Consider the following 57,671-nt stretch of genomic DNA (forward strand, 5'->3'; position numbering starts at 1 on the left):
GCGCTGCCCGCTGCGCGCACGGACAATGCCGTCCGGAGAACCGCCGCGCATGAGCCCGTGCCCGTCCGAAGACGCCCTCGCCGCCTGGCTCGAGGGCCAGCTCCCGCACGACACCGCGGCGAGCCTCCGCGGGCACGTGGACGGCTGCGCCGACTGCCGCGCCCTGATCGCCGACCGCCCGCGCGATAGCGACGTCGGCGCGCCGCTCCCCCTCGCCACCGTCACCCACCCCGGCCACTCCGAGCCGCCGCCCGCGAGCTCCTGGTCGCCGCCGGACGCCTTCGACGACTTCCGGGTGATCCGGCCGCTCGGCCGCGGGGGCATGGGGCAGGTGTACCTCGGGCACGACGAGGTCCTCGACCGGCCCGTCGCGCTCAAGTTCGTCGCGGCGGACAAGCCCGACCCGCGGACGCTGGAGCGGCTGCGCGTCGAGGCCCGCGCGATCGCGCGCCTCCAGCACCCCAACGTGGTCGCCGTCTTCCGGGTCGGCGCGGTGCGCGGGCGGCCGTACATCGCCTACGAGCTCGTCGAGGGCGAGCCGCTCGAGCAGCTCCCGAAGCCGGTCCCGTGGGCGACCGCGCTGCGCATCGCGCTCGGCCTCGCGCGCGGGCTCGCGGCGGCGCACCGGCGGGGCGTCCTCCACCGCGACATCAAGCCGGCGAACGTGATGATCGCCGCGAGCGGCGAGGTGAAGCTGCTCGACTTCGGGCTCGCCAAGCTCATCGACGAGCCCGGCGCCGCCGCCGACCCGGGCCGGCGCGCGGCGGCGGACCGCCACGGCGCGCTCGGCTCCCCGCCCAGCTTCCCGGCGGACGCGTCCGCGAGGACGACCGCGATCGCGGTCACGCCCGACGCGTTCGGCGCGACCTCCTCCGTCAACCTGACCGACGGCGCCATGGTGATGGGCACGCCGCTCTACCTCGCGCCGGAGCTCTGGGCCGGCACCGCGGCCACGCCCCACTCCGACGTCTACGCGCTCGGCCTGGTCCTCTACGAGCTCTGCGCGGGGCGGCTGCCGCACGCGGGGCTCGACGTGCACGCCATCGCCAGCTGGGTGACGGCGCGGACGCTGCCGCCGCTGCGCGCGATCTGCCCGGAGGTGCCCGAGATGCTCGCGGACATCATCGACCGGTGCGTCCAGCGCGCGCCGGAGGCGCGCTTCGCGTCGGCCGAGGAGGTGCAGGCCGCGCTCGAGGAGACCGAGGCGCTCTGCCGCGCCTTCCAGATCGTGCGCGCCGGGCCGGCGTCGTCGGGGGCGCCGGAGGCGGACGTGGACGTCGTGCGCGCGTCGTTCGATCGCCTCGCGCCGCGCGCCGAGGCGCTCGTCGCGCGCTTCTACGAGCGGCTCTTCGCGCGGGAGCCGGCGCTGCGGGGCCTGTTCCCGCCGGACATGCGCGAGCAGCGGATGAAGCTCGCGGCGACGCTGCAGCTCGTCGTCGACAACCTGCGCGCGCCCGACAAGCTGATCGAGATGCTCGAGGCGCTCGGCCACCGCCACGCGGGCTACGACGCGCTGCCCGAGCACTTCGACGCCGTGGGCCGCGCGCTGCTCGAGGCGCTCGAGGAGCTCGAGGGCGACGCGTGGGGGCCCGCCGCCGCGCGGGCGTGGTCGGGCGCCTACGCGCAGATCGCCGAGGCGATGCGGCGGGGCCTCGAGGCCGGGCGGCGCGCGAGCGGCGCGACGGACGCGAGCGGCGCGCCCAGCACGACGGGCGCCGCCCGGCGCGCCTACGCGACGACCTCCGCGGCCGAGACCCGGTTCGCGACGAGCGACGACGCGAGCCTGGCCTACAAGGTCGCCGGCGGCGGGCCGGTGGACCTGGTGCTGGTCCAGGGGTGGGTGACGCACGTGGAGGCCGCGTGGGAGCAGGCGCTCACGTCGCAGTTCTTCGCCGAGCTCGGCGCGTGGGCGCGGCTCGTCGTGCTCGACCAGCGCGGCACCGGGATGAGCGAGCGGGAGGGCGCCGGGGCGCCGGCCGAGCAGCAGGCGGAGGACCTGCGCGCGGTGCTGGACGCGGCGGGCGTGGAGCGCGCGGCGCTGGTCGGCGTCGGCGCCGGGTTCGCGCCGTGCGCGCTGCTCGCGGCCGCGCACCCGGAGCGGGCGCGCGCGCTCGTGGCGATCGGCGCCGCGGCGCAGATGTCGGCCTGGCCCGGCTGCCTCTTCGGCCTCACCGGCGAGGCCGCCGACGAGGCCGAGCGCGCGCTGCGGAGCGGGTGGGGCGAGCCGCTCTTCCTCGACCGCCTCGCGCCCTCGGCGGCGGAGGACGGCGCGTTCCGGCGCTTCTGGGCCGCGTACCTGCGCCTCGGCGCGAGCCCGAGCGGGGCGGCGCGCATGCTGAGGGCCCACGCGGCGCTCGACCTCCGGCCCGCGCTCGGCCGGGTGAGCGCGCCGGCGCTGGTGCTGCACCGCGCCGGCGACCGGGCGGTGCCCGCCGCGGCCGGGCGCGACCTCGCCGGCCGCATCCCCGGCGCGCGTTACGTCGAGCTGCCGGGCGACGACCACCTCCCCTTCGTGGGCGACCCGCGGCCGCTCTTCGCCGAGCTGCGGTCGCTCCTCGGCGTGGCCACCGCAGGGAGCGCCGTCTCGAGCCTGGTGCCGTCCACGGAGCGCGGCGGCGCCGGGGCCGCCTCGCGCAGGTGACGCGCGCGCTCCTCACCTCGCGCAGGTGACGCGCGCCCTCCTCGGGCCACCGCGACCGCCGCCCGCGGGCGCCGCGAGCGCCCGACCGGCGCGCCGCGGAGCCCCTGAGGCGAACTCCGCCGCTCGCCCCCCCGGCGAAGGACCTTCGGCTCGCCGTTCACGGGCCTTTCGGGGAGCCGCGCTCACGCCACGAGGGTTGAGCTCTCTCACGAGATCTCGAGCTCCGCGCGCGGACGTCGACGTATCCGGTTTCGCCCGACATCACTTGAGAGATCTCCTTATTTTGGTGCCTTGTTGAAACAAGGACTCAGCCTTGCCGCGACAAGCCTCGCCCGCTAACGTGATTTGATGGCCGCGTCGACACGCGCATTAACATGCTTCGGATGGGTCGCATTCTGCGCGCTCGCGAGCGCCTGCTCCGACCGCGACGCGAGCGTCCCGGCCGCAGCCGCGAGCGACGCGAGCGCCGGGGGCGCGGGCGAAGGCGGCGCCGGGAGCGCCGAGGGCGCCGAGAGCGCCGGAGGCGCGGGCGGCGAGGGCGAGGGCGGCGCGGGCGAAGGCGGCGCCGAGAGCGCGGCGGGCGGCGCGGGCGGCGCGGGTGGCGCGGATTGCCCCTCCGGCGAGCAAGGTTGTCCGTGCGGCCCTGATGGCCAGTGCGACGGCGACCTCCACTGCGCGGACAACGTGTGTGTCCTGGGCTGCACCTGCAGCGATGGCTACGCCGTGGTGGACGGCGCGTGCGTCTGGGCAGGGGGCCCGCAGGACCCCTCGTTCCAGAGCCCGGATGCCTGGACGGCGACCGGCGCCGCGCTCATCTCTCCCGAGGCGGAGGGCAACGGCAACCCGGGCGCCGGGCTCATCGACGCGGACGCGGTGTGCGGGATGGCCGGCTTCGCCCAGTCGTTCACGATGCCGGACGCCGCGTGCGCCGAGCCGTTCCTCCTCACGTTCGCCGCGCGCATCGGCTGCGAGTCCATGCTGGATTGCCTCGGCCCCCCCGGGATCGGGGTGCGGATCAACGGCGGCCTCAGCAACATCGAGGTCATGCCGTCGTCGACGTGGAGCTCGCATCGCGTGTGCCTGGGCGCGCGCGCCTACGGCGGCCCGCTGGAGCTGCTGCTCGGGCCTCTCCGGAGGCCGCCCCTGTGCGACGAGGCGACCGGGCAGGGTTATACGCTGGCGTTCGACGACATCGCGGTCCAGCCGGACCGGATGAAAGAGTGTCCGCCGCCGGGTCAGGTGCTGAACGGCGACTTCGAGGAAGGCGACGCCGGCTGGACGGCGACCCCGGAGCAGGGCATCTCCGAGATCAAGGACGGCGCGGGCAGGAACGCCGGCCGCGGCGGGCATCTCCGCACCACGTTGTTCTGCCAGAATCCATCGCTCAGGGGCATGATCTCGGCGCCCTCGCCCGCGGACTTGCCGAACCCTGCGCTGCGCATCTGGAGCCGGGGCACCCCGGGCGCCGCCGTCCACGTGGCGCTGGGCGCGTTCCCCGTGACCACCCTGACGGGTGATGGCGAGGAGCGGGTCTCGCACCTCTGCTTGCCCCCGTGGGCCCTCGGCATGGCGCACACGCTCCAGTTCACGTACCGGAACCGGAACAGCCAGATGTGCACGGACGAGAACCGCAGAGACTTCGTGTTCGACGACGTGGGCTTCGTCTCCGACGCCGGTTGCCCTGAAGACGTGCTGCTCTTCGACCCCGGCTTCGAGAACGTCCTGCGCAGCGCGACGCTGGCGCCGACATGGGTCCTCAGCGAGGACGAGCCGTCGAGCAGCATCGCCAGGCTCACCGTCGACGCCGCCGCCGCGCACACCGGCGGAGTCTCGCTGTCGCTGTCCGTGCGGCACCCGTGCCGGGAACCCTCGGCGTCCACGGTGTTCACGGTGCCCGTGCCCCGGGGGACCGACGGGCCGGCGCTCAAGTTCTGGTACCGCACCAGCAACCTGAGCGCGGCGACCGCCTCCTCCACACCCGGCGCTCCCCTTCCGGAGAGCGACGCCTGGACGCAGCAGACGGTCTGCCTGGATCCGCTCACCGCGGGCAGGCCCCAGCACCTCTCCTTCAAGATCTCGGCCGACGGCCGCTGCGACGATCTGCTCGGCGGCGAGACCTTGCACGTCGACGACGTCGAGGTGACGACCGACCCCTCCTGCCCGGCCGCGCCGCCCCCGTGATGGGCTGATCGGCGCCGGCCCGCCCCTCGCCTCGACGGCCCGGGCCGGCCGGCCCACCTCGGCGGAGCAGGCCGCGCTCGCCCCCTCGCGTCAACCGCGCTTGCGGCCCACGACGATGGCGATCGGATAGGCGAAGTGGATCTCGCCCCCCACGTCGCGCGCGCCGACGCCGAGCGCGTCGACGCCGACGTCGGCGCGGTAGAGGGCCCGGAGCCGGTCCGCCCCGCCGGGCTCCGGGAAGGACGCGCGGAGCGAGGCCTCGAGCTCCACCTCGAGCCCGTGCCGCACGACCTTCTGGATCTCGAGCCCGGCCGCGTCGAACAGGGCGGTGAGCTCGCGCTCGGTGAGCGCGCGCGCGTGCGACGGATCGCGGATCTTCTCGGCGCGATCGTAGGCGTCCCGCTTGTCCTCGGCGGGCGTCACGTCGATCACGGCGACCCGGCCGCCCTTCGCGCAGACGCGCGCCATCTCGCGCAGGGTCGCGAGCGGCTCGAGCAGGTGGTGAAAGCTGTAGCGGGTCGTGACGAGGCTGTAGCTCTCGTCCGGATAGGGCAAGCGGCTCGCGTCGCCGAGCTCCCAGGAGATGTTGGCGGCGCCGAGCTTCGCCTGCCGCTTCCGCGCCTCGTCCAGCATCGCGGGGACGATGTCGAGCCCCCGCACGCTCGCCACGCGCGGCGAGAGCGCGCAGGCGACGATCCCCGGCCCGCACGCGACGTCGAGGACCACGTCGTCCGGCGCCGGCGCGAGCGCGTCGAGCAAGAGCTCCATCGCGGACTCCGCCGAGTGGGCCCGGACCTCGGCGAACGGCCTGGCCTGGCGGGTGAACTGCTCCTGGATCAACAGATCGTGGGTCGGCTGGTTGGCTTCCATCATGCGGACGAGGGTGGACGGGCCCAGGCTGGACGGCTGCCGACGACCGGACAAAGATCGCCGCCGAGAGGCCATGTCCAGCAAAGCCCGCTTCTTGACCGCGGCGCAGACCGCCGACCGCCTCGCGCGGCTCGGGCTCGATCAGGCGCGCGCGCGCACCTTCGCCTACGAGGACGAGCTGCCCGGGGCCGCCTACGCCTGGCACACGCACGCGCGGCACCAGCTGCTCTGTCCGATGACCGGGACGGCGCGCCTCGACGTCGCGGAGGCCTCTTTCCTGCTCCCGCCGCAGCGCGCCGCGCTCATCCCCGCGGGCGAGCGGCACGCGATGGCCCGTCGCGACGCGTCGATCGTCTCGATCTACTTCGATCCCTCGACGTTCCCCTACCCTCTCCCGGCCGTCAGGATCTTCGAGGTGCCCGCCCTCCTGCGCGAGATGGTGCTGCACGCGCGGCGCTGGCCGGTCGCGCGGGGTCCGGACGACGCCGCCGCCAACACGTTCTTCTCGGCGATGGCGGACATCGTCGGGCCGCTCCTCGATCGCGGCGCCACGTACCGGCTGCCCCGCGGCAGGACGCAGCCGGTGCAGCGGGCGATCGCGTGCGCGCTGGAGGACGTCTCGAGCGCCGAGCTCTCGCGGGCCGCGGCGTTCGCCGGGGCGACCGAGCGGACGCTCCGGCGGCGGTTCCGCGAGGAGACGGGGATGACGTGGCGCGCCTTCGTCACGCGGGCGCGCGTGCTCCGGGCCGTGGATCTGCTCTCGAGCTCGGACGCCAGCGTCACGCAGGTCGCGCTCGACGTCGGCTTCCAGAGCCTCGGCGCGTTCGCCGCCGCGTTCCGCGCCGTCACGGGGCAGACGCCGAGCGGGTTCCGCAAGGCGGCCCGGCCCGGCCCGGCTGTCGACGCGTGACGCGCCGGCTGTCGACGCGTGACGCGACCGACCGAGCGACGGCCCGCGCGCACCACGCGCCGACAGCCGGCGGGGAGCGCCGCCGCGCGCCGACAGCCGGCGGGGAGCGCCGCCGCGCCCCGTCAGAGCAGGATGGCGATGAGCCCCGCGCCGATGAGCGCGACGGCCCAGACCCGGTCGAGGTTGAGCCACGCCGTGCGGAGGATCGCGACGCCGAGCTTGTGGTAGACGACGAGCGCGACCGCCGCGGACGCCGCCAGCATGGCGGCCGTGTGCACGAGGATGGCCGCGAGGTAGCCCGGGAGGCTCGTCAGCGACAGGCCCGCCGCGTTGTGGCACCCGCCGCCGTGGCACGGCGCCGGGTTGTCGGCGCCGAGCAGGAAGACCGGGAGCAGCATGAGCCCCGCGCCGTGCGCGGTGGCCATCAGGAAGGACCACCAGGTCAGGTCGCGGAAGCCCACGCGCATGCCGACCCACCGCGGGTGGCGCGGCCGCACGAGCTTGAGCACGCCGAACGCGACGAGCGCGATCGCCGTGATCGCGCGGAGGACCCCGGCCGGGAGGCTCGTGAGGCCGAGCCCGAGCAGCGCCACCGTGAGCCCGATGGACAGCGCGTGGCCCACCGCGATCGGGAGGAGCGCCCGCCGCACCGCGCGGCCGCTCTTCTCCTGCAGGCCGAGGGCGACCGCGAACAGCCAGCCCATGCCGGGGTTGATGCCGTGATAGGCGCCGAGGAGCGCCAGCGTCAGCCAGGGCGTCATGGCCGGCTCACGGGTAGCAGAACGAGTCGGAGGACGCGTCGCCGCCCTCGAGCCTCACCTGGTGGGGGCGCAAGGGGCCGTAATCGACGAAGAAGTCGGGGTCGACCGCGAGGCCGCCGCCGGGCTCGACGTTCACCTTCGCCATCCAGCCGCCGACGCCCTCCGGATAGAACTGCTCGTCCCAGGACGCGTAGAGCGAGTTCGTGAAGTAGACGCGCCGCCCGTCGCGGCTCACCTCGACCATCTGCGGCCCGCCGCGCAGCGGCCCGGAGCGGCCGTGCGCGGTCCTGCGGACGATCCCGCCGAGGTGCACCGAGCCGGTCAGCTTCGGGTGGAACGGGTCGGACACGTCGTACTGGCGGAGCTCGCCGGTGCCCCAGCAGGACACGTAGAGGAACCGATCGTCGAGGGAGAGGTTGATGTCCGTGACGAGCGGCGGCACCGCCTTGAAGCCCTTGAGCAGCGGCGGCAGGAGATCGGGGTCGGCCGGCTCGGCCGGGATCTCGATCACCTTGCGGATCGCCCACGTCTCGCCGTCGCGGTGCCAGAGCCAGATCGAGGCGGAGAGGTCCTTCAGGCTCACGACCACGCCGACGAAGCCGTAGGCCTTGGTCGGATCGTGGGCGGGGCGGAGCTCCAGCGCCATCTGCTGCTCGGCGCCGAGATCCAGCGCCTTGAGGTGCTTGCGCTTCCGGAGATCCCAGACGTGGACCCGGTGGCCGTATTTCCCGGCGAGCAGGAGCTCCGGGTTCACGCCGTCCTCGATCATCTTCGGCGTCCCCCACTCGCTCGTGAGCAGGGTGTCGTGGCCGAGGTGCCACCAGAAATCGTAGTGGAGGTGCTGCGGCCCGCGGTCGATCTCCCAGCGGCCCAGCACGTCGAAGCTCTCGCAATCGAGCACGAAGATGCCCCCCGGCCCCTCGCCCTCGGGGTTGCCGAGCGCGCTCACGTAGATGCCGTCGGGGCCGCAGTGCAGCGTGTGCGGGCGCGAGTACCCGGCGCGCTTCGCGATCTCCTCGGCCCGCACCGTGTGGACGAGCTCGGGGCGGCGCGGGTCCCGCTTGACGTCGAAGACGAAGATGTTCGACGAGCGGAGCGCCGGGAGCAGGAGGTAGCGGCGCTCCACGTGCGGGTGCGGCGCGTAGGGGCACAGGGCGGCGCTGCACGCGTTCCAGCCGGAATGGTGCAGCTCGTCGCCGTAGGTCGGCAGCTCGTTGATCGAGGCGAGGGTGCCGTACGCGGCCGACCTGGGATCGAGGTCGACGACCGTGAGCGCGTCATGGCGGAGCTCGCCCTTTCGCTTCAGCGCGGCGCCCGCGTCGAACGCGGTCACGTAGGCCAGCCGCTCGGGCGGGGCCTCCATCGCCAGGCGGGGTGACGGGTAGAAGGTCGGATCCGGACGAAAGCGCATGATGTGCGTCTCCTTTTCGGGCTCTGGGCCGCGCCGACGGAGCACGTCGCTCGGGCGGCGCCGCCCGGTTCAGCGCGCCGTGCCGGCGCGACAGCTACAGCTGGAGAGCACGGGGCGCCGCGTATCCTGGAGCAGAGCGAAGGTCATGAGGTCCTCCTCGGTGTCGTCCATGTCCGCGTCCTCGTCCGCGCGCTCGCGGGTGAGATCCTCGGGACGAGAGGCCACCTGCCGAGCGCGCGCGCCGCCGCCGGAGCGGGCGGCGCGCGGCGCGCGGCGCGCGGCGATCTACGCGCAGCGGCTACTGCGTGATCGCCTTGAGGTCGAGCATCTCCTCGACGCTCGGGACGACGATGAGATCGCACCGGCGGTTCTTCTGCCGGCCCACGTCGTCGTCGTTCTTGGCGACCGGATCGGTGTCCGCGAAGCCCGCGGCGCTCCAGTGCGCGACCGGGAGCGCGCCCCCGCCGCCCTTGACGTCGGCCGGGCTGACCAGGAACAGGAGCACCTCGCGCGCGCGCATCAGCGACAGGCCCCAGTTGTCGCGGAACGGGCCGCCCTGGAGCGGCTTGTTGTCGGTGTGACCGGCGACCTGATAGTCGCGCTGGAGCAGCGACTGATCGTTCCGGATGACCGCCGCCACCTTGACGAGGATCTCCTTGCCCTCCTTCTTGAGCGTCTCGCGCCCGGAGTCGAAGAGGACGTCGCCCGGCAGCGAGATGACCATGCGGTTGCGCCGGATGTTCACCGCCAGGCCGAGCTTCGTGAGCTCGTCGAGCTTCTTCTTGAGCGTCTCGAAGCGCGCCTTGATCTGCTCCAGCTGGCGGGCCCGCGCCTTGTACTCGGCGAGCGCCTTCTCCCGCTCCTCGAGCGTCGAGCTCAGCTGCGACACCTGGGAGCTCGTCGCCTGGAGGTTCTCGTTCAGCTTGCTGATGTCGACGCCGGCCGCCTCGAGCTGCTTCGTCAGCTCCGCGACCTTCGCCTGCTCCACCTCGAGCGCCCTCTGGGTCTCGGCGAGGCGGCTCTCCGTGGACTTCTGCTGGTCCTGAAGGCGGTTGTACTTGTCGAGCTGGGCCTTCCATTCCTCCTCGGAGTAACCGCACCCCAGCGAGAACGACGCGATCACGGCAGGCAGGAAGGCCGCGAAAGCGAGGCTGCGACCTTTCAAGACACGAAGGTGCATGAGCACGCTCCTCCACTCCTAGTTGGTGAACATGGCCGGAGTCCAGGTGGGCGCGGCCCACCGCCGGCTCCGGATGACGCGGCCCGTCAGGCCGTGCGGGGGCGTACCCTAGCGAGGTCGCGCGCGGTTGTAAAAGGCCGCATCGATCACCCGCCCCCACCTGCCCCCCTGCGCGCGCCGCGCGGCGCGTTTCGCGCGCGGCGCGTTTCGCTTGACCAGCGTTCCGGCATTCGCACTTACTGTCGGGACACCTATGGCCTATCGCATCACCCTGATCCCCGGCGACGGCATCGGTCCGGAGGTCGTGAAGGCGACGCAGGACGTGGTCTCCGCCGCCGGCGTCGCCGTCGACTGGGAGATCCACCACGCGGGGATCGAGGTCGCGAAGCTGACCGGCTCGCCGCTCCCCCTGCCCGTGATCGACGCCGTGCGGAAGAACCGGATCGCCCTGAAGGGCCCGGTGACCACCCCCATCGGCGGCGGGTTCCGCTCGGTCAACGTGACGCTCCGCCAGACGCTCGACCTCTACGCGAACGTGCGGCCGATCCGCAGCCTGCCCGGCGTGGAGCCGCGGTTCGACGTCGACATGGTCATCGTGCGCGAGAACACCGAGGGGCTCTACGCGGGGCTCGAGCTCATGATCCTGCCCGGCGTGGCCCAGAGCATCAAGCTCACGACGGAGCGCAGCTCGACGCGCATCGCCGAGTTCGCGTTCCAGTACGCGAAGCGGCACGGCCGGAGCAAGGTGACGATCGTCCACAAGGCCAACATCATGAAGCTCTCCGACGGCCTCGCGCTCGACTGCGCGCGCCGCGTCGCCGCGCGGCACCCCGAGGTCCAGCTCGGCGAGATGATCGTCGACGCGGCGGCCATGACGATGGTCCGCGATCCGAACAAGCTCGGCGTGATCGTGACGGAGAACCTCTACGGCGACATCCTCTCGGATCTCGGCGCGGGCCTCGTCGGCGGGCTCGGCATCGTGCCGGGCGCGAACATCGGCGACGAGGCGGCGGTCTTCGAGGCGGTGCACGGGTCCGCGCCGGACATCGCGGGCAAGGGCTACGCGAACCCGACGGCGCTCGTGCAGAGCGCCGTGATGATGCTGCGGCACCTCGGCGAGCACGAGGCGAGCGACCGGATCGAGCAGGGGCTGACCGAGCTCTACCGCGCCGGCGAGGTGCGCACGCGCGATCTCGGCGGCGCGGCGAGCACGGACGACTTCACGCGGGCGCTCTGCGCCGCGATCGAAAGGCCTCGCGCGCAGGCCTGACGCCGGGCATCCTGATCCTGCAGAAGTGGGCCCTGCATGGACGCGGCTGCTCGAGTGGTGCGCCGAGGCGCTCGGCGCGACGGGCGGGCCTGCCGGCGCCGCGGAGGGCGGCGCGCGGCGGCGGCGCCGGCGGATCGTGCTCCTCGCGCTCGCGCTGATCGCGGCGGCGAGCGTCTTCCTCGGCGAGCGCTGGGGCCTCAAGGGTCTCTTGCCGGGCGTCGCGCTCTTCCTGCTCGCGGTGCTGGCGACGCGCGCCGCGCTCGACGCGCGCGCGGCGGTGTGGCGCGCCGCCGCGCTCGACCTCGACGACCCCGCGCAGCGGCCGAGCGCCGAGCCGGACCCGTGGTTCGCGCCGCCGACGGCGAGGGTCCTCCACGCGCTGGCCGCCGTGATCGACGCCGTGCGCCGCGAGCGGTACACGCTCGCGCTGGAGCGGCTCCCGTACGTCGAGCGGGCCGCGCTCCGGCCCGAGGAGGCCCGGCTGCTCGACGCGTCCCGCGCGCTGCTCTCGCTCGGCCTCGGCGACGCGGCGCGCGCGGCGCAGCAGGCGATCGTGGCGCTGCCGACGGGGATCGACGACATCGACGCGCGGCTCGGCCGGGTGGTGCTCGCCGAGGCCTGGAAGGACCCGGCGCGGATCGAGGCGATCGACCGCGCGTGGCGGCGGGAGCTCTACGCGGGCGCGACGTCCGAGGCGCTGGAGCGCCTCCTGTCGCTGTCGCGGCTGCGCCTCGCGCCGCGCGCGCTGGAGACGCTCAAGCCCGCCGAGGCGCGCGCGCTGTCGACCGAGGCGTGGGCGATCGGCGAGGAGGAGCTCGCCGCGGCGCTCGAGTCGCGCGCGCGGGGCGGCGTCTACCGCTGAGCGCGCGCTCCCGCGGCGGCGCGGGGCGGCTTCACGGCGGCGGCTCGCGCGGCACGGCGGGCGCGACCTCGCGCAGGACGCGGAGGCCGGCGAGCGAGATCTCGACGACCGCGGCGAGCCGCTCGGCGACGAGCCGCTCGGCGGAGGGCCCCGCGGCGCGCGTCTCGGCGACGAAGGCGATGCAGCGCCGGCCGGAGCCGCCGAAGGCGAGCGCGAACCCCTGGATCGGCGCCCCCGGCGCGGTCTCGGCGACGCCGATCTCCACGACGGTGTCGAAGCCCTCGGGCGCGTCGATCCGGCGCTCCACCGCGGTGAGGCTCGGATCGCGGCGCGGGAGGTCGCGCCAGAGCCGCGCGCGCGCCTCGCACGCGGCCCGGCTCGCGCGGCCGTCCTCTCGCCACGCGCGCACGAGCAGCGAGGTCTGCGCCGCGGCGTGGGTCGCGACGAGCCAGGGATCGCCGCCGTCCTCCACGCGGAAGCCGCGCGCGTCGGGCAGCGGGAGCAGGAGATCGAAGCGCTCCGAGCGGTACTCGCCGAGCTCGCCCTCGCCGAGGTCCGCCGGCGGCGGGGGCGGGGCGGGCCTCGGCGGCGGCGGGGCCGGCGGCGGCGGGGCCGGCGCGCACGCCGGCACGAGGAGGACGAGCAGCGCGGCGGCGCGCTGGAAGGCGCGGCGCGCGCGCGCGCGGAGCGACGCCGCGGGCGCCGCCTGCCCCGCGGCGCGAGGAAGTGCCCCGGGCGCCGCGGCGCGAGGGCGGGATCGGCGCGCGGGGGGCATCAGCATCCGTGCGCGAGCAGCACGAGCACGGCGCCGGCGCCGCCCTCGGCATCCGGGGCCGTGGCGAACGCGGCGACGTGGCGGGCGACGCGGCCGTGGCTGAGCCAGGCGGCGATCTCGCCGCGGAGCACGGCGTAGCCGCCGGGCGAGTGGCTGCCCTTGCCGTGGACGACGGCGACGACGCGGTCGCCGTCGCGCTGGCGCTTGCAGACGAACGCCTCGACCGCATCGCGCGCGGCCTCGAGCCGGAGGCCGTGCAGGTCGAGGGTGCCGTCGATGGCGTAGCGGGCGCGGCGGAGCCGCCGGAGCTCGCGCGGGTCGACGTCGAGGCGCCTGCCCTCGAGGCGCTCGCCGTCGTCGGTGATCTCGAACTTGATCCCCTCGATGACGAGCGAGCGCATGCGGGAGCGCGCGTCCTCGTCCGGATCGGCCGCGAGCGTCGGCAGCGCGGCCCGCTCCACGCGGCTCGCCGTGACCGGGATGCGGTTCGCGCGGTCCTCGAGCACGCGGACGCCGGCCATGTAGATGGCGAAGGTCTCCGGGTCGACGGGCCGCGGGGCCGCGAGCTCGGCGGCCACGCGCGCGGCGGCGCCGGCGCTCGGGGCCGCCGGCGCGGGTCTCGGGGCCGCCGCCGCGGGAGCGGGCGCCTTCGGCTTGGCCTGGGGTGCGGCGGCGGCGGAGGCGGCGGCGGCGGCCGCGCCGGCCTGCGCGGGCTTCGCCGCCGGCTTCTTCTTCGCCGGCCGGAGCACGGAGAACGGCTGGTAGAAGGGCTCACTCGCCTTGCGCGCCGCCTCTTTCGCCGCCCGTGCCGGGCTGCCCGCCGATCTCGGATCTCTCTCGCGCTTCGCGCCCTTCGCCATCCCCCAGAACATCGCTCGCGAGACCGCGGAGCGCAAACCGGACGGCCTCGATGCCGGCGAGCTGCCCGTCCTCGAAGTGCCAGTCGGGGTCGTCGAGCTCGGGGAAGTCGTGCGGGTTGCGGATGTCCTCGGCCGTCAGGGTGGGCAGGAGCCGCCGGGCGAGGCCGATGACCTTGGCCCGCTGCGCGTCCTCCATGGCCGAGAGGAGCTCGAACACGCGGCGGAAGAGCTCGGCGGGCGAGGGGGGAGCGCTCGGGGCGCCGTCGGGAGAGCGCATCGGGCGCAGGATACTTCATCGGGCCAGGGCCGCTGCGCGCGGCGCGCCGCTCGGCCGAGCCCGAGCGCGCGACCACGGATCCACGCTCGTCCACCCATGAGCTTGCCTTTCGAGAGCGCCGACCCCGGCGGCCAGACCGGAGGTGCTTACGGGGTCGATGTCATCGAAGGTCGGAAATGGTCACAGGGATGGGAATGCCCTTCAGGCCGATAGCGACGGCAAGGGCGTGAATGCCCATGATGAGATGTCGTGAGATGGACGCCTGACCTCGGCCAGGGCCGAGCTGGTAGTCTCTTCGATGGAAGTCCCCCATGCCCCCGGACGCCTCGCGACGTGGGGTCTCCGCGCTGGGCGGGGCCGAGCGAGCCTGTCAGCGCGGCGCCGCGCTCGCGAGGGGAAGCGCGCGCAGGAGGGTGATCACGGCGAGACAATGGCTGATCCGGCCGTCCTGCATGGCCGCCGTCACCTCGCTTGCGGTCATCACGACGGCTTCCGTGCTCTCGTGCTCGTCGCCGTCGGGCTCGCCGACCAGGCGCGCCCCCCGCGCCAGGTAAAGGTGGCAGCGGTTCGCCTGGAGCGCCGTATTCGGGTGCACCCACCCGAGCGGCTCCAGGGACGACGCCGCGTATCCCGTCTCTTCCTGGAGCTCCCGCAGCGCCGCTCGGGCCGGCTCCTCCCCGGGATCCACGATGCCGCCTGCGGTCTCGATCGTCACCGCGTCGACCCCGTGCCGGTACTGCTGCACCAGGACGAACTCCCCTGCATCGGTGATCGCCGCCACGGACACCCAGTCGGCGAGCTCCAGCGTGAAGCAGGGATACGACAGGTCCGCCGCCACGACGTCGTGACGATGCACCGCGAGCGGACCGAAGCTGCCGGCGACCGCCGAGGCGCGCCTGCGAGGGATCGTGAGGCTCATCGGGCCTCGATACTACAACGGCCCGCGCGTGAGGAGCTCGCTGCGCGCCGTGATCGGCGCTGGCGCCGGGCGCAACCTGCGCTCGCCCTCCCGCGCGGTCAGCGCGGCTTCGGACGCATGTCGTTCGCCGCCCGCGTCGCCGGTGTCGCGCCGGCCTTCTTCGGAGCGGCGCGCTCCGGCGCGGCCGGCGCATCGCTCCCGGCCCTCTCCGCCGCTGCGCCCGCCTTCTCCGCCGGAGCGCTCGTCTCATCCTCTCCTGCGTCCGCCTTCTCCGCGGCGCTCCCCCTCTCCGTTGCGGAGATTGCCTTCTCGGCTGCGGCGCCTGCCTCCTCCGCCGCCTCACTCGCCTTCTCGGCTGCTTCGCCCGCCTTCTCCGCCGCGGAGACTGCCTTCTCGGCTGCTGCGCCCGCCTTCTCCGCCGCGGCGCCCGCCTTCTCCGCCGCCTCACTCGCCTTCTCGGCCGCGGCGCCTGCCTTCTCGGCCACGGCGCCCGCCGTCTCCACCGCGGGCCTCTCGCGGCGCTCCCGCCGCAGCACCTCTTCGGCGTCTTCGCCGGGCGCCCCCCCCGCCGCTGCGGCCCCCTGCGCCTCGTCCTGCGGCGGCGGCCACGACGCCACGTAACGCGGCTGTTCCCCGGGCCCGGACGCGTCGATCCACGCGACGCTCCCCGTCCCCGGCGCGCGCACGTCGACGTGCACGAACGAGCTGTTCGGATAGTACCCGCAGCCGGTATCGGCGAGCGCGCGGCAGGCGGCCGCGAGCTCGTCGTTGCGCACCCCCGCGATGCGCAGATCGAGCGCTCGCCCCGTCTGGTGGAGGCTGCCGCGGCTCTGCGGCCGGTACCCGCTCACGAGCGACACGAGCCGGCCGGGATACCGCCGCGTGAGCGCGTCGATGCGGGAGAGCAGCCCTGGATCGAGCAGCCGCACCCCGGGCGCGATCTCCCCGGCCGGCAGCCCGCTCGGCTTCTCCCGGGCCGCCGCCCTGTCGCCGCCAGGCCGCCGCTTGCGGCTCTCCGCCTCGGACTTCCGCAGCGGCGCGCGCTCCTCCGGCAGGGCCGGCCGCGGCGCCCCCCACGGGCGCGCGAGCAACGACAGGGCGCGCCGCGCTTCCTCGCGCGGCCTCCCGGCGCAGTCCACGAGCGCGAGGCGCTCGGGCTCGATCCCGCTGCGATCGATCGAGATCGACGGACCGAGGCACGGCTTCCGGGGAGCCTCCCTGTCCGTCCCCTTCTTCCCGCCGCGCCGCTTGCTCTCGGCGACGCGCGCCGCCCTCTTCTTCTCCTTCTTCTTCCCGCGATCCTTCCTGCCCGCCTTCGCCTCCTTCGCCTCGCCGCCGCGCCTTTCGTCCGCGCTCTCGGCTGCTTCCGGCGCCTTGCCTCGGGCGCTCGCCTTCCGGTCCGCCGCGCCGCTCTTCTTCTCGGCCTTCTCGTCCTTCTTCTCTCCCCGCTCCCCCGCCGCAGCGCCCCTCGCCGCACGACGGGGCGACCTGTCGCGCGCCTCCGTCTGGCGCGCTGACCCCGCGGCCGACGGGCTCGCGGGCGGACGCCCGCGCCGGGCCTGCTCGCCGCTGCCTTCAGCCACCTTCGCGGCGGCTTGCGCCCCAGGCAGCGGCCCCGCGTGGAGGAGCCCGGCCGGGACGGCCGGCACCGCGATGCTCACCAGCGCCGCCAGCGCGGCAGCCCGGACGCGCGCCCCCCGCGCTCGCGGCTCCACGCTGCGCATCGCCTCCCCTGCGGCCTGCGGCGCCGCGCCTGTGCTGCTCACGGATCGAAGGCTCACCATGGAAAGCTCCAGTCGGGTACGACGCGAGTGCACATCGCCTCGCGCTCGGATCTCCCGGACACGAGGTCGCCGCCCGCCCGCGGGACGGCGGATGACGAAGGCAGTCGGCGGTCCGCTTCTTGAATCAAACCTCGGGACGAGGTCAGCGACCTCGACATAGGCTCTCCGAGACGCCCCTCGCGAAAGATCGTGAGGGATCAAGGAGATCCGAGGACACCCATGTCATGAAGTGCGGAGGGCAGCCCAATTTTCTGCGGCGCTGACCAGAGGCTGTGGTAGGAACCAACTACCTCGCGACTGCGGTCGGGTCGCGAGCGCGGATCCGGGCAGCATGGGGGCAGAGCCCCTCATCGCGCGGACCGCAGCCGGGCGCGGCTTGGAAGAGTTGGCCCGGCGCACTGCGGCGCGGCCCAGCCTCCGCGATCTCCGCGTCAACGAGCAACGAGATCCACGGCGGCGACAGGCGTCGCGTCCCTTGCACAACCCGTCCGGGCCGTCGCGAATCGCGGGGGAAACGCCCGGCTCAACACGCACAAGCTTCACCCACCACACCATCGATGCAAGCGGGGCGCCACACGCGGGATGCGGAAGCCGAACCCGGTGGCACGTCCAGGGCCGCTCCGAGGTCAGCAAGGGCACGACATGCGGCGAATTCGTAGAGACGCAACCAAGGTCTGGCACAATCCCGAGCTCCACACCGCCTATGGCCGTGGTCAGCCGAACAGCGCAGGGCTGCCGCGCCCGACGCAGACCGGCGAGGACCGGCGGGCGGCGAAGCAGCACCGCGCCGCGCTCGAGGCGCTGTTCTCCCCGCGCAAGGAGCCGGAGGTCGAGGACAGCAAGGGCGGGCGCGTCAAGTCCGGGCGCGACGCCGCGTCCAAGACGCCGGGGCGCATCGTCCTCGCGCCGCCCCCGCAGAGCGATCCCAAGGCCGTCGAGCGGCAGCGCCTCCTGTCGAAGCTCCTCGGCGCCTCGGGCCGTCCGAACATCTCCAAGGCCGCGAACGACTTCCTCCGCGCCGGCCACGTCTTCCCCGCAGAGCAGGACGTGTACCTCCAGCTGCTCGAGCACAGCGACGAGCAGCGCATCCAGGAGGCGATCGACGAGCTCTCGAACATCCTCGTCGGCGAGCTGCCGAAGCGGCGCGCCGTGCTCGAGTCGCGGCTCCGGCGCATCGAGGAGTTCGCGGAGGAGGCCGCCACGCGCGAGGCCGCCGAGCGGCTGCGGCGCCAGGTGAGCGGCAGGGCCGAGGCCCCGGGCGCGAACGGCGCCGGCGAGCCCGCCGCCCCTGCGCGGGCCGCGAGCGCGCCGGGCGCGATCTCCCTCCCGGAGGACGGAGGCGCGGCCGAGCGCGGCGCCCTCTGCGCGGTCGCCGAGGCCGGCGGCGAGGCGGAATGACGCGCGCGGAATTCGAGGCCGAGCTCCGCAAGCTGCTCCAGGGCCACGAGACGGGCACCGCGAACGAGCGGTGCGTCGAGTGCGTCGCGTGCGAGCGCTGCGTCGACTGCACGTTCTGCCGGGGCTCCAAGGCGCTCCAGCGGTGCCACTACTGCGTCGACTCCCAGCGCTGCGCGGACAGCACCCACTGCCGCGGCTGCCGCGATCTCATCAAGTGCAGCCACTGCGTCGCGTCCGAGCGGTGCACGCAGTCGTCGTACCTCGTGCGCTCGGTCGACTGCACGGGCTGCACCTACTGCTTCGGGTGCGTGGGGCTCGTGCGCAAGGACTTCCACATCCTCAACCAGCCGTACGACCGCAGCACGTACTTCAAGCTCACCAGCAAGCTGATGCGCGAGCTCGGGCTCGGCGCCGGGGCCGAGCCCGGCCCCGCCCCGCGCGCGGCCCACCGCTAGCGATGCGCGCGGTCGTGCAGCGCGCGCTCGCGGCGCGCGTCGAGGTCGAGGGCCAGGTGGTCGGCGCGATCGAGCGCGGCCTCGTGGCCTTCGTCGGCGCCGCGAAGGACGACGACGACGCGGACGCCGACCACGTCGCGAGCAAGATCGCGGGCCTCCGGGTGTTCAGCGACGACGCCGGCAAGATGTCGCGCGCGCTCGCGGACGTGCGCGGCGGCGGGGTGCTCGCGATCAGCCAGTTCACGCTCTTCGGGGACGTCCGCCGCGGCCTCCGGCCGAGCTTCGACGGCGCGATGGAGCCGGTGCGCGCCGAGGCGCTCTACGAGCGCGTCGTCGCGGCGCTGCGCGCGCGCGGCCTCGAGGTGGCCACCGGCCGGTTCCGCGCCGACATGCGCGTGTTCGTCGAGAACGACGGGCCGGTCACCATCCTCATCGATTCGAAGCGGACGTTCTGACCTCGACGTGAACGTTCCGCCGTGGACGTCGAAGACGCACCGGCGTGACGTGGCCGCGCCCGGCGAGCCTCTGCGGCCGGCGTGACAGTCCTCTTCTCGCCCCGCGCGGAGCGCGCTACCGGAGGGGCCATGCGGGTCAGCATCGTGGGCGCAGGCGCGCTCGGGCGCGTCTACGGCGTGCGCCTCGCGGCGCAGGGAGAGGACGTCACGTTCGTGGTCCGGCCGGAGCGCGTCGCCGGCGACGGTCCGTACGTCATCGAGCAGGTGAACGGCTCGCAGCGCCGCGACACGCTCGAGCGGCCGCGCCTCGCGGCCGACATCCCGGCCGACGCGGAGATCGTCCTGGTCACCGTGCGCTTCGATCAGCTCGCGCCAGGCCACGCCGGCGCGGCCCACCCCGGCAGCGCCGCGGCGCGCGCGGCGGGTGGCAGGACCGTCGCGGACATCCTTCGCGGCGGGCCGGCCGTGCCCATCGCGGTGCTCACGCCGATGTTGCCCGCGGAGCGCGCGGCGCTCGAGGGGGCCGCCGAGCGCCGCGTCACCCCCGCGATGCCGAGCGTGTCGGGCTACGCCGACGAGCGCGGCGCAATCCGCTACTGGCTCACCGCGGTCGCGTCGACGCTGCTCGACGAGGAGGGAGGCGCGCCGTCGGATCGGCCGCGGCTCGAGGAGCTCGCGCGCCGCCTCACCGAGGCCGGCGTGCCGGCGCGGCTCGATCGCGACGTGGGCGCGCAGAACGTCGCCACCACGACCGCGTTCTTCCCGCTGATCGCGGCCGTCGACGCGGGCGGCGGCGTCAGCGGCCTCGTGGCGGACAGGGACGCGCTCGGCGCCGCGCTCGACGCGACCAGGGAGTGCGTGGCGCTCGCGGAGCGGCTCGGCAAGGTGGCGCCCTGGGCGAAGCTCCTCACCCGGCTCACCGGGCCCTTCGCGGCGAAGACCGGCGTCGCGCTCGTGCGCCAGCTGTTCCCCGAGACGCTGCGGTTCGTCGACGTCCACTTCGGGCCCAAGCTCCACGGGCAGCACCTCGCGATGGGCGCCGCGATCCTCGCCATCGGCCGCGAGCACGGCGTGAGCCTGCCGGCGCTCGAGCGTCTGCTGGCGCTGATCGAGGGTCGCTCCGGCGCGCGCGGCCCGGTCAAGCGCATCGCGTGATGACCACGCGCAGCGCGCGATGACCATGCGCGTCGCGTGATGACGCGCGCAGCGCGCGAGGACCACGCGCGCACACGAGGACCACGCGCCGACGCGGTGGCCCCGGTCAGCGCGCCGCCGCGAGCTGCGCCGCGAGCGCGATCGCCTCGCGCATGCCGCGCGGGTCCGCGCCCCCCGTGCCGGCGAGATCGTAGGCGGTGCCGTGGTCGACGCTCGTGCGCACGATCGGCAGGCCGAGCGTCACGTTCACCGCCTCGCCGAAGCCGAGGAGCTTGCTCGGGATCGTCGCCTGGTCGTGGTACATCGCGACGACCCCGTCGAGGGCGCCCCGCGCCGCGAGCCGGAACGCCGTCTCCGCGCCGACGGGCCCCGTGAGCTCCGCCGCCGGGCCCGAGCGCGCGAGCCGCCGCGACGCGAGGCGGATGCCCGGCGCGATCCGCCGCGCCTCCTCGTCGCCGAGCAGCCCGCCCTCGCCGGCGTGCGGGTTGAGCGCGGCGACGGCGACGCGCGGCTTCTCCCGCCCGAGATCCGCGAGCAGCCGCGCGAGCCACACCGAGGCGCGCGCCACCTCGCGCGGGTTCACCGCCTCGGGCACCTCGCGCAGCGGCACGTGGGTCGTCACGAGGGCGGTCACGAGCTTGCCGGAGGCGAAGGCCATCGTGACCTCGCGCGCGCGGAGCCGGCGGCCCAGGTGCTCGGTGTGCCCGAGGAAATCGGCCGAGCCCGGCGCGCCGCTCGTGGCGATCGCGTGCTTCGACGCGGGCCCCGTCACGAGCGCTGCCGCGACGCCGTCGCGGACCAGATCCGTCGCCGCGTCGATCCACGCGAGCTGCGCCGCGCCGTCCTCGGCCTCGGGTCGCCCGAATGCGCTCGGCCGCGAGAGCCGCGCGCTCGCCGCCCAGATCCCCACCTCGCCGGGCGCGAGCCGCTCGATGGCGGCGCTCCCGTCCACCACCACGAGCCGCCGCGCGGCGACCCGGACGAGCCGCGCGGCGCGCCGCAGGACCACCTCATCGCCGACGAGCACGCAGCGCACACCCTGGGCGGACGCAGCGCCGGCGACGGACACCTCGGGGCCGACCCCGCTGGGACATCCGACGCTGATCGCGACGATCGGCGGCCCGGCCTTCGCCGGCGCAGCCTTCGCCGGCGCGGCCTTCACAGGCGCGGCCTTCGCCGGCGCAGCCTTCGCCGGCACGGCCTTCACAGACGCGCTGCGCGAGCGACCTCCGCCGCGCGCCGCGCCGGCGGCCGGCCGCGGAGCGTCGCGGCGACCCTTCGCCGTCATCGGACGATACGCCGCTCGCGGCCGGTGCTCTCGCCGCCGAGCGACGTCGACCCCGATCGGCGACCGCCGTCCTCCTCGCGCGCCGACTCGCTCTCCTCGTCGTCGCCGTCGTCCTCGTCCTCGTCGCTCTCCTCGTCGTCGCCGTCGCCGTCGCCGTCGTCGTCCTCGTCCTCGTCGACCGACCGCTCGTCGACCGGCCGCTCGTCGCGCTCGGCCGCCCCGCCCCGCTGCGGCGGTCGCGCCGCGTCGGCGCCCTCAGGGCCCGTGCCGGGCAACGGCGACTCCAGCCGGTAGCCGGCCCCGCGCAGCGTGACCAGCGGCAGCGCCGCGCCGAGCTTCGCCCGGAGGCGCCGCACGTGGATGTCGACCGTCCGCGCGCCTCCCTCGTACTGGCTCCCCCAGACGCGCCGGAGCAGCTCTGTCCGCGACACAACCTTCCCGCGCCGTTCGCACACGTACGAGAGCAGCGCGAACTCCTTCGCGGTGAGCGGCACGTGCATGCCGCCGACCGACACGTCGTGCGCCGCGCGATCGATCACGATCGCGCCCACCTTCACGCGCTCTTCGGTCGCGAACTCGCTGCGCCGCCACTCGACGAGGCGAACACGCGCGTAGAGCTCGGCCGGCACGTACGGCACGAGCAGGAAGTCGTCGAAGCCGCTCGACGGCTCGATGCGCGCGATCTGCGCCACGCTCACCGCGACCAGCGCGCCGACCTCTTCCAGGCGCGGCTCGCGGCGGAGCGCGCGCAGCGCCGCGGCCGCCAGATCGGGCCGGTCGAGCGCCTCGACGACGATCGCGCGCGCCTTGCTCTCGTCATCATGGAAGAGCCGGGGCGGATCGTCCCACAGGTCCAGCGTCCTCACATCGGCGCCCAGCGATCGCAAGACCGCTGCCGCTCCCTCATCACGTTCCAGGTCCGGACCGTGCCCGACGATGGCTATGAACGAACGACGCGCCACCCGCCCCGTATACGGGTGTCCGGCGGTGCCTGCAAGACGCACCGCGCTAAACGTACCAGGACTGCAGCGTGGCTTACATTCCGTCCACGATGAATCAGCGGAAAATCAGCCGATCTTTGTGCCGCCGACGGTGATGCGGTCGATTTTGATTGTAGGGCAACCAACGCCCACGGGGACGCTCTGTCCGTCCTTGCCGCAGGTCCAGATGCCGTCGGAGGTGGCGACGTCGTGGCCGAGCATCGTGACGCGCCGGAGCACCTCGGGGCCGTTGCCGATGAGGTTCACCCCCTTGAGCGGCGCGGTCAGCTTGCCATCCTCGATGAGGTAGCTCTCGGTCAGCGAGAAGACGAAATCGCCGTTCGAGATGTCGACCTGCCCACCGCCGAACTTCTTCGCGAAGATGCCCCGCTTGACCGAGCGCACGATCTCCTCGGGATCGTGCGGGCCGGCGAGCAGGATGGTGTTCGTCATCCGGGGCATGGGCGCGGCGGCGAAGCTCTCGCGGCGCCCGTTGCCGGTCGGCGTGATCCCGTAGTGCCGGGCCGAGAGGCGGTCGTGCATGTACCCGACGAGCTTGCCGTTCTCGATGAGCGTGCTGCGCTCGGGCTCGTTGCCCTCGTCGTCCACGTTGATCGTGCCGCGGGACTGGAGGAGCGTCGCGTCGTCCACGACGGTGCAGAGCCCGCTCGCGACCTCCTTGCCGATCTGCCCCGAGTAGTTGCTGGTCCCCTTGCGGTTGAAGTCCGCCTCGAGGCCGTGCCCCACGGCCTCGTGGAGCAGGATGCCGCTGTCGCCCGGCGCGAGCACGACGTTCATCTCGCCGGCGGGCGCGTCGCGCGCGTCGAGCATCGCGACCGCCTGCCGCGCGGCCTCCTCAGCGTGCCACTCCGGCGACTTGCCCTCGAAGTACGCCGTCGTCATGCGCCCGCCGCCGCCGCTCGACCCCTCCTGGCGCTTGCCGCTGCGCTCGGCGAGCGCCCGCACGCCGAAGCGGATGAGCGGCTGGACGTCGTGCGCCATCCGGCCGTCGCTCGTGGCGACGAGGACCTCGCGCACCTCCTCGGCGAAGCTCGCCTCCACCTTGACGATGCTGGGGTCGAACGCGAGCGCCGCGGCGCTCGCGCGCTCCAGCAGCGAGCGCTTCTCCAGCCCGGGCACGTCGAGCGAGACGCCGGGCAGATCGTAGCGGCCCGGCAGCTCGCGGCGCCGGAGCGCGATCTTCTCCGTGCCGCCGGAGCCCGTCGCGATCTGCGCCGCCGTCTCGGCCGCGCGCTTCATCGCGTCCCAGGTGAGGTCCTCGGTGTACGCGTACCCGGTCGCGTCCCCCCGCTGGACGCGCACGCCGACCCCCATCGACACCCCGCGCGACGCGGCCTTCAGGATGCCTTCATCGAAGGTGAACCCACCCCCCGCCCGGTATTCGAAGAAGAGGTCGGCGTAATCGCCGCCCTTGGACAGGGCGACCGAGAGGAGACGCTCGCAGAGCGCGGCGTCGACGGCATTTTCCTCTCCTGGAGCGAACGGGGCACGGTAGGCCTGGCTGCGCGACATGGTGCCCAACTCTAGGTCGATTCGCCGGGGCGGTCGAGGCGCGGGCGGCACGTCGGACCCGCCCGCGCGAGCGCCTGTGCCCCGGCGCGCCAGTGTGCCCCGGCGCGCCAGCGAGCCGGAGCACGCCCGCGCTGGCCCCGCGCAAGCCCCCGCAACGGTTGCGCACCGCCTCGCCCGCGCCCCGCGTGTGTCAGACTCATGGCGGCGGGAGGCGACGGTGGCGACGCCGGGGGTACGTTGGTGGATGGGCGGCGGCGCTGCGGCCCCGGTCGGCTGACAGATGCGCAGAAATGTGCAAGAAGGGCGCTCGACTGCTATGCTTCGAGCCGTCTTCGCGTCGCGTCGATGGCGGCGCGCGGCGCCGGCCATCTTCTCCGTGATCTTCGCGATTCCCCGGCGGATCAGCGCGCTCTACGCCGTGGCGCGCGCTCTCCGCCGACGCGCCTCGCTCGGACCCGTCTAGCGTCCGACCGGGGCGGGTCGCAGGCCGCCTTCCAGGCGGTCGCCTCGCTTCCCGCGAGGCACGCCGGGATCCCGCACTGCAAACAGGCACCTTGGCGGTAGCTTCCGGAACTTCCGATGCCGCGTGCTTGTACGTGGTAGCGGGATTCGCTAGGTGTTTTTATCGAAGTGATGGGCGCCGGCCGGGCGCCCTGACAATGCCCCGCTGTCCTCGTAGGAGATTCCCATCGCCGTGGCGGTCGATCGCGACAAGGTACTCCAGGCCGCGCAGAAGCTGGTCGAGCGAAAGCGCTTCGACAGGGCCATCGCCGAGTACCAGAAGCTGGTCGCGGAGGACCCGAAGGACGTCCGGACGCTGCTCAAGATCGGCGACCTCTACCTGAAGATGGAGGAGTACGTCGAGGCGATCACCACCTACGAGCGCGTCGGCCAGTTCTACTCCCTTCAGGGCTTCGCGCTCAAAGCGATCGCCGTTTACAAGCAGATCCGCGAGATCATCCACAAGCACGTCCCGCAGTACGAGGACCGCTTCGGCCACATCGTCCCGCGCCTCGCCGAGATCTACACGCAGCTCGGGCTCACGAGCGACGCGCTCGCGGCCTACGACGAGGTGGCGACGCGCCTCGTCCGCGCCGGCCGCGACCGCGACGCGATCGACATCTTCAAGCGGGTCGTCGACCTCGATCCCAACAACCCGCTTCCCTACCTCCGCCTGGCCGAGACGCTGATCCGGGTCCGCGACTACGACGGCGCGATCCAGCGCTTCGGGACCGCCGCCGAGATCCTGCTCAAGCTGGGGCGGCGCGACGACGCGCTGAAGGTCGTCGAGCGCCTCCTGCAGCACCGCCCGGACGCCCGCTTCGCCCGCATGGCCGCCGAGATCTACCTTGACCGCGGCGACGCGAGCGACGGGATGTCGGCGCTCACCAAGCTGCAGATCGCGTTCAAGGAGAACCCGCGGGACCTGGAGACGCTCGCGCTCCTCGCCCGCGCCTTCGACCTGCTCGGGCAACCGGCCAAGGCGATCGAGGTGCAGAAGGAGTCGGCGCGCATCGCGAAGGAGGCGGGCCGGGTCGACCAGTTCACCGCCCTCGTCTCCGCGCTGCTCGCGCGCGCCCCGAACGACGAGGGCGTGCGCCAGCTCGCGTCGCAGCTCGCGCCCTCCTCGACGGACCCGCGCTCGTCCATCGACGTCGAGCTCGAGGAGGACGACGCCGACGACGTGGACGACGCGGAGGAGCTCGAGCTCGAGGACGCCGAGCCCTCGTCCGCGGCGCCGTTCCCGCTGCGCGCGTCGCAGCCCTCGACGGCCCCGGTCGCGAGCCCCCGGCAGCTCGCCGCCCACGCCGAGAGCTTCCGGCGCGACCGCGAGTACGACAAGGCGGTCGCCCTCCTCAAGGGCGGCATCGCCCGGCTGCCGGCCGCCCGGGAGCTGCGCGAGAAGCTCTGCGACGTGCTGATCGAGGCGGGCGATCAGGACGGCGCCATCGAGCAGATGATCGCGTTCGCGCAGCAGCTGTCGAGCGAAGGCGCCGTCGACGACGCCGCGAGGCTGCTCGACGAGGTGCTGCTCCTCGACCCGGAGCACGCCCAGGCCACGGAGATGCTGGGCCAGCTCGGCTACGCCGTCCCGCAGGAGGAGGAGCTCGCCGAGGAGGAGCCGGCCGGGCGGGAGGGCTCGATCGCGGCCGTCGAGAACGAGGCGTACGCGTCCGAGGTGCCGAGCCAGGAGCTCTACGACCCCGACGCGCCGCTGCCCGCGTACACGCTCGACGAGGACGGCGTGGTCGAGGCGCTCCCGCGGCGGCCGCAGCTCGTCACGCACCTCGACGACCCGTTCGCGAACGAGCCGCCGCTGCCCGCGTACGAGCTCGAGGACGAGGTGGAGGACGAGGAGGAGACGGCGTCGGTCAACCCGAGCCGCTCGCCTGGTCACCCGCTCGCGGTCGCGGCGTCCCAGCCGCCGCCGTCGATGCCCCCGCCGCCCGTGCTCGTCCCCCCGCCGGCGACGCTCTACAGCCCGGCGTCCGCCCGGCCGGCGTCGGTCCGGCCGCCGTCCGGCCGGTCCGTGCCGCCGGGGTCGGGCCGGCGCGCGGACGCGCTCGACGAGGACGCGCTCGAGGAGGTCGAGTTCTTCGCGCAGCACGGGATGTTCGACGAGGCGCGGGTCATCCTCGAGGAGCAGCTCGCGCGGCTGCCGAACCACCCGCTGCTGATGGAGCGGCTGCGCGAGGTCGCCGAGCTGGCGTCGCAGTCGCGCGTGACCACGGAGAACGAGAGCGGCACGCGCGTCGTCCCGCGCGGCAGCGAGCGGCCGGACGAGGACCGCGCCTTCGACATCGCCGAGTCGCTCAAGCTGATCGACGAGCTCGAGGTGGCGCCCGGCTCGGTGACGGGCGTCCAGGACGATCCCCGGCAGATCAGCGTCGAGAGCGTCTTCGAGCAGTTCAAGGCGGGCGTCGCGGCGCAGGTCTCGGAGTCCGACGCGTCGACGCACTACGACCTCGGCGTGGCCTACAAGGAGATGGGCCTCTACGGGGACGCGATCGCCGAGTTCGAGCTCGCCGCCCGCGACCCCGGGCGGGAGTGCGTGTGCCAGTCGATGATCGGCGTGACCCACCTGCAGATGGGCAACATCGAGGCGGGCATCGACGCGCTCATCCGCGGGCTGCACGCCTCGCACAAGACGGTCGAGCAGGAGCTCGCGCTGACGTACGAGATCGCGAACGCGTACGAGATGCGCGGCGTCCCCGACCAGGCGCTCTACTACTTCCAGCGCGTCGCCCGGATGAGCCCGAGCTACAGCGACCCGCGCGGCAGCGTCGCGGAGCGGATCCGCCGCATCGACGTCCCGAAGCCGGCCGCGCGCGCGGTCGGGGCCGAGATGCTCGCGGACGAGTTCGACGCCGCCTTCGACGATCTCCTCCCGAGCGGCAAGCTCCCCTGAGCGCGCGAGATCCCGCGCGCGGCGCGCGGCTGCCGCACGCCGCGTGGCCTCCGCACGCCGCGTGGCCTGCGCACGCCGCGTGGCCTCCGCGCGCGGCGGACTGAGGTGAGGTCCGTCGCCTCCCCGAAGCGCCAGAAATTGGGCCCTTTCCGTCGCCCTCAGGTACCGGGGGTGCATGAACCGACCGCTCTTCTACGTCGCCGCCCTCACCTCGGTCCTCGCGCTCGGCTGCGGTGCCGGGCTCGACATGAACGCACGGGCCGGCCGCCCGACGGGCGCCTCCGCCAGGGCGGCGGCCGAGGAGCGGCGCGAGGCCGCGCAGCGCGCGGAGGGCTCGACCGACGAGCGCGCCCCGGCCGCGAAGGAGACGACCGCGGCGCGTGGGCCCGGCGATTACGTGGCCTACCGCTTCTCGGGGAGCTTCACGAAGAGGCCGCTGCTGCTCACCCAGCGCGTGATCGCGCGCGAGGGGGACGTCCTCGTGGTCGACATGACCCTCGAGGGCGACAAGGAGACCGAGGCGCTGCGGGTCCGCATGAGCGACGCGCCCGGCCGCCGCGGCGAGATCCTCAGCGCGGCGTGGATCGACGCCGGGGCCGAGCGGCCGGCGACCCTCGCGGCCTACGACGCGATGATGGCCAAGACCACGCTCGCCGCGGACGAGAACGAGGAAGTGCTCGGCAGCGAGGCGGTGAACGTCGAGGTCGGCGGCGCCCCCATCACCTGCGAGAAGACCAGCTTCCGCGTGCGCATCGGCAAGCGGAAGGCGACCCTGCACACGCTCACCAGCGACGGTTTCGCCTGGGGCGACGTGGGCGGCGAGATCACCGCCGAGGACGGGCGCGTGCTCTACCGGGCCGAGCTGATCGACCGGGGCCACGCGGCCGCGGCGCAGCAGCGGCCGTCCGAGGCGGCCGGCGACGCGGCGCCGCGGCCGGCGACGGTGGCGCAGTCCGATTACGAGGACTGAGCCTGCGCCGGCGCGCCGCCGGGGTTGCCCTTGCGCGCGAGGATCTCGCCCGAGCGCGCCGCCGCCGCCTTGACCAGGTGGCCCATCTTCGGGTGCTCGGGCTCGAAGTCCGGCTCGATCCCCTCGGCGCGGAGCGCCTCCGTGCAGACCGGGCCGATCGACGCCACGACGCCGCGCGCGAGCCCGGCGCGGAGCTGATCGACGAGCCCCTCCTCGGCCGCGACGAGCAGCGCGTGCTCGACCTGCGCGCGGCTCGTGAACAGCGTGATCGCCGCCTCGCCGCCCGCCAGGGCGCGCAGCGCCTGCCGCAGCGGCGAGGTGTCCTCGGGGAGCGCCCAGCGGTACACCGGCACCGGCGTGACGCGGGCGCCGGCCGCCTCGAGCCCGGCGTAGAGCTCGTGGCTCGGCGCCCCGTGCTCCTGGACGGCGACGCGCTTGCCGCTCAGGTCGCCGAGGCCGGCGACGACGTCGAGGATCTCTCGCCAGGTGTTCGGCTCGGGGACGGTGATGAAGCGGGTCAGGCCGAGCTCGCGCAGCGCCGAGGCCGGCTTGGGGCCGCGCGCGACGAGCTGCACCGAGGACAACGCCGCGGCCATCAGGGACACGCCCTGGGCGCCCGCCTCGTCGTCCCCGGCGGGCGCGCCGCCGCCCTCCCCCGCGTCAGCCCGGCTCGGCTCGAGCGCGGGCGCGGCCTCGGCCACGAGGGCCCTGGTGCCGACGCCGGTCATCAGGATCACCAGGTCGAACTCGGCGGCCGCGAGGCGCCGCGCGAAGTCGAGCGCGCGCTCGTTCCGCTCGATCGGCACCTCGCGGAGCGTCGGCGCCGTGACGGGCACCCCGCCGTGCCGCTGGATCAGCGAGGCCATCTCGGCGGCACGCCGGCTCTCGAAGCTGATGACGCGGCGCCCCGCGAAGTCGGGCGAGGTGGGAGAAGAAGGATGAGGAGGCAGGGGGTGCGTGGGCGTGCTCACCCGCGGAGCATAACCCAAGTGGGGTTCTGGCGGGTTTCGGGCCGTTGACCAGTTTGCTAAGCTCCATCCGTGAGCCATCCGATGAGCGACGAGGCTGGCGGGGCCCAAGGGGGCGGGCTCTCGCATGCGACCTCGGAGAACGACGTCGGCCCCGACCCCGTCATCGGCGCGGGCATCGCGCTGCTCGGCATCTTTCTGATGGGGGTGGGGGGCGCGCAAGGCGCGCACTACCTCTTCAATTTCGGCGTGCTCGTGGCGGTGCTCGGGGCGGTGCTCTTCGTCCTGTTCGTGGCCGTCACCGCGCTGAAGCAGCGCCGCGCGCTCAGCGCCTCGAGCCGCACGTCGAGCCCCGACACCGGCGCCGCCGAGCAGCGAGACGCGCGCGACTGATCTCACGCGGCGCGCGCCGGCGCGCCGGCGCGGAGCGCCGCGACCAGGAGCCACGCCGGCAGCGCGTAGCGCCGCGACCAGGAGCCACGCCGGCGGCGCCTGAGCGCCGCGACCAGGGTTCACGCCGGGTCGCGTCCGAGCGCCGGGCGCGCGGCGGTTATCCCTGGGCGCCGCCGCGCGGCTCGCGCTGCTCGTCCGGCGGCGCCGGGGAGCTGGACGGGCCGGGCATGGAGAGGTCCGGCTCGATGTCGGCGAGGGAGACGCCGAGCTCCTCCGCGATGCTCTGGATCTCGGCCCGCTCGGCCGGCGTGGGCGCGCCGTCGGCCGCCGCGAGCCGGATCAGCAGGCGCACGACCTCCACCCGCTCGCTGGCGTTGCAGAGCGCCTTGAGCTCGCGGTAGCAGCGGTCGACCTCTCCCTCCTGGAGCGCGGGCAGCTTGCCCTGGAGGGCGTTGAACACCGCGTCGACGCCGCTCGGCGCGAGCCCGTCGACGTGCGTCAGGAGCTCGCGGAGCAGCTCGTCCTCCTTGCTCGAGAAGCGGCCGTCGACGCAGGCGACCTTGCCGAGCAGCACGATGACGGTCGCGATGTAACGGAGGACCACCGCCTCGTCGTCCGGGAGCGCCGTGCGGAGCTCCTTCAGGAGGGCGTCGAGGTTCGGGAACGAGCCCCCCTGCTTCAAACCCAGCCAGGCGAGGAGTCCCACGCGCCGAAGCTACCAGATCCTCGCCGGGCCGGGCAGCCCGGCGGAGGATCGTTCGTTGCGATGCCTGTCGCCCATCCCCGGCGCCCTAGTCCTCGCCCCCGCGCTCCGCAATCCAGTCGTCGATGGGATTGTCGGACTTCGGGGTCTTCAGGATGGAGCCGTCGGGCCCGTCCTTGCGCACCACGAGCGTGCGCCGCGTGGTCGTGTCCGGGGTCTCGCGCGCGACCACGGTGATCACGTTGACCCCGGGCCGGAGCGGCGCCTCGAACGAGAACTCCGCCTTCTTCGGGTCCGCGCCGTCGCGGTTCGACTTGTAGTAGAGCTTCCGCGATCCGACGAAGATGAAGGTGTCGAGCAGCCGCTCGCTGTCGGCCGCCGTCCCCGTGATCTTCACGGTGTCGGTGGTCGTCGCCAGCGCCGCCGCGGCGATGTCGAGCGTCGGGGGCGCGTGCGAGTAGAGGTCCTCGAACGCGACCGCCGCGGGGGCCGGCGCGCCGGCCGGGGTCACCTCGCGCGGCGCGACGAAGGCGAAGCGGCCTCCGCCGAGATCGACCTTGAGGAACCCGCCGGGCGCCTCGCCGAGCACGTTCACCGCCGCGCCCGGCGGGAGCCGGCCGAAGCCGCGCGCGCTCGCCTCCGGCGAGGGGAGCAGCGTCGCCCCGCCGGTCCCGGCCTTGACGGCGGAGCCGCCGGCCTTGATCGCGACGCGCGGGGCGATCGGGATCTTCACCTTCTCGCTCGCGAACTCGCGCAGGTCGCGATCGCCGACCGACAGCGTGAGCGTCGCCTCGGGCTCCGACAGCTGGGGCTCCACGTCGAAGCTGAAGACCACCTTGCGCACGTCGCCCGGCTTGATGTTCGAGACGTCGAAGCGCCCGGCGTGCAGCAGCAGCCCGTCGCCCGAGAGGTTCGCGATGTTCGCCTGCGTCTCGTACGACTGGCCCTTGCCGACGTTCTTGACGGTCAGGTACATGCTGACCCGCTCGCCCTTCTGGATGAGCCCGTCGCCGTTGCCCTCACGATCGTCGACGATCTGGTACGCGTACTGGAAGAGCGGCCGCTCGAGCGCGCGCACCGTGGGCCGGATCTCGACCGGGGGCGGCTCCGGCGCGCCGGAGACCTCGAACTTCACCTTCAGGCCGTCGCTCCGCGCGAGCGCGCCCATCGGGATCTTGCAGGAGCGCTTCTCGTTCCCCTTCCTCGGCTTCGTCGTGCCGATCTTCCGCCCCTCGATCTCGCACCAGCCGAGCGGCGCCTTCGCGGTCTTCGTCTGGCCCGGGCCGATCTTGCCGAAGATGAGCTCCTTGCTGTCGAAGTACAGGTTGTCGCTCTCCGTCGTCCCGCGGAGCCGGTAGACCGGCTGCTTGCCGTTGTTCTTGACCGTGACCCGGAGCTCCATCGGCTGGCCGGCGACCACCTCGGCGTTCGGGCGATCGGTCTCGACCTTGACGTCGAGCTCGGACTTGGGCCCGGGCGTCACGCCCTCGGGCGCGTCGGACCAGTCGACGCCGAGGCGCGCGAGCTCGGCCCCGACCTTCGCCAGCTCCTCCTTGCCGACCTGCTCGATGTGCTCGTGCACCGCCCGGAGCTGCTGGAGCCGCGGGGTGTTCGCCGGCATCCGCGCGGCGAGCTCGCGCGCGAAGCGGATCGGGAAGTCGAGGGCGAAGTCGTCGTCGATGTCGCCGCCGCGGTCGCGCATCTCCTCGCGGTCGGCGCTCGTGAGCTGGTAGCGGACGACCTCGGACGGCTTGCCCGCCGCCGCCACCCGCGCGTTCGAGAGGTGCGCCGAGAGGTCGCGCTCCCGGAGGCCGTCCTTCTGCACGGTGAGATCCATCTCGAGCTCGTCGACCGTCATCGGGTCGAGCTCGATGTCCGGCGTGACGCCGACGCCCTGGATCGAGATGTCGCCCGGCGTCAGGTACTGCGCGATCGTCAGCTTGAGCGCCGCCTTCTCCGCCGTGACGTCGGGGAAGACGAGCTGCACGCTCCCCTTGCCGAACGTCTGCGAGCCGACGATGACCGCGCGGTCGTTGTTCTTGAGCGCGCCGGCGACGATCTCGCTGGCGCTCGCGCTGTTGCCGCTGACGAGCACCACCATCGGGTACAGCGGCTCCGTGCCGGGGCCCTTGGCGCGCTTCTCCTCGCGCCCGTCGGAGGCGCCGACCGTCGAGACGATGACGCCGTCGGCGAGGAACTTGTCGGTGATGCGCGCGGCCTGCTCGAGCAGGCCGCCCGGGTTGCCCCGCAGATCGAGCACGAGGCCCTTCAGCGGCCCCTTGGCGCGCAGCCCGTCGAGCGCGGCGTCGAGCTCCGCGGCCGAGGTCGCCTGGAACGTCTTCAGGCGGACGTAGCCGACGCCGCCCTCCAGGGCGCGCGACTCGACCGACCTCACCTTGATCACCTCGCGGGTGAGCTCGAACGCCTTCGGGCCCTGCCACCCGCCCTCGCCCTCGCGGGTCACCCACACGGTGACCGGGGTGCCAGGGTCGCCGCGGAGCCGCCGCACGGCGTCGTCGAGCGGCATGTTGAGCGTCGACTCGTTGTTGATCTTCACGATCCGATCGAGCCGCTTGAGGCCCGCCCTGCCCGCGGGCGTGTCGGGCATCGAGTTCAGGATCGTGTGCAGCTCGTCGCGGATCGAGATGACGATGCCGATGCCCCCGAACGCGCCCGACGTGGAGAGGTTCATCTCCTTGTAGGCCTCCGGGCTCAGGAAGGCCGAGTGCGGGTCGAGCGTGTGCAGCATGCCGTTGCACGCGGCGTACTCGACGTCGCGGAGGTCGACCTCGGTGCCCTTGAGGTTCTTCTGCAGGAAGCCGAAGATCTCGCGGAGGCGCGCGGAGACGTCCCAGGGGCCCTGGATGTTGTCGATCCGGAACTTCTTCTCGCTGGTCTCGACGCGGACGGTGACCTCGTTCGGATCCTCGTTGAGGACGATCACCTGCGCGACGTCGCGCTGCACCGCGTTCAGCGCCGACAGCAGCATCTCCTTCGGCTTGACGCGATCCGGGTCGACGTACTTGTCCCGGATCATCTTGAGCGTCTCGTTGACGGCCTCGAGGCGCGTCAGGTCGTAGGGCGCCTTGGCCACCTGACCGGTGACCGCGAGCGCCGGCTCGAACCCGCGCCAGAGCCCGCCGGGACCGAACTGGAAGCTGAACTGGAAGACGAAGAGCGCTGCGATCGAGAACGTGACGAGCAGCACGAGCACCTTGCCGAGGCGCCCCGAAAATCGGTGAGGCATACGGCGATCGAGTATAGACATGCCCCGGCGAGCGTCGACCGGCGTCAGGAGCCGCGGTCGAACATCAGCCGCCGGCGACGCGGCGCCGCACGGCCGCTACGCGGGCTTGTGCGTGTCCTCTTCCTTCGCGTCGGTCTTCGAGGGGAGCTGCTTGGCCTCCTCCTCGTCGTCGCGGATGCCCTTCTTGAAGTTCCGGATGCCCTCGCCGATCCCCTTACCGATGTCGGCGATCCTCCCCGCCCCGAAGAGGAGCAGCGCGAGGCCGATGAGAAGAGCAATTTCGAGCGGTCCGAGACGGCCCATAGCGAGTTTCCCTTGAAGGCTGCCGCGCTCTCGCGGCGGACGGCGGACGGCAGACAGCGGCGGACCCGAGGTCCGACGCTCCCCGACCCTTACCACCCATCCCCCGCACGGGCAATGCAGCGGTTCGGCCGCCTGGGACCCGTGCTAGGCTCGCGGCGCCGTCCTCGCCGGAGTGGGGAGGGGGTGCCTGCGCACCCTCTCGCTCCTCCGGCGATCCAGAAACCAGACCGGCGCGGCAGCCCCAGCCGGGGCCGCCCGCCGGCCGGCCCGGACGCCGGCCGCGCGACGTGCGGCCGGCGGCGGGACGCACCTCTAGCCTTCGTGGCCTTTGCGACGATCGACACGGGGAAAACACGATGCCGTTCATCCGCATGAATCGAAAGGCAGCGCATTGTCTGGCAGGAGCGGCGGTCGCGGCGGCGGTGCTCGCCGGCGCGCCCGGGAACGCGAGCGCCCAGGAGACGGGCGAGGCCGGCGACCGCGTGAGCGTCACCGGCAAGGGGATCGTCGGCGGCGCGCTGCTCGGCGGCGAGGTCGTGATGCTGACCATGGGCGCCATCGGGGTCGAGCGCGCCTGGCCGTACCTCGTCTTCGGCGGGGTCGGCGCGGTGGGCGGCGGCGTGGCCGGCTACTTCATCGAGGCCGCGGAGCCGGCCCCCGAGGTGCCGCTGTACATGCTCGCCGGCGGCATGGCGCTCGTCATCCCGACCCTCGTCGTCACGCTGAACGCCACCGCGTACAAGCCGCCGGAGACGGATCAGAGCGAGCCCATTCGCAACGAGCCCGCCGCGGAGCCGCCCCAGCCGGGGGTCAACGTGCAGCTCACGACGGACGCGGCGTCGATCCTCCGGGGGATCCGCACGGAGGCGCCGCGGGTCGGGCTCGTCGACCTCGCGCCGAGCCAGGTCGCGGTCGGCGTGCCGGCGCTCTCGGTCGAGACGTTGTACTCGCAGGACGAGATGTTCAAGTTCGGCGTGGCGCAGGGGTACGAGGTCCGCGTCCCCGTCTTCCGGGCGTCCTTCTGACCGGCCCAGCAGCGGCCCGCGCGGCGGCGGCGGGGCGGCGCTCCCTTGCCCCGCGCGCGGGTCTCTGTGCCGATCGCGGCGCTCGGCGTTAGGCTCTCGCCGTGGCCGACCTCCACGACACCCCGCTCCCCTGGTCCACGCGCCTCTGGTTCGCGTTCGCATGCTTCTTCCGCGTGCTGTTCGATCCCGGGTTCGCCGCGCGGGCCTGGCAGGCGCGCGAGGCCGTCGCCGCGCTGCCGCCGGCCGGGCCGCCCGAGCCCGCGCGGCTCGAGCCGGCGCGGGACGGCGCCGCGCCGCCCCGACCCGCGGCCGCGGAGGCCGCGAAGGCCGCCCCGAAGGAGCCCGCGCCCGCCGCGCCCGCCGTGAGCTCGGCGCTCCAGCTGCTCGCGCTGCTCCAGCGCGAGGGGCGGCTCGTCGACTTCCTCGAGCAGGACATCGCCTCGTTCGGCGACGCGGACGTCGGCGTGGCCGCGCGGATGGTCCATGAGGGCTGCCGCAAGGCGCTGCGCGGGCACGCGAAGCTCGCGCCCGTGCGGGGCGAGGACGAGGGGGCCCGGGTGACGCTGGAGGCCGGCTACGACCCGGCCGAGGTCAAGCTCATCGGCAACGTGTCCGGGAGCGCGCCGTACCGCGGGGTGCTGCGGCACCGCGGCTGGCGCGCGGTCGATCTGTCGCTGCCGACGCCGATCGCCGGCCACGACGCGAGCGTCATCGCCCCCGCGGAGGTCGAGTTATGAGCGCGCGTTTCATCATCGGGATCGATCTCGGCACCACCCACTGCGCGCTCGCCTACGCGCGCGCGCCCGAGGACGGTGAAGGTGGGGGCGGCCCGCAGCGCGCGCCGTCGCCCGAGGTGCTGGCCGTCCCGCAGCTCGTGGCGCAGGGCGCGCTCGAGGCGCGGCCGCTGCTGCCCTCCTTCCTGTACATCCCGCACGAGAGCGAGGGCTTCCAGGCGCTGCCCTGGGACGCGGAGCGGCGGTTCGTGGTCGGCGAGCACGCCCGCGCGCGCGGGGTCGACGCGCCGGCGCGCCTCATCTCGAGCGCGAAGAGCTGGCTCTGCCACCCGGGCATCGACCGGCGCGGGCCGACGCTGCCGATCGGCGCGCCCGAGGACGTCGAGAAGATCTCGCCGGTCGAGGCGTCGTGGCGGTACCTGGAGCACCTCACCGAGGCGTGGGACCACCTGTTCGCCAAGGACGATCCGGAGCTCGCCCTCGCGAAGCAGGAGATCGTGATCACCGTGCCGGCGTCGTTCGACGCCGCCGCGCGCGATCTCACGGTCGAGGCGGCGAGCGCCGCGGGCTTCGAGGACCTCACGCTGCTCGAGGAGCCGCAGGCGGCCGTGTACGCCTGGATCGACGCGGCCGGCGAGGCGTGGCGCAAGCACCTCCAGCCGGGCGACGTGCTGCTCGTGGTCGACGTCGGCGGCGGGACGACCGACTTCTCCGCGATCGCCGCGGTCCCGCGGGACGACGGATCGCTCGAGCTCGTCCGGGTGGCGGTGGGCGATCACATCCTGCTCGGCGGCGACAACATGGACCTCGCGCTCGCGCACGTGGTGAAGGCGAAGCTCGCGGCCGAGGGCAAGGAGCTCGACCGCTGGCAGATGACGTCGCTCACCCACGCGGCGCGCGTCGCGAAGGAGCGGCTGCTCGGCGATCCGTCGATGGAGGCGGCGCCGATCGTGATCGCCGGGCGCGGCTCGAAGCTGCTCGGCGCGTCGATCCGGACGGAGCTCACGCGCGACGAGATCACGCGGACGCTCGTGGACGGGTTCTTCCCCGAGGTGGCGTCCTCCGCGCGCCCGGCGACGCGCGCGCGCGCCGGCCTGACGCAGCTCGGCCTGCCGTACGCGCAGGATCCGGCGATCACCCGCCACCTCGCCGCGTTCCTCGGCCGGCAGGCCGGGGCGACGTCCAGGCTGGAGGGCTTCGCCCCGAGGGGGGCGGACGGCGACGGGTCCGGCCGCGCGCCGCTCCTGCTGCACCCGACGGCGGTGCTCTTCAACGGGGGCGTCATGAAGAGCGCGGCCCTCCGCGAGCGGCTGGTCGCGACGCTCGGCGCCTGGCTCGAGGAGGACGGCGCGCCGCGGCCGCGGGTGCTCCCGAGCGACGATCTCGACCTCGCGGTCGCGCGCGGCGCCGCCGCCTACGGCCTGGCGCGCCGCGGGCGGGGGCTCCGGATCCGCGGCGGGACGGCGCGGGCGTACTACGTGGGCATCGAGGGCGCCGTGCCCGCGGTGCCCGGCCTGGAGCCGCCGATCACGGCGCTGTGCCTCGCCCCCTTCGGCATGGAGGAGGGCACCGAGGCGACGCTGCCGCCCCAGGAGTTCGTCGTGGTGGTCGGCGAGCCCGTGCGCTTCCGGTTCTTCAGCTCGTCGGTCCGCCGGGAGGACCAGGCGGGGACGGAGCTCGAGCACTGGAAGGCCGGCGAGCTCGAGGAGCTCTCGCCGATCGAGGTCACCTTGCCCACGGAGGGCCGCCGCGAGGGCGACATGGTGCCGGTGCAGCTGCGCGCGTCGGTCACGGAGGTGGGGACGCTGCTGCTGGAGGCGATCCCGCGCGAGCCGCAGAAGCCGAACGAGCGCTGGCGGATCGAGCTGTCGGTGCGCGCCGAGGCGTGAGGCGAGGCGCGCCGGGCTCGGGCGCGGCCTGAAACGTGAATCGTGTAATTTTACACACGCCCTCGACGGCTGCGTTCCCTGTCCGCTCGGCTCGCGCGCGGGTAGGCAGCTAGCGGATAGGTAGAGACCACCGCGCGCTGGGTAGAGGACGCGCGGGGAGCTCCCGCCGGGGACACGACATGGCACAGACGACTCGCAAGCTTCGCGTCACCCACACGACGAAGTACACCTACGATCGCCCGGTGGAGCGGAGCGTGCACAAGCTGCACCTCTGCCCGATGTACGACTGGGATCAGCGCGTGCTCTCGCACACGCTCTCGATCACCCCGGACGTCGCCACGGTGGAGTGCGAGGACGTCTTCGGCAACTGGGTCACGCGCTTCGAGATCACGAGCCCTTATACCGAGCTCACGATCTCGGCCGACTCGATCGTGGAGCTCCACGACAGCGACCCGTTCGCGTTCGCGAAGAAGAAGATCCGGCCGGCGTTCCCGCTCGTCTGGATGCCCTGGGAGCAGCTGATGATCGCGCCGTACCAGCGCCCCGTGGAGCTCCCCGACACCCAGCTGCAGGAGCTCTTCGATTACGCCATGTCGTTCGTCGCGAAGAACGACGGGGATCTGATGGAGACGCTCTTCGAGATCAACCTGACGCTCTTCCGGGAGTACCAGTACGCGCCGGGCTCGACCGATCTGTCGACCACCCCGTATGACGTCCTCGTGAACAGGCGGGGGGTCTGTCAGGACTTCGCCAACCTGTTCATCTGCCTGGCGAGGCTGCTCGGCATTCCGGCAAGGTACGTGTGCGGGTACATCTACACGGGGAACGTCGGCGCGAGCCGCGCGAGCTCCGACGCGATGCACGCGTGGGTGCAGCTCTATATTCCCAACATCGGCTGGAAGGGGTTCGATCCGACGAACGGCGTGCTCACCGGCCTCGACCACGTGCGGGTGGGGTATGGCCGCAACTACCTCGACGCGACCCCCACCGCCGGGACGCTCTTCACGTCCGCCGCCGAGACGATGACCGTCGATGTGGCGGTGGCCGAGGTGGAGTGACCTGCCCTGCGCGGCCTGCCAGCGCAACATGCATCGATCCGGGGCACGGGAACACCTCTACTGCGGTAAGCCGGGCGCGGATGAGAATCGCCAGGGCGTGAAGGACGCCAAGGCGCCAAGGACGCCAAGAAAACAAAGAATTCGGGGGAGGACACGCCGGTCCCTTCCCCTCTCTTCTTGGCGTCCTTGGCGTTCTTGGCGTCCTTGGCGTTCTTTCTGCTGTTCCGGGGCCACACTCCGGATTCGATCTAGAAATCGCGGGGAAGCATCGCAGAGAGCGCCCTCGTGACTTGAACGTGGAAGTTGAAAAACGCCCTCGAGCGCAGCCAGGCGGCCGTTCGCTGCTATGATCAACGGCGCGCAGCCGCCCGCGACCGCAGCGGCCAGGGTCGGCGCCACGCCCGGACACGGCGCCTCGCGCCGCGGACCACGCGCGCGTGAGGCGCCGTATCGCGCGTCTCGTTCAGCGGGGGGAGGACACGATGGGTTGGCGGATGCGCGTGTGTCTGTTGGGGACGCTCGCGGGCCTGTGCGCCTGCGCGAGCACGCCCGTGCAATGGCCGTCGCCGGATGGGCCGCCGAAGCTCCCGCCCGCGCACGAGATCAACCCGATCGCGCCGCCGGACGCCGCGCGCTCCGTGGCGATCGTCGGCGCGACCCTGATCGACGGGCGGGGAGGGCCGCCCGTGCGGGACGCCGTCGTCGTGGTCCGCGGCGACCGCATCGTCGCCGCGGGCGCGCGGGGATCCACGGCCGTCCCGGCCGGCGCGGAGGTCGTCGGCGGCGCGGGGCTCTCGGTGCTGCCCGGCCTCATCGACGCCCACTTCCACCTCGACGGGGACGACGGGCTGCCCGGCCTCGCGCTCCGGCGCGGCGTGACCTCGCTGCGCGAGCCGGGGCAGTGGATCGAGGCGTACGACGCCGCGCGCAAGCTCGGCCCGACGCCGCGGCTCTTCCTGGCGGGGCCGCTGCTCGACTGGCCGGAGCCGGCCTACCCGGAGAGCGCCCTGCTCGTGCGCGACGCGGCCGAGGCGCGCTGGGCGGTCGATCGGCTGGTCGAGCGCGGGGCGTCGGCGATCAAGGTCTACTTCCGCCTGCCGCTCGGGATGATCGAGGTGATCGCCCAGGCCGCCCACGCGCGCGGGGTGATCGCCACCGCGCACCTGGAGACGGTCGACGCGGCGGCGGCGGTGCGCGCCGGGCTCGACGGCATCGAGCACATCACCTCGCTGGGCACGGCGCTCGTGCCGCCGCGCGAGGCCGAGCGTTACCGTCAGTCGGTGATCGCCGACAACGCGGCGCGGTTCGAGGGCCGATACCAGATCTTCAGCGGCATCTCGCTCGAAGCGCCCCGGACAGCCCAGCTGCTCGGGATGCTCGCCGCGCGCGGCACCTTCGTCACCCCGACGCTCGCCGTCTTCGAGCGCCGCGCCGGCAACGCGGGCGCGACCGAGGTCCAGGTCCGCGGCTTCGAGGCCATGATGAAGCTCGTCGGCAAGGCGCGCCGCGCCGGCGTGCGGGTGGTCGTCGGCTCCCACGGGGCGGTGCCGGGCGCCGAGCGGGGGTGGGCCTACCAGCGCGAGATGGAGCTGCTCGTCGAGAGCGGCCTCTCGCCCATGGAGACCCTCGTCGCGGGGACGCTGGAGAACGCCAGGTTCTTCCACGTCGACGACCGGCTCGGCAGCGTCGAGCCGGGCAAGATCGCCGACCTCGTGCTGGTCGAAGGCGACCCGCTCGCCGACATCGGCGCGATGCGGCGCGTGAAGCGGGTCATGCTGAACGGGAGGTGGGTCGACCGCCAGAAGGGCGATTGAAGCCAGAAGGGCGGCTGAAGGGCGAGCGGCCGCGCAGCGGTTCGCGCTGCGCGGCGCGCTCGGCGCGGGCCGTTCAGCCCATCTCGACCTCGACCTTGACCGTCTTGCCGGCCGGGGCGAGCGGGATCACGTTGCCCGCGACGGCCTTGCCATCGACGGTGAGCTTCTTCACGCCCTTGCACACACCCGAGTTCTTGACGCTGATCTCGTAGGTGGCGCCGCGGAAGCGGCGGCTGATCGAGAAGCTCTTCCAGCCCTTGGGAACGCAGGGATCCAGCTTCAGGCCGTCGTACTGGGGCTGCACGCCGAGGATGCCCTGGCTGACGGACACGAAGGTCCAGGCCGCGGTGCCGGTGAGCCAGGCGTTCTTGGCCTCGCCGAAGACCGGGGCGTCCTTGCCCGCGATCATCTGCGCGTAGACGTAGGGCTCGGCCCGGTAGGTCTCGATCTGGCTCTCCTTCGCCGAGGGGCAGATCGAGAGGTAGTACTCGAGCGCGCGCTCCCCTTCGCCGAGCAGACACCAGCCCAGGTGGATCCAGGTGTTGTTGTGGCAGAAGATGCCGGCGTTCTCCTTCACGCCGGGCGGATACGAGGTGACCTCGCCGAGCTCGAGGTGGTACGTCGAGTAGGCGGGCTGCTGCAGCACGATGCCGTTCTTCGTGTAGAGGTGCTTGTGCACGCTCTCCATGGCCTGCTTGGCGCGGCCATTGTCCGCGCCGGCGCCGCCCAGCACGCACCAGCCCTGGCTCTCGATGAAGATCTTGCCCTCCTCGTTCTCCTTGCTGCCGACAGGCCGGCTCTCGGCGTCATAGGCGCGGCGGTACCACTCGCCGTCCCAGGCCTCCTTCTCGACCACGGCGAGCATCTCCGCGTAGTGCGCGCGCATGCGATCCGCGTCGGCCTTCTGACCCATCCAGTCGTAGAGGGCGGACATCTCGCGGCTCGCGTAGAGGAAGAGGCCGGCGATCATCACCGACTCGGCCTTCGAGTCCTTCACGTCGCCCGCGGTCTGGAAGCTCTCGTTCGGCTCGGTGCTGAAACAGTTCAGGTTCAGGCAATCGTTCCAGTCGGCGTGGCCGATGAGCGGCAGGCCGTGCGGGCCGCGCTTCTTCATCGTGTACGCGATGGACGTCTCCAGGTGGTGCAGGAGATCTTCCTTGGAGCCCGGCTTGTCCGCGTAGCCCACCGCCGCCTTGAGGATGGCCTTGTCGCCGGTCTCCTTGATGTAGGCGCACGTGGAGAGGATGAGCCACAGGTGATCGTCGTAGAAGTCGCCGCCGATGTCGGCGTTCCCCTTCTTCGTGAGCGGCTGGTACTGGTGGTAGCAGGTGCCGTCGCTGAGCTGCGTCGCGGCGATGTCGAGGATGCGCTGGCGGGCGCGCTCGGGGATGAGGTGCACGAAGCCGAGGAGGTCCTGGTTCGAGTCGCGGAAGCCCATGCCGCGGCCGATGCCGGTCTCGTACATGCTGGCCGACCGCGAGAGGTTGAACGTGGCCATGCACTGGTACTGATTCCAGGTGTTGAGCATGCGGGTCGCGTGCTCGTCCGGGCAGTCGGCCTGGAAGTTCGAGAGGATCGCGGCCCAGTCCGACTTCAGCTGCGCGAACGCGCCGTCCACGACGCCGGGCGCCGAGTACTTGGCGAGGATCTCCTTGCCCTTCTGCTTGTTCACGACGAAGGGCGCCTTGAACTTGGGCAGGTCCTGCTGGTCGACGTACGAGAGCACGAAGCTCAGGGTCTCGCTTTCGCCGGGCTCGAGGGAGAGGCTCACCTGGTGGCTGCCGATGGGGTTCCAGCCGAAGGCCTTCGAGTTCGTCGCCTTGCCCCGCGCGGGGACCTGCGCCTCGTGCAGGCCGTGGTGCACGCTGCCGCAGAAGGCGTCGCGGCTCGTGTCGAACCCGTCGACGGCCCTCGTGCAGGCGAAGAGCGTGTAATGGGAGCGGCGCTCGCGGAACTCGGTCTTGTGGTAGATGGCGCTGCCGTCGATCTCCACCTCGCCGATGGAGTAGGTGCGCTGGTAGTTCGTCATGTCGTTGAGCGCCTCGAAGAAGCAGAACTCCTGGAAGGAGAAGAGCTGGATGTCCTTCTTCGAAGCGCCCTTGTTCGTGACACGGGTGCGCCAGATCTCCACGTTCTCGCCGGGTACGATGAAGAAGAGCACCTCCACCTCGATGCCGTTCTTCTCGCCCGTGATCCTCGTGTAGCCGAGGCCGTGGCGGCACTCGTAGCGATCGAGGGCCGTCTTGACCGGCTTCCACATGGGGTTCCACACCACGCCGCCGTCGTTCACGTAGAGGTAGCGCCCGCCGATATCCATCGGGACGTTGTTGTAGCGATAGCGGGTGAGCCGGCGCAGCTTGGCGTCCTTCCAGAACGTGTAGCCGCCCGCCGTGTTGGTGCAGAGGCCGAACATCTCGTCGGAGCCGAGGTAGTTGAGCCAGGGCAGCGGCGTGTCGGGACGGGTGATGACGTACTCGCGGCTCTCGTCGTCGAAGTGGCCGTACGGGTTGCTCATGGACGCGCGGTCTCCGTGGGATCGGTGGAACTCTAGCCGGGTCGAGAGGGGAGAGCCCCTCGCCGCGGCGGACAGAAGACGGACAGAAAAAAACCCGGAGGCAGATCTGCCCCGGGTTTCGTAAGCCGGTATGGGGTGGGCCTGGGGCCTCCGAGCGAGCTCAGAGGGCCGCCACTCTAGTCGGCCGCGCTCGCGCTTGTCAACGGGGCCTTCGGCCGGGTCCGCCGGGGTTTCAGGGCGCAACGACGCGCGACGTCATGCGCGGCGACGCGCGGCGCGGGGGCTGGCGCGGGAGGTCGCGGCGAGGTGGGCTGCCCCCAGGTGGCGTGGTCTTCTAGCGGTCCTCGTCCCGGTCGTCCTCCGTCACCAGGCGGCCGATGGCCACCGGGCGCAGCGCGGCCGGGTAAAAGACCGTCGTGGTCGCCGTGCTCCACGTGTAACCCACGATCGGGGAGCCGCCCATCACGCTCGTGTAGAGCCGCATGACGCCGAAGCCCGCGCCGGTGGCCCACCGACCGCCGGAGGACATCCGGGAGTCGGACGTGCCGTGAAGAGAGCTCGTCGAGTCGACCACGCTCACCTCGAACTGCACCGTGCCCGGGACGAGGGGCAACACCGCGGACCGGCGCCTCGGCGCCTGGCGGAGGATCGCGACATGGCCGGTCGACGACTCCGCGGCAGGGTAACGGATGGTGAGGATATCGCCGGCGCGGGCTTCGGTGAGATCGGTGATCCTCTCGAAGCCGTCCTCCTCGAGGATGGCGTCGTGGTACGCGGCGGCGCTCGGGCTCGTGCTGCCCAGCCAGTCATAGAGAGAGTCCGCGGTGAAGCCGTAGCTCCGCTTGAGGAGCTCGGTCAGGAAGGTCGCGCACTGCGTCCGGTTCGTGTAGCGGCGCGCGCCGGACACGCCAGCCCACGTGATGAAGCTGGGGCTCGAGTTGTATTCGTTGTTGTCAGGAGCGAGGTTGGAGACGAGGTTCTCGGCCCACGCGAGGTGAGGCGCGGACTGCGCGGCCGCTCCTCGCGGCGCGATCCACGCGAGACCAGAGAGGACGAGGCAGGCGATATGCAACGGACGACGACGAGCGCTCGCCATAATCCACCATGCAACAAAATGAGTTGTCTGGATGGCCGCGTCGCACTCAGCGCGCGTATTCCCGTGATGTATTAACCACCATGAAGCGACTCCGAGCAATAGAATTTTGAAGCATGGATGTCTTTTGGGAGCCGCTTGTCCCACAGGCGGACAGGCGTCATCACGCGCGGCGCGGCGCGCGTGACGACGCGCAGGCCGCGCGAGCGTCGCCGACCTCACCGGAAGAGCGCGAGGTGACGAGAAGCAGAGGATTTCGAGAGAGGACCTGTGTTATCCTGGACTGTTGTCCTGGCGCACGGAGGGCCGAGGAGCGGCACACGAAGGGCGCGCGGAGCCGCGCGCGAAGGGCGCGGGGCGCGGGCGCAGGGCGCGCGGGGCGCGCGGGGCGCGGGCGCGGGCGCGGGCGCAGGGCGGCGCACGACGCGCGCGGGGCAACGAACGGGTGCGCAGGACACGCGGCGGCGGGCGAGCGCCGCGGGCCACGAGGCGAGGCGCGCCGGGGGGCGTCAGCGCGCCGAGGAGATCGGGGCTGCCCGGCGCGGCGCGCCGGCAGCCCGGAGCGGGCGGCGGCCGCTCACTTCGGGGCGGTCTTGATCCGGAACTCCACGCGCCGGTTCACGGCGCGGCAGCCCTCGTCGTTCGTGAAGCAGAGCGGCGACGCGGCGCCGTAGCCCGGCGCCGTCATCGGCGTCGTGACGCCGCGCTGGACCAGGTAGCGCACGACGGCGTTCGCGCGGCGCTCGGACAGCTTGATGTTGTGCTCCACCGTGCCCTGGTTGTCCGTGTGGCCCTCGACCGTGAGCGCGGTGATCTCCGGGTGCGTCCGCAGGATGTTCGCCACCGCGTCGAGGACCGAGAACGACTCGGGCCGGATCTCGTCCTTGTCGAGGTCGTAGAAGATCGGCCGGGCGATCTTGATGCGATCCCCCTCGATGACCGCCTCGGCGGGCGCCGCCGGCTGCGCGGGCGGGGGCGGAGGCGGCGGCGGCGGCGCAGCGGTCACCGCCGCCGCCGTCTCGACCTTCGCCGACCCGCACCCCGCCGCAAGGACGCCCATCACCACAAGCCAAATCGCTCGGTTCGCTCGCATCTCGCTGCCTCACCGCGCCTCTAGCACGGGGCATCGCCCGGAAGAAGCGCCCCGGCGAGCGCCGGCGTGCCGGCGCGCGCGCGGCTAGGCGTCGCCAGCGCGCCCGGGACCCGAGGCGCGCGCCGGCGGGGGGACACGGCGGGTGCACGCCGCGGCGATCCGGTATCTTGGCTGCGCGCACGCATGTCTGCCCTGGCGAAGAACCGGAGCCTGATCGTCGGCATCGACCTCGGCACGAGCCACACCGTCGTGGCGTGGGCCGAGCGCGACGCCGCGCCGGACGCGATCCGCGTCTTCTCGATCCCGCAGCTCGTGACGGCCACCGAGATCGAGGCGCGCCCGCTGCTGCCCTCGCTGCTCTACGCGCCCCTCCCCGGCGAGGCGCCCGCCGATCCGTTCGGCGACGCGCCGTTCGCCATCGGCGAGCACGCGCGCCGGCGCGGCGGCGAGGTCCCCGGCCGGCTCGTCGCCTCGGCGAAGAGCTGGCTCTGCCACCCCGGCGTCGACCGCACGGCGCCGATCCTGCCGTGGGGGGCACGCAGCCGGGAATCGAGCGCGGACGACGCGGACGGCGCGGACGACGCGGCGGACGCGGCGGACGCGGGCGGCGCGGGCGGCGCGGGCGGCGCGGGCGGCGCGAAGAAAGCAGCGGACGCGCCGCCGCGCGTCTCACCGCTGGACGCCAGCGCGCGGATCCTCGCCCATGTGCGGCGCACCTGGGACGACGCCTTCCCGGAGCACCCGCTCGCGGCGCAGGAGGTCGTGCTCACCGTGCCGGCCTCGTTCGACCAGGTCGCGCGCGAGCTCACCGTCGAGGCGGCCCGCCGCGCCGGCCTCTCGGTGCGGCTGCTCGAGGAGCCGCAGGCCGCGTTCTACGACTTCATGCGGCTCGCGGGCCCGGAGGGGCTCGGCGCCGTGCTCGATCGCTCGGGCGGGGAGGCGCTCGTGCTCGTCTGCGACGTCGGCGGCGGCACCACGGACCTGTCGCTCATCCGGGTGGCGCGCGGCGCCGGCGCCGGGGGCGCCCCCGTCGAGGTCTCGCGCGTCGCGGTCGGCCACCACCTGCTGCTCGGCGGCGACAACATGGATCTCGCGCTCGCCCACCTCTGCGAGCCTCGCCTGGTCGGCGCCGGAGAGCGGCTCGACCCGGCGCGCTTCGGGCAACTCGTGCTCGCCTGCCGCGCCGCCAAGGAGCGCCTGCTGGGCGGCGCCGACGCGCAGGCCGCGCCGCCGGACGACGCGCCCGTGACGGTGCTCTCCCGCGGCGCGCGGCTCGTCGGCGGCGCGCTGACGACGCGCCTCGGCCGCGAAGAAGCCGAGCGGGTCGTGCTGGACGGCTTCTTCCCCGAGGCGCCGCGGGGCGCGCGGCCGCAGCGCGGCAAGGGCGGGCTCGTCGCGTTCGGGCTGCCCTACGAGCGCGACGTCGCGATCACCCGGCACGTGGCGTGGTTCTTCGCGCGCCACGCGCCCGAGTCGCCCGGGCCGACCGCGCTGCTCCTGAACGGCGGCGTCTTCCGCGGGCGCCGTGTCGCGGAGCGCCTCGCCCAGGTCATCGAGCGCTGGGGCGGCCCGCCGCTCGACGTGCTCCCGTACGCCGACCCCGACCTCGCGGTCGCACGGGGCGCGGTCGCCTACGGCCTCGCGCTCGCCGGCCGCGGGGTGCGCATCGAGGGGGGCGCGGCGCGCGGCTACTACGTCGGCCTCGAGCCGCCCGCGGGCGGGGGGCCGCGGCCCGGGGTCTGCGTCGTGCCGCGCGGCGCGAAGGAGGGCAGCGTGCACGCGGCGGCCGGGCGGACCTTCGCGCTCGTCGTGGGCCGCCCGGTGCGGTTCGACCTGTTCGCGTCGGACGACGCGCGCGTGGATCGCGCGGGCGACCTCGTGCCCCTCGACGAGGACCGGTTCGAGGCGCTCCCGCCGGTCGCGGTGGCGTTCGACGCAGGGGACGCGGCGCGCGCCGCGGCCGGAAAGCAGGCCGAGGTGCACGTCCAGATCGAGGGCGAGCTCACCGCGATCGGCACGCTCGACCTCGCCTGCGTCGAGGTCGGGGTCCCGGCGCCGCGCCGCTTCCGGCTCGCCTTCCAGCTGCGCGAGGACGGCCGCCGCGCGCGGGTCGGCGAGGCGGAGGGCGGCGCGCCGGAGCCGGGCGCGGCGAGGGCCGGCGCCGCGGCGGAGCGGGGCGCGGCGAGGGCCGGCGCCGGGGCGACGCCGGGCGGCAAGCGCCTCGACGAGGCGCGGGAGTCGATCGAGCGGGTGTTCGGCAAGGGGCGGCCCGACGTCGCGCCGCGGGAGGTGAAGAACCTGGTCCGCGAGCTCGAGCGTGTCCTCGGCGAGCGCGCCACCTGGACCACGGAGACCGCGCGGGCGCTGCTCGACACGCTGCTCCCGAGCGCGCGGTCGCGGCGGCGCTCGGCCGATCACGAGCGCGTCTTCTGGTCGCTCGCGGGCTACTGCCTCCGCCCCGGCTTCGGCGACGCGGGCGATCCGGCGCGCGTCGCCGCGGTCGCGCCGCTCTTCGCCGAGCGGCTCGCGTTCCCGCAGGAGGCGCGGTCGTGGCAGCAGTTCTGGATCGCCTGGCGCCGCATCGCGGGCGGGCTCGACGAGGCGCTGCAGGTCGCGATCCGGGACCTCGCGGATCCGTTCCTCGCGCCCGCGGAGCAGCGGCTGAAGAAGCCGAAGGGGGCGAAGCCGGAGGCGCTGGGCGATCTGCTGGAGCTCTGCGCGTCGCTGGAGCGCGTGCCGGCGGGGCGGCGGAGCGAGCTCGGCGCCTGGATCCTGGAGCGCACGTGGACCGACCGCGACCCGCGCCTCTGGGCGGCGATCGGCCGCCTCGGCGCCCGCGTCCCGACCTACGCGAGCGTGCACCACGTGGTCTCGCCGGCGGCGGCGGAGCGGTGGCTCGACCACCTCCTGCGCGAGAAGTGGGAGGAGCTGCCGTCCGCCGCGCCCGCGGCGGTGCAGCTGGCGCGCCGGACGGGCGACCGGGCGCGCGACGTGTCGGACCGGACCCGCGGCGAGGTGGAGCGGCGGCTCGTCAAGGCGGGCGCGCCGGAGGCGTGGATCCGCGCGGTGCGCGAGGTGGTGGCCGTCGAGGAGGCCGAGCGCGCGGCGTTCTTCGGGGAGGGGCTGCCGGTGGGGCTGAGGCTGGTGAGCGCGTAGCAGGGGCTGGGCGGCGGGCTCGGAGCGCGGCGTCGGCGCCCGTCCGAGGTGGCGACACTGTCGGCGGATGCCCTCGTCGAAGTTGCCGGGGTGCTACGCGCGGCGGTGCCGCTCGTACGGGCGGAGCCGGCGGGCGCGCGTTCGGCGCTGGCTGGGACCTCTGTGGTAGGATTTGGCCGTGAAGGAGAACGGACCGCGGCTTGAGAGGACGACCAGCGCTGGTGCCGGTCGGCGGGGCGTCAGCCCATGAGCGCGTCCGAGAAGCCACGCGGCCGGCGTTACAGCAGGGAAGTGCAGCAGGAGGATCGGAGCGCGGCGCAGCTCCGGGAGCGGCTGGCCGAGGTGGGCTGGCTCGTCGATCGACGCGAACGGGACGTCGGGGAGGACTTCCTCGTTCATATCTACGACCAGGGGACATCCACAGGACTGCTGTTCCATGTGCAGCTCAAGAGCGTGCTGGATGCCGAGCGGCGCAAGCGCAAAGGCCAGCGCGGCTCCGAGGAGCTCCGCTACCGGCTGGAAGTCAAGGATCTCGAGCACTGGGAGGTCCAGACATCCCTCGTGGTTCTCCTTGTCTGGGACGTCGAGCGGCGGACAGGATACTGGCAGACGATCCCGGCGCTCATCGAGGCCCTCGACGCCCGGGACACGGCATGGCGCGAGCAGAGATCGGTGTCAGTTTCGATACCGGTAGAGCACGGCACCGATGACATCGGGCTGACGAGGCTTCGTTGGATCGTTGCTGACCGAAGCTTTTCGCTGGTCGCCAAGAGCTCGACGATCACACTAAAATTTGCCAACGACAGCGGAGGAAAAGAGAGCTGGCGCGCGTTCCAGGAGGCGCTCGACCGTGGGACCCGCGTCGTGTTTGAAGGAGCAGGGATGCCAGAGCTCGAGATGCCAGCCTGGTATCGCAGGCTCTACGGCGATCGAGGACAATTGGCGCGCGTGGAAATCGCGTCCAGACCACCTGACGGAAGTACTCCTGTACGGGTCGAGGTCCGCTCCGCCCACGGCGCTGCGTCGCTTCCCTACGTGGACCTCCGTTTCACCAGGCGTGGAAGCAAGCAGATGGTGCTGAGCAACGAGCACCAGAATCTAACATTCACGATTGAAGTGACGCTGATCGAGGACGGTGAATCGACCCTGAAGCTCTGGCAGCGCCGCTTCGGCAGCACCGTCCAGGAAGCCCGCGAAGCTGCGGCCTTTCGCTTCGCGCTGACACGTCCAGGCGGTCGGATCCACGTTTACGCCATTGAAGGTGGGCAGCGTCTCGCCGACTCCCCGGCTCCTCCGGCGTTCCAAGACTACGCCGAGCAAGCTCGTGTCCGCCTGGAGGTCCTCGATAAACTCGCGTTTATCGAGCCTCGCATCGCCGCGTTCGGCTCCGTCTCGCTCGATCGAGGCATCGACGAGCGCGACATTGAAAGCATCGAGCTGCTTCATCGCGTGTGTCGGGACGGCAAGAGAGAGCGAGCCATCGACTGGACGTTCGAGTTCGACGTCCCCGCCAATAAACCAGAGGGCTGGCCAGGATCGGAAGACAACGCCGTCATACAGCTCGACGGCGTGAGACTGCCGCTGCTCGGGGTGGAGATCCCGCTGGGCAGGGTCAAGGTGACGTTCATCGATCAGGAGCACGTAGCGGCGGCGGTGCGCCAGGCTGTCGCGCAGGCCAGGGCGACAGGCGAGCCTGCCAAGGTAAACATCGAGAAGGCGCACGTTGTCGAGGAGTTCCTCGACTGGCCGCGGCCGGCCGATCGCCTCCACGACGCCGCTTCGGCGCAGGCCGGCTACTTCACGCTTGCCCAGGCGATCGACGCCGGCTTCGCCGCTGCCACCCAGGTCGAGACCGAGCTGCGCGTCGAGCGCTGCAGTGGAGACGTCTTCCGCCTGATCCAGTTCCCCCCGTCGGAGCACGAGGACCTCGTCATCCTCTGGCTCCAGACCGAGAAGCAAGGCGTCGTCTCGCACGACACCGCCCTCGCGCTCAACCAGCTCTCAGATATCCTGCCGAGCCGACGCCACGTCACGGTCCCCCCGGGATGGGAGCCTCCGCCGTACGCGCGCCTGGACCGGGGCACGGTGCTCCACCATGCGGAGGTCAGCCCCTCCGAGATCACCTGGCTGAGCCCGATCCCGTTCACCAAGGCCCTGCGGACGATCCGGGATTGCATCGAGAAGGGCGTCTCGCCGGAGATCATCGAGCAAGCCATCGCCGACGCGCTCGAGCGCGGGATGATCACCCAGGCCGAAGTGAAGGAGCTCCGGCTCGCGAGCGCCCGCTCCGCATGACGCCGCCCAGATATCCCTCGCCAGAGCGGTTCAAGCAGGCGCTGGAGGCGAGGATACGAAGCGCGGCCACCGCGGCTGCGGTGGATGTCGCCCGCTACCGCCAGCGGTGCATCTTCGACCGCTTCCTGGCCCGCATCGCCGCGCACTTCGGCGATCGGGCGGTCCTCAAGGGAGGCGTCGCCATGACGCTCTGGCTGCCGCGCGCCCGGATGACCCGCGACATCGACCTCGCCTTGCGCGGCCGCACCGATGAGCTCCTGGTCGAGCTCCGGGTGGCGGGGCAGCGCGATCTCGGCGACTTCCTCGCCTTCGACATCACGCCCGATCCGAGGCACCCGACCATGGAGGGCGAGGGCATCGTCTATGAGGGCCTGCGCTTCCGCGCGCAGGCCAGGCTCGCAGGCAAGGTCTATGGGAATCCCTTCGGCGTGGACATCGCCGTCGGCGATAGAATGCTGGTGCCGCCCGAGACGCGGACAGGCGACGATTTCTTCGCCTTCGCCGCACTGCCCCCCACCACGCTGCGCGTCTACGCGCGCGAGGTTCACGTCGCCGAGAAGCTCCACGCGTTCACCCTGCCGCGATCGCGCGAGAACTCACGCGTGAAGGATCTCCCCGACCTCGCGCTGCTGGCCACCACGGGTCCGTTCCAGAGCGTGCTGCTTCGCGAAGCCATCCACGCCACGTTCACCCATCGTGGGTCCCACCCGGTTCCGGCCGAGGTGCCGGCGCCTCCCGTAAGCTGGGTCCGCCCCTATGCGGACATGGCGGAGGAGAACGACCTCCCCTGGCCCACGCTCGCGGAGGTCTGCGCCCGCGTGAGCGAGTTCCTGGATCCCGTCCTCCGCGGGGAAGAGGGGACCTGGGATCCGGCCCGCTGGTCCTGGCGCCGCGGTTGATGCTGCCGTGCGGCGCCAGCACGACGTCGACCCGGGAGGTCCTCGACGGCCTTCAGCAGACGTTCGAGCGCCCCCCAGGCCACTCAGGGTGATGGCGCTGCGAGAAAGGCCCTCACTCCCAGAAGGTGCAGGTGCCGTCCACGCAGCCGCAGCCGAGCTCCGGACCCACGCACTCGCACGTGGAGATCCCGTCGCTCACGGCAGGGTTGTAGCAGAGATCGCCGCCGCAGCCGCCGGCAACACAGTCGGCGTCCGTGGTGCACGCGTCGCCGCTGTTCCGGATGCAGGCGCCGCTGACCGGCGTCCGGTCGTCCGAGGCCGCCTCGATGCAGGCCTCGAGCTCTGGCGTAAGCCGCCAGCCGCACTCGCCCGACGCGCCGCGCTCGCACACGCTGTGCTCGGCGTAACACGCGTATTCCTCCCGGAACTCGCAGGTGGTGACGATGTCGCTGTCCTCGTCGGCGCAGATCTGGCCGCTGCAGCCCGTCACCACGCACGGCGCGGGCTCGCCGCCGCCGAGGCACGCCTCGAGCTCCGGCGTCTGCCGCCAGCCGCACTCGCCCGACGCGCCGCGCTCGCAGATGCCGTGCTCGGCGTAACACGCGTATTCCTCCAGGTACTCGCAGGTGGTGACGATGCCCGTGCCCTCTTCGGCGCAGATCTGGCCGCTGCAGCCCGTCTCCACACAAGGCCTCGCCTCGCCGCCGCCAGCCCCGGTGTCGCCGCCGCCAGCCCCGGCCTCGCCGCCGCCGTTCGAGCCCTGGCAACCCTTGCCCTTCGCGCCCGTAAGCACGGGGACGAAGAGCAGCAACGCCGCGAGGATCAACGGATGACGCTGGATGAGCAGATTCATAGTCAAGCTCCTTTCAAATGATTGACGGTGCCACCGCCAGGTCCCCCGCGCCAGCAGCTTCCGTGCCGGCCGGCACCCGCGCCCTGCGGAGCCTCCGCTTTACCCGCCACGGGGAACGAACAGCGCCCCACGGCGGAAGCGAGCCATGCACCAGGTCATCAGGGCTCACCTCACCACCACCAGCCACCAGCCACGACCCGCAAACGCTGCGTGTGGCGGCAAGAGCGCGATCCTTCCAGCGGCTGCACACTCTGGCACAGGCGACACTCGCCTCGCAGAAAACCGCGGCGTTTTCGTGTGGTCCAGCCTGGCCTGGCGCTTGCTTATGCGCACGGCACGAGCCCGGGTCAACCCAGCGCGCACCCACGCGCGCATGACGCCCTGTGTCTCGTCTTCATCGAGGTGACCATGACCTTCCTACCGAGATCTTGCGCCAGCTGGCTCGTCCTCGCGACGGCGGCGGCTTCAGCCGGACTCATCGGCTGCCAGGTCGGCTCGACGACGGGGGACTCTTCCCCGTCCGACGACCTTCCCGGGCAGACCGACTTCATCTCTGGCAACCCGAACGGCAGCCCCGGGAGAGACTCCGCGGAGGGCGACGGCGCCGGCGCCCCCTCGACACCGGACAGCTCCAGCGCCGGCACGGGTGGCGACCCCGGCCAGGACGCCGACGGCGGCGGCGAGGCGGAGCGCGCCATCACCGAGGCCGACATCATCCAGGTCCACGGCGGCAAGCTCTACGCGCTCTCGCAGTACTCGGGGCTCAGCATCATCGATATCTCCCGGCGCGACCGGCTGAACCTCCTCGGGCGCTACCAGGCGACCGGGTTGCCGTTCGAGATGTACCTGCGCGACGGCGTCGTCTACGCCATGTTCTCGTCGTGGGGGTCGTACGTCTACGACGCCGACAGCGCCACCTACACCTACGTGCAGACGAGCCGCATCGAGGCGCTCGACGTCTCCGAGCCGTCGGACATCCGGCAGATCGGCTCATTCGACCTGCCGGGCTCCATCTCCGACTCGCGCATCGTCGGCGACGTGCTCTACGCGGTCACCTTCGAGAACGGCGCCTGCTGGGGGTGCGGGAGCGAGCCGAACACCACCATCACCTCCCTCTCCGTCGGCGACCCCGCCGACATCAGCGTCGTCGATCAGCTGAGCTACGGCGACCCGGACGCCAACAGCTACGGGTGGCGCCGCAGCGTGAGCGTCACCCAGGACCGCATGTACGTCGCCGGCATCGAGTGGGACGGCACGAACGAGGGGCACTCCACCATCCAGGTCATCGACATCTCCGACCCGGAGGGCGATCTCGTCGAGGGCGCGATCGTCGAGGCCGTCGGCCAGATCCAGAGCCGCTGGCAGATGGACGAACACGAGGGCGTCCTCCGCGTCATCAGCCAGCCCGGCATCTGGCGGACCGACGCGCTGCCCGGCGTCCAGACGTTCTCCGTCGCGTCATCGGAGGAGATCACCGCGCTCGGCTACACCGAGCTCGAGCTGCCCCGGCCCGAGACGCTGCGCTCCGTCCGCTTCGACGGCGCGAAGGCCTACGCGATCACCGCGGAGCAGACCGATCCGCTGTTCACCATCGACCTCAGCGACCCGGAGCACCCCGCCCAGCTCGGCGAGCTCGAGATGCCCGGCTGGGTCTACCACATGGAGCCGCGCGGCGACCGGCTGCTCGCCCTCGGGTTCGACAACGCCGCCGCGGAGGGCGCGCTCCACGTCTCGCTCTTCGACGTCTCCGATCTCGCGCGCCCCACGATGCTGGAGCGCGTCCACTTCGGCGGCGACTGGGCGAGCTTCGCCGAGGATCAGGACCGCATCCACAAGGCGTTCACCATCCTGAACGACCTCGGGACCATCCTCGTGCCCTACAGCGGCTGGGAGTACACCGACGACCTGTACGGCTGCGGCTCGTACACGAGCGGGATTCAGCTCATCGACTTCGACCTGGCGGGCGGCACGCTCACGAAGCGCGGCGTCGCGTCCGCGCGCGGCCAGTCGCGGCGCGCCTTCGTCCACGACGAGCGGCTCTTCGCCGTCTCCGACGAGGAGGTCGCGACCTTCGATATCAGCGACCGCGACGCGCCGGCCGAGGTCACCGATCTGGCCCTCGCCACGATCATCAACAACACCGTCGTGACCGGCGATCTCGTGGTCCGTCTGAGCGCGGACTGGTGGACCAGCAGCGCAGAGCTCGAGATCGTGTCCGCCGCGGACCCGACGCGCACCGAGCCGATCAGCGAGTTCGACCTCTCGGCGCTCGCCGACGCGGAGCCGGGGAGCTGCTACGGAAGCGGCCTCGGCAACGCGCGCCTCTTCGCGCACGGGCAGTACGTCTATGTGCTCTGGCCCTCGTCCGACTGGACGAAGACGCGCGTCGCCGTCATCGACCTCAGGGACCCGGCGAACCCCCGCGTCGCGAGCCAGAAGGAGCTGCCGATCAGCGGCAGCGCGCTCTACTACTACGGGTACCGCGTCGTCGCCGCCGGCGACTCGGTGGTCCAGGCGGGCAGCACCCTCGTCCTCCGCTCCGTCACCGACGAGTACTACTATTATGACGACGGCAGCGTGGGGCCGCGCTCTCACGAGGCGTCGCTCGAGATCATCGACCTGTCCAACCCCCGGAGCCCGGCGCACCGCTCGGTCGCCCTGCCCGAGGGCGCCGGCCACACGGGTCTCCAGCTCGACGGCACCACCGTGCTCACCTCCCACTGGGTGCCGCTGCCCGACGACGCCTCCCGGGCGCGCTTCTACTTCGACCGCATCGACATCTCGGACCCGTCCTCGCCGGTGGTGCGGGCGCCGATCAACGTCCCCGGCTCGCTGCTCGCCTTCGACTCCGGCTCGAGCCGGCTGCTCACGATGGATTACGAGGCGATCGCGTTCGAGGCGACGGGTTACGAGGCGTGTTACAGCTCGTTCCCCTATGACGCCCAGTTCGTTCCGGCGCGACCGGAAGACTGGTCCGGGCCGGGCCGCTGCTTCGGCACCCACCGCACCCTCAAGCTCGTCGACGTCGGCGGCACGACCGCGCGCCTCCGCGACGAGAGCCCGATCGACGACGCCGTGGGGATCTCGCAGGCGTTCGTCGGCGACGGCCGCGTCTTCATGTACAGCTACGGCAGCGGCTGGGTCGTGGCCGAGGGGGACGGCGTCGCCTCGAGCGGGCCCGGGCTCCTCGTGGCCGGCGGGCTCGCGGAGGGCCGCATCCGGGTCGCGACGCAGACCAGCGAGGACATCGGCCAGGGCCAGCCGCTCCTCGCGGACGGGACGCGCCTCATCCTGTCCACGTACGACCCGCCCGCGATCGCCGTCCTCGACGCGGCGGATCTCGACGAGCTGACGTTCGAGCGGAAGGGCGAGCTCTCGTCGTACATCTACCAGGTGACGCTCGACGGCGACCGCGCGCTCTGCTCCCTCGGGCATTACGGCATCGACGTGATCGACCTCCGCTGATCACGTGATCACGCGCCGCGCCCTGGCCGCTCCCGCGGGCGGCGAGGGCGCGGCCCGGTCGGTCCCCTACCCGACCACCCCCGCGACGGGCCGAAGATCACCCGTAGATTTGCCCGATCTTCTGCACCGCCACCCACACGTACACGGCGCCCGAGCTCAGGAGCACGCCCGGCAGGATCACCGCCGACCAGGCGAGGGAGAGCCGCGCGAGCGGCCGAGGGCGCGCCCCCTCCGCGATCAGCGCGGCGCGGGCGCTGCGCCGGACCACGTCGGCCCGGGCCGGATCCAGGGGGACGGCCGGCAGCTCGGCGAGGGCCCTCGCCAGCGGATCCTCTTCTGACTGCGGCTTCATCGAGAACCTCCCCGCGCGCCCCGGGGCGCGGCGGTGATCGGGGGCGCCGGCCCCTGCCGGGGACGCTCAGCATTTCGCTTTTCGAGGCGGGCCGCAAGCTCGGCGCGGGCGCGGGACAGGCGCTTGCGCGCGGCGTCCTCCCGGATGCCGAGGACCCCCGCGACCTGCGCCGCCTCGAGCCCCTCCACGGCGCCGAGCAGCAGCACCTCGCGGTGGACCGCCGGGAGCTCGCGCAGCGCCGCCTCGAGCGCGGCCACGTCGGCGCGGGCGTCCGCGGCGCCCTCGGGCTCGGGCGCGGGCCGCGCGGGCTCGCGGGAGAACAGCGCGGCGCGGGCGAGGTCGATGAGCGCGGAGCGGCGGTGGCTCCGGTAGCGGTTCCTGGCGATGGTGAACAGCCACGCGCAGAGGTCGGTGTCCTCGGCCAGCCGGTCGGCGTGGCGCGCGACGGCAAGCCACGTGTCCTGGAACAGGTCGTCGGCGACGTCGCGCCGGCCGGCCAGGCGCACGAGGAAGCGGAAGAGCCGCGGGGCGTAACGCCCATAGACGTCGTCGAAGGCGCGCGGGTCGCGGCGCCTGAGGCGCGCCGCGAGCTCGGCGTCCGACGTCTGCACGGCGCGCTCGCTCTCCACGCCCCCATAACGCGCGCGCACGCCGGGCGTGACAAGGAAGATTTCCGGTCACGAGGAGCGCGGCGCCCCGTTGGGAGATCAAGAGCGCCGGCGCGGGCAGCGGCGGCAGGGACTCACGGGACGGCGGCGCCGCGGCAGGCGCCGCGCAACGAACGAAACGGACGAGAAGAGGGAGGCAACGATGATCGAGTTTTTCGTCGAGGGCGGCGTGGGGATGTGGCCGATCCTGGTCTTCGGCATGGTCGCGGTCGGAGCGAGCGCCCGGTTCGCGCGGCGGCCGGAGCCCGGGCAGCTCCGGTTCGTCGCGGCGATGGGGCTGACGACGCTGGTCGCGACGGTCCACGCGACCTGGATCGACCTCGGCGCGGTGTTCAGCTACCTGGCGGACGAAGGGAAAGTGCCGGACGCGCAGCTCGCGCGCACGCTCGTGATCGGGCTCATGGAGAGCACGCGCCCCGGGTCGCTCGGCGGCCTGCTCCTCATGGTGGCGTGCCTGCTCTCGGCCGTGGGCGTCCTGCGCGCCGGCCGGGCGCAGGCGGAGCGCGGCGGCGCGCTGCGCGACGCGCCGCCGCGGTGACGCCGCGGGGCGCGCCGGCGCCGGCCCTTGGCGCCGGCGCGCGGCTGCGGCACGACGGGGTCCATGGGCAGAGCCGAGCTCGGGCAAGTGATCGATCGCGAGGGTCTCGACACGTCGGACGGCTCGTGGGGCCGCGTCTCGGTCGGCGTCCCGGCGGCCTGGGTGCACGAGGGCATGCATATCGAGATCACCGTGCCCGACCGCGTCGTCTGCGCCCGCTGCGAGGGCGGCGGCTGCGACAGCTGCGCCCGGAGCGGCGCCCACCG

At 73.1% G+C, this 57,671-nt stretch carries 46 protein-coding genes (1 of these 46 only partly in view); 23 read left to right on the forward strand and 23 right to left on the reverse strand.

The genetic code is table 11. The annotated features are described in order from the left end of the window. Positions 1–49 precede the first annotated feature (49 nt). Together WMF43_RS35935 and WMF43_RS35940 are read left to right on the forward strand one after the other, a co-directional pair. Positions 50–2,641, forward strand: a complete 2,592-nt coding sequence (locus WMF43_RS35935) for an alpha/beta fold hydrolase (RefSeq protein WP_437671689.1) — start codon at positions 50–52, stop codon at positions 2,639–2,641. A gap of 684 nt (positions 2,642–3,325) precedes the next feature. Then, positions 3,326–4,822 (forward strand): hypothetical protein, encoded by a 1,497-nt coding sequence (locus tag WMF43_RS35940; RefSeq protein WP_437671691.1) that lies wholly within the window; start codon positions 3,326–3,328, stop codon positions 4,820–4,822. Positions 4,823–4,912: 90 nt separating this feature from the next. On the opposite strand, the gene WMF43_RS35945 is transcribed toward WMF43_RS35940, so the two are convergent. Further along, complete coding sequence (locus tag WMF43_RS35945) at positions 4,913–5,695, reverse strand: class I SAM-dependent methyltransferase (protein WP_437671693.1); 783 nt, start codon at positions 5,693–5,695, stop codon at positions 4,913–4,915. 70 nt (positions 5,696–5,765) lie between these two features. Here WMF43_RS35945 and WMF43_RS35950 point away from each other — a divergent pair, with 70 nt between their 5' ends. Further along, positions 5,766–6,602, forward strand: a complete 837-nt coding sequence (locus tag WMF43_RS35950) for a helix-turn-helix domain-containing protein (protein ID WP_437671695.1) — start codon at positions 5,766–5,768, stop codon at positions 6,600–6,602. 122 nt (positions 6,603–6,724) lie between these two features. Here WMF43_RS35950 and WMF43_RS35955 read toward each other — a convergent pair whose 3' ends face one another. The 4 genes from WMF43_RS35955 to WMF43_RS35970 all read right to left on the reverse strand — a co-directional run bounded on the left by WMF43_RS35955 (position 6,725) and on the right by WMF43_RS35970 (position 9,954). Then, positions 6,725–7,363, reverse strand: a complete 639-nt coding sequence (locus WMF43_RS35955; protein ID WP_437671697.1) for a hypothetical protein — start codon at positions 7,361–7,363, stop codon at positions 6,725–6,727. A 7-nt stretch (positions 7,364–7,370) separates the two neighbouring features. Next, positions 7,371–8,774 (reverse strand): selenium-binding protein SBP56-related protein, encoded by a 1,404-nt coding sequence (locus WMF43_RS35960; protein WP_437671699.1) that lies wholly within the window; start codon positions 8,772–8,774, stop codon positions 7,371–7,373. Positions 8,775–8,843: 69 nt separating this feature from the next. After that, complete coding sequence (locus WMF43_RS35965) at positions 8,844–8,999, reverse strand: hypothetical protein (RefSeq protein WP_437671701.1); 156 nt, start codon at positions 8,997–8,999, stop codon at positions 8,844–8,846. Positions 9,000–9,072: 73 nt separating this feature from the next. Further along, on the reverse strand, positions 9,073–9,954 hold the full coding sequence (locus WMF43_RS35970) for an OmpA family protein (RefSeq protein ID WP_437671703.1): 882 nt from the start codon (positions 9,952–9,954) through the stop codon (positions 9,073–9,075). Positions 9,955–10,207: 253 nt separating this feature from the next. Between WMF43_RS35970 and WMF43_RS35975 the strand changes: the two genes are divergently transcribed. Further along, on the forward strand, positions 10,208–11,224 hold the full coding sequence (locus WMF43_RS35975) for an isocitrate/isopropylmalate dehydrogenase family protein (RefSeq protein WP_437671705.1): 1,017 nt from the start codon (positions 10,208–10,210) through the stop codon (positions 11,222–11,224). Between the two features lie 25 nt (positions 11,225–11,249). After that, positions 11,250–12,086 carry a hypothetical protein gene (locus tag WMF43_RS35980; RefSeq protein ID WP_437671707.1) on the forward strand — a complete coding sequence of 279 codons (837 nt, stop codon included), beginning with the start codon at positions 11,250–11,252 and terminating at the stop codon, positions 12,084–12,086. A 31-nt stretch (positions 12,087–12,117) separates the two neighbouring features. Here the strand turns inward: WMF43_RS35980 and WMF43_RS35985 are convergent, their stop codons facing one another. The 5 genes from WMF43_RS35985 to WMF43_RS36005 all read right to left on the reverse strand — a co-directional run bounded on the left by WMF43_RS35985 (position 12,118) and on the right by WMF43_RS36005 (position 16,683). Then, the gene (locus tag WMF43_RS35985) at positions 12,118–12,861 is read right to left on the reverse strand and encodes a hypothetical protein (RefSeq protein ID WP_437671709.1); all 744 of its coding nucleotides are present in this window, start codon (positions 12,859–12,861) and stop codon (positions 12,118–12,120) included. After that, a complete protein-coding gene (locus tag WMF43_RS35990; protein WP_437671710.1) occupies positions 12,861–13,610 on the reverse strand; it encodes a Smr/MutS family protein in 750 nt (249 codons plus the stop codon). The genes WMF43_RS35985 and WMF43_RS35990 overlap by 1 nt, the downstream gene beginning before the upstream one ends. A gap of 22 nt (positions 13,611–13,632) precedes the next feature. Next, positions 13,633–13,998, reverse strand: coding sequence for a hypothetical protein (locus WMF43_RS35995; protein WP_437671712.1), 366 nt, complete (start codon positions 13,996–13,998; stop codon positions 13,633–13,635). Between the two features lie 370 nt (positions 13,999–14,368). Continuing rightward, positions 14,369–14,917, reverse strand: coding sequence for an NUDIX hydrolase (locus WMF43_RS36000; RefSeq protein ID WP_437671714.1), 549 nt, complete (start codon positions 14,915–14,917; stop codon positions 14,369–14,371). A gap of 98 nt (positions 14,918–15,015) precedes the next feature. Next, complete coding sequence (locus WMF43_RS36005) at positions 15,016–16,683, reverse strand: YcbK family protein (protein WP_437671715.1); 1,668 nt, start codon at positions 16,681–16,683, stop codon at positions 15,016–15,018. Between the two features lie 660 nt (positions 16,684–17,343). On the opposite strand from WMF43_RS36005, the gene WMF43_RS36010 reads away from it, so the two are divergent. The 4 genes from WMF43_RS36010 to WMF43_RS36025 all read left to right on the forward strand — a co-directional run bounded on the left by WMF43_RS36010 (position 17,344) and on the right by WMF43_RS36025 (position 20,164). Continuing rightward, on the forward strand, positions 17,344–18,099 hold the full coding sequence (locus WMF43_RS36010; RefSeq protein ID WP_437671717.1) for a hypothetical protein: 756 nt from the start codon (positions 17,344–17,346) through the stop codon (positions 18,097–18,099). After that, positions 18,096–18,554, forward strand: coding sequence for a hypothetical protein (locus WMF43_RS36015; RefSeq protein ID WP_437671719.1), 459 nt, complete (start codon positions 18,096–18,098; stop codon positions 18,552–18,554). Before WMF43_RS36010 ends, WMF43_RS36015 begins: the two co-directional genes overlap by 4 nt. Before the next feature lie 2 nt (positions 18,555–18,556). Then, positions 18,557–19,009: a D-aminoacyl-tRNA deacylase gene (dtd, locus tag WMF43_RS36020; protein WP_437671721.1), complete on the forward strand. Its 453-nt coding sequence runs from the start codon at positions 18,557–18,559 to the stop codon at positions 19,007–19,009. Between the two features lie 129 nt (positions 19,010–19,138). After that, entirely contained in the window at positions 19,139–20,164 is a 1,026-nt protein-coding gene (locus tag WMF43_RS36025) for a ketopantoate reductase family protein (protein WP_437671723.1), read from the forward strand. A 106-nt stretch (positions 20,165–20,270) separates the two neighbouring features. Here WMF43_RS36025 and pdxA read toward each other — a convergent pair whose 3' ends face one another. The 3 genes from pdxA to WMF43_RS36040 all read right to left on the reverse strand — a co-directional run bounded on the left by pdxA (position 20,271) and on the right by WMF43_RS36040 (position 23,965). Then, positions 20,271–21,362, reverse strand: coding sequence for a 4-hydroxythreonine-4-phosphate dehydrogenase PdxA (gene pdxA, locus WMF43_RS36030; RefSeq protein WP_437671725.1), 1,092 nt, complete (start codon positions 21,360–21,362; stop codon positions 20,271–20,273). A gap of 86 nt (positions 21,363–21,448) precedes the next feature. Further along, entirely contained in the window at positions 21,449–22,318 is an 870-nt protein-coding gene (locus WMF43_RS36035; protein ID WP_437671727.1) for a winged helix-turn-helix domain-containing protein, read from the reverse strand. Between the two features lie 201 nt (positions 22,319–22,519). Beyond that, a complete protein-coding gene (locus tag WMF43_RS36040; RefSeq protein ID WP_437671729.1) occupies positions 22,520–23,965 on the reverse strand; it encodes a TldD/PmbA family protein in 1,446 nt (481 codons plus the stop codon). 694 nt (positions 23,966–24,659) lie between these two features. On the opposite strand from WMF43_RS36040, the gene WMF43_RS36045 reads away from it, so the two are divergent. Both WMF43_RS36045 and WMF43_RS36050 read left to right on the forward strand, forming a co-directional pair. Beyond that, on the forward strand, positions 24,660–27,374 hold the full coding sequence (locus WMF43_RS36045; RefSeq protein WP_437671731.1) for a tetratricopeptide repeat protein: 2,715 nt from the start codon (positions 24,660–24,662) through the stop codon (positions 27,372–27,374). 175 nt (positions 27,375–27,549) lie between these two features. After that, a complete protein-coding gene (locus tag WMF43_RS36050; RefSeq protein ID WP_437671733.1) occupies positions 27,550–28,344 on the forward strand; it encodes a hypothetical protein in 795 nt (264 codons plus the stop codon). On the opposite strand, the gene WMF43_RS36055 is transcribed toward WMF43_RS36050, so the two are convergent. Further along, entirely contained in the window at positions 28,332–29,315 is a 984-nt protein-coding gene (locus tag WMF43_RS36055; protein WP_437671735.1) for a uroporphyrinogen-III synthase, read from the reverse strand. The genes WMF43_RS36050 and WMF43_RS36055 overlap by 13 nt on opposite strands. Positions 29,316–29,384: 69 nt before the next feature. On the opposite strand from WMF43_RS36055, the gene WMF43_RS36060 reads away from it, so the two are divergent. Further along, the gene (locus WMF43_RS36060) at positions 29,385–29,705 is read left to right on the forward strand and encodes a hypothetical protein (protein WP_437671737.1); all 321 of its coding nucleotides are present in this window, start codon (positions 29,385–29,387) and stop codon (positions 29,703–29,705) included. A gap of 157 nt (positions 29,706–29,862) precedes the next feature. Here the strand turns inward: WMF43_RS36060 and WMF43_RS36065 are convergent, their stop codons facing one another. The 3 genes from WMF43_RS36065 to WMF43_RS36075 form a co-directional block, all read right to left on the reverse strand. Further along, entirely contained in the window at positions 29,863–30,411 is a 549-nt protein-coding gene (locus WMF43_RS36065) for a TerB family tellurite resistance protein (RefSeq protein ID WP_437671739.1), read from the reverse strand. 85 nt (positions 30,412–30,496) lie between these two features. Then, positions 30,497–33,655 (reverse strand): MXAN_5808 family serine peptidase, encoded by a 3,159-nt coding sequence (locus tag WMF43_RS36070; RefSeq protein ID WP_437671741.1) that lies wholly within the window; start codon positions 33,653–33,655, stop codon positions 30,497–30,499. Between the two features lie 96 nt (positions 33,656–33,751). Then, complete coding sequence (locus WMF43_RS36075; RefSeq protein WP_437671743.1) at positions 33,752–33,958, reverse strand: twin-arginine translocase TatA/TatE family subunit; 207 nt, start codon at positions 33,956–33,958, stop codon at positions 33,752–33,754. A 371-nt stretch (positions 33,959–34,329) separates the two neighbouring features. On the opposite strand from WMF43_RS36075, the gene WMF43_RS36080 reads away from it, so the two are divergent. The 5 genes from WMF43_RS36080 (at position 34,330) to WMF43_RS36100 (ending at position 40,478) form a co-directional block, all read left to right on the forward strand. Beyond that, positions 34,330–34,983, forward strand: coding sequence for a hypothetical protein (locus tag WMF43_RS36080; protein WP_437671745.1), 654 nt, complete (start codon positions 34,330–34,332; stop codon positions 34,981–34,983). 101 nt (positions 34,984–35,084) lie between these two features. Beyond that, on the forward strand, positions 35,085–35,720 hold the full coding sequence (locus WMF43_RS36085; protein WP_437671747.1) for a DUF2760 domain-containing protein: 636 nt from the start codon (positions 35,085–35,087) through the stop codon (positions 35,718–35,720). Beyond that, on the forward strand, positions 35,717–37,606 hold the full coding sequence (locus tag WMF43_RS36090) for an Hsp70 family protein (RefSeq protein ID WP_437671749.1): 1,890 nt from the start codon (positions 35,717–35,719) through the stop codon (positions 37,604–37,606). The genes WMF43_RS36085 and WMF43_RS36090 overlap by 4 nt, the downstream gene beginning before the upstream one ends. 179 nt (positions 37,607–37,785) lie before the next feature. After that, positions 37,786–38,664: a transglutaminase family protein gene (locus tag WMF43_RS36095; protein WP_437671751.1), complete on the forward strand. Its 879-nt coding sequence runs from the start codon at positions 37,786–37,788 to the stop codon at positions 38,662–38,664. A gap of 494 nt (positions 38,665–39,158) precedes the next feature. Continuing rightward, positions 39,159–40,478: an amidohydrolase family protein gene (locus tag WMF43_RS36100; protein WP_437671753.1), complete on the forward strand. Its 1,320-nt coding sequence runs from the start codon at positions 39,159–39,161 to the stop codon at positions 40,476–40,478. A 73-nt stretch (positions 40,479–40,551) separates the two neighbouring features. On the opposite strand, the gene WMF43_RS36105 is transcribed toward WMF43_RS36100, so the two are convergent. From WMF43_RS36105 to WMF43_RS36115, 3 genes are all read right to left on the reverse strand, one after another. Further along, on the reverse strand, positions 40,552–42,993 hold the full coding sequence (locus tag WMF43_RS36105) for a GH36-type glycosyl hydrolase domain-containing protein (RefSeq protein ID WP_437671755.1): 2,442 nt from the start codon (positions 42,991–42,993) through the stop codon (positions 40,552–40,554). A gap of 334 nt (positions 42,994–43,327) precedes the next feature. Then, positions 43,328–44,065 carry a hypothetical protein gene (locus tag WMF43_RS36110; protein WP_437671757.1) on the reverse strand — a complete coding sequence of 246 codons (738 nt, stop codon included), beginning with the start codon at positions 44,063–44,065 and terminating at the stop codon, positions 43,328–43,330. A gap of 598 nt (positions 44,066–44,663) precedes the next feature. Continuing rightward, positions 44,664–45,146: an OmpA family protein gene (locus tag WMF43_RS36115; protein WP_437671759.1), complete on the reverse strand. Its 483-nt coding sequence runs from the start codon at positions 45,144–45,146 to the stop codon at positions 44,664–44,666. Between the two features lie 216 nt (positions 45,147–45,362). On the opposite strand from WMF43_RS36115, the gene WMF43_RS36120 reads away from it, so the two are divergent. From WMF43_RS36120 to WMF43_RS36130, 3 genes are all read left to right on the forward strand, one after another. After that, positions 45,363–48,335, forward strand: a complete 2,973-nt coding sequence (locus WMF43_RS36120) for an Hsp70 family protein (protein ID WP_437671761.1) — start codon at positions 45,363–45,365, stop codon at positions 48,333–48,335. A gap of 246 nt (positions 48,336–48,581) precedes the next feature. Next, entirely contained in the window at positions 48,582–50,630 is a 2,049-nt protein-coding gene (locus WMF43_RS36125; protein ID WP_437671763.1) for a DUF4365 domain-containing protein, read from the forward strand. Then, on the forward strand, positions 50,627–51,529 hold the full coding sequence (locus WMF43_RS36130; protein WP_437671764.1) for a nucleotidyl transferase AbiEii/AbiGii toxin family protein: 903 nt from the start codon (positions 50,627–50,629) through the stop codon (positions 51,527–51,529). Before WMF43_RS36125 ends, WMF43_RS36130 begins: the two co-directional genes overlap by 4 nt. Positions 51,530–51,641: 112 nt before the next feature. Here the strand turns inward: WMF43_RS36130 and WMF43_RS36135 are convergent, their stop codons facing one another. After that, on the reverse strand, positions 51,642–52,382 hold the full coding sequence (locus tag WMF43_RS36135) for a hypothetical protein (RefSeq protein ID WP_437671766.1): 741 nt from the start codon (positions 52,380–52,382) through the stop codon (positions 51,642–51,644). Between the two features lie 408 nt (positions 52,383–52,790). Between WMF43_RS36135 and WMF43_RS36140 the strand changes: the two genes are divergently transcribed. Continuing rightward, positions 52,791–55,847: a beta-propeller domain-containing protein gene (locus WMF43_RS36140; protein WP_437671768.1), complete on the forward strand. Its 3,057-nt coding sequence runs from the start codon at positions 52,791–52,793 to the stop codon at positions 55,845–55,847. Positions 55,848–55,944: 97 nt separating this feature from the next. Here the strand turns inward: WMF43_RS36140 and WMF43_RS36145 are convergent, their stop codons facing one another. Both WMF43_RS36145 and WMF43_RS36150 read right to left on the reverse strand, forming a co-directional pair. Beyond that, positions 55,945–56,199, reverse strand: coding sequence for a hypothetical protein (locus WMF43_RS36145; RefSeq protein ID WP_437671770.1), 255 nt, complete (start codon positions 56,197–56,199; stop codon positions 55,945–55,947). After that, on the reverse strand, positions 56,196–56,849 hold the full coding sequence (locus WMF43_RS36150) for an RNA polymerase sigma factor (protein WP_437671772.1): 654 nt from the start codon (positions 56,847–56,849) through the stop codon (positions 56,196–56,198). The genes WMF43_RS36145 and WMF43_RS36150 overlap by 4 nt, the downstream gene beginning before the upstream one ends. 160 nt (positions 56,850–57,009) lie before the next feature. On the opposite strand from WMF43_RS36150, the gene WMF43_RS36155 reads away from it, so the two are divergent. Together WMF43_RS36155 and WMF43_RS36160 are read left to right on the forward strand one after the other, a co-directional pair. Beyond that, positions 57,010–57,405: a hypothetical protein gene (locus WMF43_RS36155; protein ID WP_437671774.1), complete on the forward strand. Its 396-nt coding sequence runs from the start codon at positions 57,010–57,012 to the stop codon at positions 57,403–57,405. Between the two features lie 63 nt (positions 57,406–57,468). Beyond that, positions 57,469–57,671: the 5' end (the start) of a hypothetical protein gene (locus WMF43_RS36160; RefSeq protein ID WP_437671775.1), read on the forward strand. It continues 307 nt past the right edge of the window; 203 of the gene's 510 nt are visible here — the first part of the coding sequence; it begins with the start codon at positions 57,469–57,471; its stop codon lies off the right edge, out of view.

Source organism: Sorangium sp. So ce131, assembly GCF_051519095.1.
Lineage (GTDB): Bacteria > Myxococcota_A > Polyangia > Polyangiales > Polyangiaceae > Sorangium.

Bases quoted from the DNA above. Each gene is read 5' to 3' on its own strand.
- WMF43_RS35935 (WP_437671689.1), top strand. From the start codon at position 50: ATGAGCCCGTGCCCGTCCGAAGACGCCCTCGCCGCCTGGCTCGAGGGC.
- WMF43_RS36130 (WP_437671764.1), top strand. From the start codon at position 50,627: ATGACGCCGCCCAGATATCCCTCGCCAGAGCGGTTCAAGCAGGCGCTG.
- WMF43_RS36125 (WP_437671763.1), top strand. From the start codon at position 48,582: ATGAGCGCGTCCGAGAAGCCACGCGGCCGGCGTTACAGCAGGGAAGTG.
- WMF43_RS36095 (WP_437671751.1), top strand. From the start codon at position 37,786: ATGGCACAGACGACTCGCAAGCTTCGCGTCACCCACACGACGAAGTAC.
- WMF43_RS36120 (WP_437671761.1), top strand. From the start codon at position 45,363: ATGTCTGCCCTGGCGAAGAACCGGAGCCTGATCGTCGGCATCGACCTC.
- WMF43_RS36155 (WP_437671774.1), top strand. From the start codon at position 57,010: ATGATCGAGTTTTTCGTCGAGGGCGGCGTGGGGATGTGGCCGATCCTG.
- WMF43_RS36000 (WP_437671714.1), bottom strand. From the start codon at position 14,917: ATGAGCCTCACGATCCCTCGCAGGCGCGCCTCGGCGGTCGCCGGCAGC.
- WMF43_RS36135 (WP_437671766.1), bottom strand. From the start codon at position 52,382: ATGAATCTGCTCATCCAGCGTCATCCGTTGATCCTCGCGGCGTTGCTG.
- WMF43_RS36145 (WP_437671770.1), bottom strand. From the start codon at position 56,199: ATGAAGCCGCAGTCAGAAGAGGATCCGCTGGCGAGGGCCCTCGCCGAG.
- WMF43_RS36100 (WP_437671753.1), top strand. From the start codon at position 39,159: ATGCGCGTGTGTCTGTTGGGGACGCTCGCGGGCCTGTGCGCCTGCGCG.
- WMF43_RS36075 (WP_437671743.1), bottom strand. From the start codon at position 33,958: ATGGGCCGTCTCGGACCGCTCGAAATTGCTCTTCTCATCGGCCTCGCG.
- WMF43_RS36070 (WP_437671741.1), bottom strand. From the start codon at position 33,655: ATGCCTCACCGATTTTCGGGGCGCCTCGGCAAGGTGCTCGTGCTGCTC.
- WMF43_RS36105 (WP_437671755.1), bottom strand. From the start codon at position 42,993: ATGAGCAACCCGTACGGCCACTTCGACGACGAGAGCCGCGAGTACGTC.
- WMF43_RS36010 (WP_437671717.1), top strand. From the start codon at position 17,344: ATGCGGCGAATTCGTAGAGACGCAACCAAGGTCTGGCACAATCCCGAG.
- WMF43_RS35995 (WP_437671712.1), bottom strand. From the start codon at position 13,998: ATGCGCTCTCCCGACGGCGCCCCGAGCGCTCCCCCCTCGCCCGCCGAG.
- WMF43_RS35945 (WP_437671693.1), bottom strand. From the start codon at position 5,695: ATGATGGAAGCCAACCAGCCGACCCACGATCTGTTGATCCAGGAGCAG.
- WMF43_RS36080 (WP_437671745.1), top strand. From the start codon at position 34,330: ATGAATCGAAAGGCAGCGCATTGTCTGGCAGGAGCGGCGGTCGCGGCG.
- WMF43_RS35950 (WP_437671695.1), top strand. From the start codon at position 5,766: ATGTCCAGCAAAGCCCGCTTCTTGACCGCGGCGCAGACCGCCGACCGC.
- WMF43_RS36115 (WP_437671759.1), bottom strand. From the start codon at position 45,146: ATGGGCGTCCTTGCGGCGGGGTGCGGGTCGGCGAAGGTCGAGACGGCG.
- WMF43_RS36090 (WP_437671749.1), top strand. From the start codon at position 35,717: ATGAGCGCGCGTTTCATCATCGGGATCGATCTCGGCACCACCCACTGC.
- WMF43_RS36015 (WP_437671719.1), top strand. From the start codon at position 18,096: ATGACGCGCGCGGAATTCGAGGCCGAGCTCCGCAAGCTGCTCCAGGGC.
- WMF43_RS35970 (WP_437671703.1), bottom strand. From the start codon at position 9,954: ATGCACCTTCGTGTCTTGAAAGGTCGCAGCCTCGCTTTCGCGGCCTTC.
- WMF43_RS35955 (WP_437671697.1), bottom strand. From the start codon at position 7,363: ATGACGCCCTGGCTGACGCTGGCGCTCCTCGGCGCCTATCACGGCATC.
- dtd (WP_437671721.1), top strand. From the start codon at position 18,557: ATGCGCGCGGTCGTGCAGCGCGCGCTCGCGGCGCGCGTCGAGGTCGAG.
- WMF43_RS36040 (WP_437671729.1), bottom strand. From the start codon at position 23,965: ATGTCGCGCAGCCAGGCCTACCGTGCCCCGTTCGCTCCAGGAGAGGAA.
- WMF43_RS36025 (WP_437671723.1), top strand. From the start codon at position 19,139: ATGCGGGTCAGCATCGTGGGCGCAGGCGCGCTCGGGCGCGTCTACGGC.
- WMF43_RS36140 (WP_437671768.1), top strand. From the start codon at position 52,791: ATGACCTTCCTACCGAGATCTTGCGCCAGCTGGCTCGTCCTCGCGACG.
- WMF43_RS36050 (WP_437671733.1), top strand. From the start codon at position 27,550: ATGAACCGACCGCTCTTCTACGTCGCCGCCCTCACCTCGGTCCTCGCG.
- WMF43_RS35960 (WP_437671699.1), bottom strand. From the start codon at position 8,774: ATGCGCTTTCGTCCGGATCCGACCTTCTACCCGTCACCCCGCCTGGCG.
- WMF43_RS35975 (WP_437671705.1), top strand. From the start codon at position 10,208: ATGGCCTATCGCATCACCCTGATCCCCGGCGACGGCATCGGTCCGGAG.
- WMF43_RS35985 (WP_437671709.1), bottom strand. From the start codon at position 12,861: ATGCCCCCCGCGCGCCGATCCCGCCCTCGCGCCGCGGCGCCCGGGGCA.